This window comes from Sphaerisporangium sp. NPDC049457 (genome assembly GCF_055586705.1).
The window spans coordinates 158,386-213,426 of record NZ_JBVJHR010000002.1; the positions used below are offsets into that span (position 1 = coordinate 158,386).

The following is a 55,041-nucleotide window of genomic DNA, read 5'->3' on the forward strand; positions in this document are numbered from 1 at the left end:
GGGCGGGGAGGAGTTCTTTCTCGGCCCAGGCGAGGAACTCGCGCTGGTGGTCCGCGCCCACCTGCACCAGCGCCACGTGGGTGAAGCCGGCGTCGGTGAACTCCTTGACGGCTCGCACGACCGCGTCGACGTCGGATCCGCAGGGGACGTGCTCGGTCACGTCCTCCGGGCGGACGAACTGGGAGTAGGCCTCGAAGTTCACCGGTCCCGGCAGCTCAGAGAGCACCTTCCAGCCCGCTGGGAACCACTTCCAGAGCCGGTGGGCCCGTTCTCTGGCCGCGTCGGCGTCGGTGTCGTACGAGAGGGCGAGCTGCCCGTACACGGGCTTGCCCGCGCCGCCCGAGGCGTGGAAGCGCGACACGAGGTCGGCGTCGGGCTCGGTCGCGATGAGCGCGTCGCCGTACTCGGCCGCGAGGTCCACCGACTGCGTCCCTGAGGCGGCGATGCCGACCGGCACCGGCTGGTCGGGCAGGTCGTACAGCTTGGCGGAGTCGATCGTGAAGTGGTCGCCGCGGTAGCTGACGTACTCGCCGCCGAACAGGGCCTGGATGATCTCGATGGCCTCGCCGAACATCTCGTGACGGATGTTGACCGGCGGCCAGCTCCGCCCGACGACGTGCTCGTTGAGGTTCTCGCCCGCGCCCAGGCCGAGGGTGAAGCGGCCGTCCGACAGCGCGCCCATCGTCGCCGCCTTCTGCGCCACCACGGCGGGGTGATAGCGCACGATCGGGCAGGTGACGTAGGTCATGAACGGGATGCGCTCGGTGGCGTGCGCCACCGCCCCCAGCACCGACCAGGCGTAGGGCGAGTGCCCCATGTCCTCCAGCCAGGGGAAGTAGTGGTCGGAGATGGTCTCGTAGTCGAACCCGGCGCGCTCGGCGGCGACGGCGTCCTGGACGAGCTGCTTGGGCGGGGTCTGCTCGCACATAAGCGTGTAACCGATCTGTGCCATGGCGGCCCCATACCCGGCCGTACCGCGAACGTGCGGGATGCTCCGAAAATCTTCTGAATCCAGTTGAGGATGCGACAAGAAGGCAGAGAGATGTTCATCACTCGACAAGTGACCATTACCCTGACTTACTACGACATACAGGATCAATCCGGCGCAACGCCCTCGCCTCCCCGCTCCCGCGAGGGGACGAAAGTGGCCTGACGGGCGGACTTTGCTTGCTCGTTACCTCTCTGACGCTTAATCTCGACCACAGTGAGGAGTTACTCCGCGCAGCGGATTGCCATAACGGTGCACGACGGACGATCAAGACTGATCACACCCGGCTGACCGGCATCTCGATGCCGGCGCGTTGGACATATTCGTCTGACCAGGATCGCCCGGTCAGGCTGGTCCGTGCTGCGCGTGTAACCCCTTGCGTGCTGAGGCTCGCGACGCGAGGAGGGGTGGGCGCGCATGGATTCGACAGTCGTGATCATGCTGGCGGTGGCCGTTGTCTTGCTGGCACTTGTCGCGATCGTCGCGCTCGCCGTGCTGATACGCCGCACCGGTGCCGACCGGTCCGGCAGACGGGGGCCCACCGCCGAGGAGATCGCCGACGTCCAGGCCGAGCTGGAGCAGGCGCGCCGGGAAGGCGCCGAGATCCGGGTGAAGGCCGAGTCGGACGCCGGAGAGATGCTCCGCAGAGCCGAGACCGCCGCCGAGGGCGCCCTGCGCATGCGCAAGGAGGTCGAGGAGGAGACCCGCGTACTGAAGACCGAGCTGAAGGAGCTCAGGTCCGACCTCGAACGCCGGGAGAACCGCCTGGCCGAGCGCGAGCAGCGGCTCGACGAGGAGGCCCGCAGGCAGGCTGAGCGCGGCAGGAAGCTCGCCGAGACCGAGACCCAGCTCGCCGACCGCCGCGCCGAGCTGGACCAGGTGGAGGACAAGCGCCGCGAGGTGCTCGAACGGGTCGCCGGGCTCACGGCCGAGCAGGCCAAGGCCGAGCTGGTGATGACCATCGAGAACCAGGCCAAGCGCGAGGCGGCGCTGATCATCCGCGAGATCGAGGGGGAGGCCCGCAAAGAGGGCGAGAAGCGGGCCTGCAAGATCGTCACGTTGGCCGTGCAGCGCGTCGCGACCGAGCAGACCGCCGAGTCGGTGGTCAGCGTGCTGCACCTGCCCGGCGACGAGATGAAGGGCCGCATCATCGGCCGCGAGGGCCGCAACATCAGGGCCTTCGAGTCCACGACCGGCGTCAACCTCATCATCGACGACACTCCCGAGGCCGTGCTGCTGTCGTGCTTCGACCCGGTGCGGCGCGAGACGGCGCGGCTGACCCTGGAGAAGCTCGTGCTGGACGGCCGCATCCACCCGCAGCGCATCGAGGAGGCCTACGAGCGCAGCAAGGAGGAGGTCAAGGACCTCTGCGTCCGGGCCGGCGAGGACGCGCTCGTGGAGCTGGGCATCACCGACATGCACCCCGAGCTCGTCACCCTGCTCGGCCAGCTTCGCTATCGCACCTCCTACGGGCAGAACGTGCTCAAGCACCTCATCGAGTCGGCGCACATCGCCGGCATCATGGCCTCCGAGCTGCGCCTGGACCCGATGCTGCTCAAGCGCTGCACGGTGCTCCACGACATCGGCAAGGCGCTCACCCACGAGGTCGAGGGCAGCCACGCCCTGATCGGCGCCGAGATCGCCCGCCGCTACGGCGAGCACGAGGACGTCGTGCACGCCATCGAGGCGCACCACAACGAGGTCGAGGTCCGCACGGTGGAGGCGGTGCTCACCCAGGCCGCCGACGCGATCAGCGGCAGCCGTCCCGGCGCGCGCAGGGAGTCGCTGGAGGCCTACGTCAAGCGGCTGGAGCGCTTGGAGGAGATCGCGCAGTCCTACGACGGCGTCGAGAAGGTCTTCGCGATGCAGGCCGGCCGCGAGATCAGGGTCATGGTGCGCCCCGAGGCCATCGACGACATCCAGGCGCAGGTGATCGCCCGCGACGTCGCCAAGCAGGTGGAGGAGGAGCTGACCTACCCGGGCCAGATCCGCATCACGGTCGTCCGCGAGTCGCGCGCCACCGAGTTCGCCCGCTGAGCCGGGACGCGAGACCCGGGGGGCGCGCTCGTGGTGGGGCAAGGACGAGGAGCGGCCGCGGCCGCGCTCGTGCGGGCCGCGGCCACGAGAAGGCGGCACGAGCCCGCACACTCCGGCTCCTCCGCCCGCGCGTCCCCCGCGGGGGAGACACGGTCTCAGAGGTGGAAGAGCCGCTGGTAGAAGGCCAGTTCCGCGGCGAGGGCGGCGCTCTTGGTCTCGGCCTTGCGGAACTCGTGCGACTCGCCCTCGAATGCCAGGTAGACGCACGGCACCCCCCGCTCGTTCAGGCTCGCCACGAAGGCCTCCGACTGCGACGGGGGCACGATGGGGTCGTCCTGGCCCTGCATCAGCAGCATCGGGCAGTCGATCTGGCCGCACCTCGCCAGCGGCTCGCGGGAGGCGTACAGCAGCGGGTCCGAAGGGCCGACGAGCCATTCGACGTACCGTGATTCGAAGTCGTGCGTCGTGGAGGCCAGCGGGCCCAGCGTGCTGATGCCGGCGATCGCGACACCTCCGCAGAACAGCCCCGAGGAGCAGCAGGCCGCCATGGTGGTCCAGCCGCCCGCGCCGACGCCCCTGATAGCGATGCGGGCCGGGTCGGCGTGCCCGTCCGACAGCAGCCACTCGGCGGCGGCGATGGTGTCCTCGACGTCGATGACGCCCCAGTGCCCCTTCAGGCGGTCGCGGTAGGCGCGGCCGTAGCCGGTGGACCCGCCGTGGTTGACGTCGATGATGCCGATGCCGCGGCTGGTGAAGAACGCCTTGCGCAGGTCCAGGGCGGAGGTGGTGTGCGCGGCGGGCCCGCCGTGCACGAAGACCACGTACGGCGGCGCGGCGTCCCCTGCGCTGACCGCGGGGTTGGCGGGCGGGTGCACGTAGGCGTGCACGCGCCGGCCGGAGCGGCCGCGGATCTCCACCGGCCGGCAGGCCGGCAGGTAGGCGGCGTCGGGGAGTTCGCCGCTGTCGCTCCGCAGGCTCTCGGCGTGGCCGGTGGCGGTGTCGACCCGCACCACCGACCGGGGCATGTGCGCCCCGTAGGCGACACCGCAGACGATGGAGCCGTCGGCGCTGAGGCACGGCACCCAGCCGTCGTAGGGCAGGTCGAGGTCGGTGAGGGCGCCGGTGCGCGGGTCGAGGATGCCGAGCCGGAGGTCGGGCGTGCCGTGCAGGACCGCGACCCTGCCGTCGTCCAGGACGGCGTACGGCGTGCCGCCCAGTTCGCCGGGCGCCCACGCGAACTCCTCCTCGGCCGGGCACAGGGCGCGCGGCGCGGCGTCGTCGAGGCCGGCCTCGTAGAGGTTCCACCACCCCGACCGGTCGGAGACGGCGTACAAAGTGGAGCGGTCCTTCCAGCGCGGAGCGAGCACCGACTCGGCCGCTCCGCCCATGATCGGCCGGGTGCCGCCGTCGGCGAGGCTGGTGACGCGCAGTTCGGTGCCGGTCCAGGGCAGCCGGGGATGGTCCCAGGAGATGTAGGCGACGTGCCGGCCGTCAGGGGAGATCGACGGGAAGGCGTAGAAGTCGCCGCCCGTGACCCGCTGCCGCGGCTCGGCCCCGCCGCGTAGCGGGACCGACACGATGGACCGGACGACCTTCCCGCCGCCGGCGTGGCGCTCCTGGACGCACCACACCTCCTCGCCGTGCACGGTGAGGTCGGCATAGCGCAGGGCGGAGGGGGCGTCCGGCTCGGGGGTGATCGGCACCGGGTCGCGAACCGGCCCGGCACCGTCGTCGGGGACGAGGTAGAGCCGCTGGTCGGCGTGGCAGGCGAACACGACGCCGACCCCCGGCGCCACGGCGTACGACCGGCCGCCGTACTCGTGGACGCGGGTGCGGGCGTCCCACGGCGGGCTCAGCAGCTCGCGGCGGGCGCCGCCGGCGGCGTGGTGGACGAGGGTGCGCCGCCCGCCTTCTGCGGGTCGGTCCTCCTCCCACCAGATCTCTCCGGCGAGCGCCGTCGGGTATCCGGGACGCAGGCCGCCGCGGACGACGTCGGCGGTGGAGATCGGCGAGGGCCAGGCACCGAACGGCGATGACGGGTGCCCGGACGTGCGATCGGGGGGCATAGCGGCATCCTGCCGGAAAACACCGCCGCGCGTGGCGGCTACGCCACGGATCGTGCCGCCGGCATGGCCGGCCGGCGTTCACGGCGTCCGCCGCGTCGCCGGCCGGCCGGGCCGTCAGCTCCCGCTTACGCCGCCGGCCCCGCTGTCGACGCCGACCGCGGCCGGGGCGGCGACGGCGCCGACGCTCGTGCGGCGGCTGCGCCTGCTGCGCCGTTCGAGCACGTTGGCCAGGTAGCTCAGCGCCAGGTTGATCGCGATGTACACCAGCGAGATGACGATCGCGCTCGGGATCAGGTTGCCGAAGTTGGCCGGGATCTGCTTGAGCCCGAAGTTCAGCAGCTCCTCGTAGGCGATGACCCAGCCGAGCGCGGTGTCCTTGAGCAGGACGACCATCTGGCTGACGATGGCCGGCATCATCGCGGTCGTGGCCTGCGGCAGCAGGATGAGCCGCATGACGCCGCCCTTGCGCAGCCCGAGGGCGTACCCCGCCTCCGACTGGCCCTTGGGCACGGCCAGGATGCCCGCGCGGAAGACCTCGGCGAGCACCGAGCCGTTGTAGAGCGTCAGGCCGATGACCACGGCGGCGAACGCCGGCACGCTGATGGTGTAGCCGCTCATGGTCGCCGGACCGGCCTGGGCGAAGAAGATGAGCAGCAGCAGCGGGATGGCGCGGAAGAACTCCACGACGGCGCCCGCCGGCCGCCGGATCCAGGCGTGGTCCGACAGCCTGCCCAGTCCGAAGACGACGCCGAAGATCAGCGCGAGCACGGCCGAGATGATCGCGGCCTGGATGGTGGCGACCAGGCCGGGGATGATCTGGCCGGTCCACACCTCGGCCCGCAGGAACGGCTCCCACAGCCGGCCGGCGAACTGGCCCTTGTCGGCCAGGCCCTTGATCAGCAGGTACGCGATGCCGAGCACCACGACGGCCGACAGCAGGGTCAGGATGTTGTTGCGCAGACGCGCGCGAGGACCTGGGACGTCGAACAGGACGCTCGTGCTCATCGGGCCACCGCCATCCGCTTGGCCAGCCAGCCGAAGAAGAACCCGGTGGGCAGGGTGAGGACGATGTATCCGGCCGCGAACCCGAGGAAGATCGGCAGCGTGCCTCCGTAGTCGTCGAACATCTGCTTCATGACCGCCGACGCCTCGATGTAGCCGGCGACGATCACGATGGTGGTGTTCTTGGTGAGCGCGATCAGGATGCTGCCGAGCGGCGCGATCACCGAGCGGAAGGCCTGCGGGAGCACGACCATCCGCAGCGACTGCGTGAACGTCAGTCCGATCGCCCGCGCCGCCTCCGCCTGCCCGGGGGGAACGGTGTTGATGCCCGACCGCAGCGCCTCACAGACGAACGCGGCGGTGTAGGCGGACAGGCCCAGCGTGGCCCACCAGTAGTAGTTGGTGGCCGAGTCACTGGAGAGCGAGAGCTGCAGGGTGTCGCTCAGACCGAGTGCGCACAGCAGCAGCACCAGCGTGAGGGGGGTGTTGCGCAGGGTGTTGACGTAGATCGCCCCGGCGGCGCGCAGCACAGGTGTGGGCGACACCCGCATCGCGACCAGGATCGTGCCGAGGATCAACGCCAGGATCGCGCTCATCAGGGTCAGGCGGATCGTCGACCAGAAGCCCAGAAGGATCGTGCCGAGCTGTTCGACGAGTGGGCTGAAGTCGAGAAGTGATTCCATCGGACTCCACCGGAGACGGGGAGCGCCGGTGAGGTGACCTCACCGGCGCGTGGACAAGGGGATCAGCCGCAGCCCTCGGCGGTCGGCGCGCCGGTGGCGGTGAACTGCAGACCGGTGCCGGAGAAGTGCTTGTCGAACAGCTTCTGGATCGTCCCGTCCGAGTACATCTCGGTGATGGCCTTGTTGACGGCCTCGCAGGTCTCCTTGTCGCCCTTCTTCAGGCCGACGCCGTACTTCTCGTCGGTGAACGGGGCTCCGGTGACCTTGAGCGAGGGGCCCTCGCGCTTGGCGTAACCGGCGAGGATCATGTCGTCGGTGGTCACCGCGTCGATGGCGTTGCCCTTGAGCTTGGTGATGCACTCGTCGTAGGCGCCGGCCGGGACGAGCTGGACGTCGACCTTCTTGTTGTCCTTGTTGGTGCCCTCGGCGATGTTCTTCCAGGAATTGGACCCGCTCACCTGGCAGATGCGCTTGCCCTTGAGGGTGTCCAGGGAGGTGATCGAGGAGTCGTCCGCGCGCACCAGCGTGTCCTGGTGGGCGACGTAGAACGGCCCGGCGAAGGTCACCTTGGGCTTGCGCGCCTCGGTGATGGAGTAGGTCGCGACGATCATGTCGACCTGGCCCTGCTGGAGGAAGGTCTCGCGGTTGGCCGAGCGCGCCTCCTTCCAGGTGATGCCCTCCGGCGGGACGCCGAGCTTGCCGGCCAGGTAGGTCGCCACGTCGACGTCGAAGCCCTCGACCGTGCCGTCGGGCTTCTTCAGGCCCATGCCGGGCTGGTCGTACTTGACGCCGATGGTGAGCTTCTTGTCGTCCTTGGCCTTCTGCAGAGCCGTCGTCGGGCCGCTGTTGCCGCAGGCGGCGAGGCTGCCGGCCAGTGCCGCGGCGGACAGGAGCAGGGCCCCGAACCGTCGTGAACGCATATGCGTGTACCTCAGCTTTCTTCGTGACGTGCGTAACAGCGTGACGAGCGTCTTGCGAACGAGCGTTTTGCGAACGAGCGTTTTGCGGATGAGCGACCCGCGGGCGAGCGGCTTGCGGACGATCGGCCCGCGGGGAAGCGATGTGCGAGGGGCGACTTTCTCATGAACGACGAGCGGCGGGCGACTCGCGGGGGGCGGCCCGCGCGGGCGGCCCGCGTGGGACGGCCTGGCGAGCGCGGATCGTGAGACGCCGGACGCGGCCCCGGACCGCGTCCGTACGACGACCCGATGCGGGCCGCCGTACGGACGCGCGCGTACACGACTGCCGATCAGTGGGTCAGGATCTTGGACAGGAAGTCCTTGGCCCTGTCGGTGCTGGCATTGGTGAAGAACTCCTCGGGGGTGTTCTCCTCGACGATCTGGCCCTCCGCCATGAACACGACGCGGTTGGCGGCCCGGCGGGCGAAGCCCATCTCGTGGGTGACCACCACCATCGTCATGCCGTCGCGCGCCAGGCCGATCATCACGTCGAGCACCTCCTGGACCATCTCGGGGTCCAGCGCGGAGGTGGGCTCGTCGAACAGGATCATCTTCGGGTCCATCGCCAGCGCGCGGGCGATGGCCACCCGCTGCTGCTGGCCGCCCGACAGCTGTGCGGGGTACTTGCTCGCCTGGCTGGCGATGCCGACCCGTTCGAGCAGCTCCATGCCCCGCTTCTCGGCCTGTTCGCGCGGCACGCCCCGCACCTTGATCGGGCCCAGCGTGACGTTCTCCAGGATCGTCTTGTGCGCGAACAAGTTGAAGGACTGGAACACCATCCCGACGTCGGACCGCAGCCGGGCCAGCGCCTTGCCCTCGGAAGGCAGCGGCTGCCCGTCGAAGACGATGGTGCCGGAGTCGATGGTCTCCAGCCTGTTGATCGCGCGGCACAGCGTCGACTTCCCGCCCCCGGACGGGCCGATCACCACCACGACCTCCCCCCGGGAGACCGTCAGGTTGATATCCCTGAGCACATGCAGCGCACCGAAGTTCTTGTTGACGTTCTCGACTCTGACGAGAGGAGTCGCGTCCCCGTTGTCCGTCATGGTGGACAACGTAAGTGGTCCGGGGCACTGGTCACTAACCAGGTGGTACCGATCGCATCACGGCCTGGACACGACCGGGGCGCCCCGCACGCTGGAACGTCGCACCGGCCGCCGGGGCGAGCGGCGTGCCATGAGCGCCGCGGAGCGCCTACCCTTGTCTGTTGAGATGACTGTCACCGAGGAGCGCGCCCGCACGTACGAGGTCATCACGTACGGGTGCCAGATGAACGTTCACGACTCAGAGCGGCTCTCCGGCCTGCTGGAGGACGCCGGGTACGTCCGCCCAGGCGACGGCGAGACGGCCGACGTCGTCGTGTTCAACACCTGCGCCGTCCGCGAGAACGCCGACAACAGGCTGTACGGCAACCTCGGCCATCTGCGTCCGGCCAAGGTGCGCAACCCCGGCATGCAGATCGCCGTGGGGGGCTGCCTGGCGCAGAAGGACCAGGGCGAGATCGTCCGCAAGGCCCCGTGGGTCGACGTGGTCTTCGGCACGCACAACATCGGCTCGCTGCCGGTGCTGCTCGAACGGGCCCGCATCGCGCAGGAGGCCCAGGTCGAGATCAAAGAGTCGCTCGAGGTCTTCCCGAGCACGCTGCCCACCAAGCGCGAGTCGCCGTACGCCGCGTGGGTGTCCATCTCGGTCGGGTGCAACAACACCTGCACGTTCTGCATCGTCCCGGCGCTGCGCGGCAAAGAGAAGGACCGCCGCCCCGGCGACGTCCTCGGCGAGGTGCGCTCCCTGGTCGACCTCGGCGTCCTTGAGGTCACGCTCCTCGGGCAGAACGTCAACACCTACGGGGTCGAGTTCGGCGACCGGCTGGCCTTCGGCAAGCTGCTGCGCGCCTGCGGCGACATCGACGGGCTCGAGCGCGTGCGCTTCACCTCGCCGCACCCCGCGGCGTTCACCGACGACGTCATCGCCGCCATGGCCGAGACGCCGAACGTCATGCACCAGCTCCACATGCCCCTGCAGTCGGGTTCCGACCGCGTCCTGAAGGCCATGCGCCGGTCCTACCGGGCCGAGCGCTACCTCGGCATCATCGAGCGGGTGCGCGCCGCCATGCCCGACGCGGCCATCTCCACCGACATCATCGTCGGCTTCCCCGGCGAGACCGAGGAGGACTTCCAGGCCACGCTGGACGTCGTCCGCGAGTCGCGCTTCGCCAACGCCTTCACCTTCCAGTACTCCATCAGGCCCGGCACGCCCGCGGCCACCATGGACGGCCAGGTGCCCAAGGAGGTCGTCCAGGAGCGGTACGAGCGGCTCGTCGCCCTGCAGAACGACATCTCGTGGGCCGAGAACAAGGCCCAGGTGGGCCGCGTCCTGGAGGTGCTGGTCGCCGAGGGCGAGGGCCGCAAGGACGAGGCGACGCACCGCATGTCCGGCCGCGCGCCCGACAACCGCCTGGTCCACTTCGTTCCCGCGCAGCACGGCGAGGGCGGGGCGGACGCCGGCGGCCCGCCGCGGCCGGGCGACATGGTCACGGTCGAGGTCACCTACGCCGCTCCCCACCACCTGGTGGCGGACGGTCCCGCGCTGTCGCTGCGCCGCACCCGCGCCGGCGACGCCTGGGAGGCCAGAGAGAGCGCGGCCTGCGGCACCGGTGGCGGCGGCTCCGGCAAGGCGGGCGCGGTGTCGCTCGGCATGCCGTCGGTCCGCCGTTCCTGACCCGGCCGCGGCGGGCCCTGGCGCGCCGTGTTCGCCGTGCTCAGCGTGCTCGCCGTGCTGGTCGTGCTCGTCCTGTTCGTTCTGGCTCCGATGAGACGCTCGCAGTAGTCCCTGCGGAAGTCGGTGAAGGTCGCGCACGGGTTCGGCATCGGGCGCGGCCCATCGTCCACCCGGCGCGGCGGGCCGTCCGGCGCCTGAGTCGCCTCCGGGCCGGTCCTGGCGTCCGGCGGCGGCCGCTGTTCCCGGCGGTCCTGAGAGGGCGGCCGCGGCGTCTGGCGGGCCGAAGGCGCCGGTCGCGGCCGTTCGCCGGTGGGTTGTGCCGGTCGCGGCCGTTCACGGGCGTCCGGAGGCCGCTTGGCACGGTCCTCGGAGTCCTTCGAGCTCGGCGAGCCCTTCCGGCGCTGCGGCCCCTGAGGGCCGGCTGAGGTGGACGGGCGACCGGACCCGGGTCGTCCGTGCTTCCCGGACGGCACGGCGCCTGCCGCTCGCGCTCCGTTCCGCTTGCGGTCGTCGGGGGAGCGGCGTCCCTCTCCTTGCGCCGCCAGGCCGAGGGGCGGCATCGCCTCGGTCCACCCGCCCTCGGGCCGGCCGGGCCGGTCCTCCGGCGACGTGGCGGGCCGGCGACCTGCCCGTTCCCGGTGTTCGAATACTCCGCGGCCCTCCGCGTGCCCTTCCGCGCGGGCCGCGGGGCCCGGACGGGGGGTCGCGAGCGCCTGCGCGCGCACTGATCGGGAAGCCGGATCGGGCGACGCCGCCGGGGATCCCGGCGCGCACGCGCCGGCGCAGACGATCACGGCGAGCCCGAGAACGCCGAAGATCACCGTGACGCCGCCGCGCGGCCGCACAGTTCGACATGAGATCGGTCCAAGTGATGACAAGTCGTGATTCTTCCGTGATTGAGGTGCGGTAAATCGGCCTATGGGGCTAGTGTGACGACCGCCCGCGGAAGCCGGTGCGCTTTCTCCCCGATAGGCCGCAGGAGTCAACACATGGATCGGCACGACCATCCGTCGCCGGGCCGCTACAACGAGTCCAGCTCTGCACTGCCCCCCGAGTACCTCTCCTCGGAGCCCCCATCTCGCGCGGGCTCCCGGAGGCGGACCATCGTGATCTGCGCGGCGGCCGCCGTGTTCGCCGCCGCCGTCACCGCCGGAGGGGTGATCAAGCTGACCGGCGGCTCTGACCCGGTCAGCAGCCGATCGTCCGCGCAGGACGCCGGCTCCGGTGCCGAGGCGGGCGACGACGCCGCCGCGACGGGCGACTCGTCGGCCGACGACGCCACCTCCGACGACGCCACCTCCGACGACGCGACCTCCGATGTCGCCACGTCCGGCGACGCTTCCACCGGCTCCGCCGGATCGGCGGGCTCCGGCGGCGGAACGAACGGTTCCTCCGGCTCAGGACAGGCCGGCGACGGCGGGGCGCAGGCCGCGCCCAACGGCCAGGAGGCCGAGCCGGGCGGCAGGTCGGAGAACGCCAAGAGCAAGCTGACCACCAAGACCGACGCGCAGACCGAAGGCCGCGGCGGCCCGCGGCCGGACGGGCCGGTGGGCTACGTGGAGCCCTACCCGCAGCAGCAGCGACGGCCCTCAGGCCCGGACGCCCCCTCATCCGAGCGGTCCACCTCCCCGTCGGCCACCCCCAGCGCCAAGCCGACGCCGAAGCCCACCCCCAAGCCGCCTGCCAAGCCCACCCCGAGGCCCACCCCGAAGCCGACGAAGAGCACGGCCAAGCCGTCGCCCTCTCCGACCGGCAAGTCCTCGACGGTCGTGGCCGCCGAGGACGAGGTGGCGCGCCTGACGAACATCGCCAGGGAGAAGGAGGGCTGCGGCCCGCTGCGCATCGACGAGCAGCTGCGCGCCGCGGCCCGCGGGCACTCGGACGACATGGCGGCCAAGGGGTACTTCGACCACACCTCCGCCGACGGGCGCTCCCCGTGGGACCGCATCAAGGCGGCCGGGTACAAGTCCTCGATGTTCGCCGAGAACATCGCGCGCGGCCAGGCCACGCCGGCGGCGGTCGTCCAGGGATGGCTGAACAGCCCCGGGCACCGGGCCAACATCATGAACTGCAAGCTCAAGGCCATCGGCGTGGGCGTGCACTTCGGCAGCGGCGGCCCCTGGTGGACCCAGGACTTCGGCGGCACCTGATCCCGAGCCGGCCGGCCTCGCGGACCATCGGTCCGCGGACCGGCCGGCCGGGGATAGCCTGATCTTGTGCTCGTCGCCGCGGCCGTGTGCCCGCATCCTCCGCTGATCGCGCCCGCCCTCGCGGGCGCGGCGGCGCCAGAGCTGGACGCCCTGCGCGAGGCGTGCGCGGCGGCCGTCCGATCGCTCGCCGAGCCCGCGCCGGACGCCATCATCGTCACCGGCGGCGCCGACGGGCTGACCGAGGCGACCTCCTACGGGCCGGGCGCCGCGGGGAGCCTCGCCCCGTGGGGGGCCGACGTGCGGGTCGGCGCCGGCGTCCCCGTCCTGCCGCTGTCGCTGACCATCGGGCGCCTGCTCGCCGACCTGGCGGGCATCGGGCCGGTGGCCGGGTACGAGGCGGTGCCCTCCGACGCCCCGCCCGCGACGTGCGCGCGCGCCGGTGCGGCGCTTGCGGGCCGCGCCGGCCGGGTGGCGCTGCTGGTCATGGGCGACGGCTCCGCCAAGCTCACCGTCAAGTCCCCCGGCTACCTCGACCCTGGCGCGAAGGCTTACAACGAGGCGCTCGCGCGGGCGCTCGGCGCGGCGGACGCGGCAGCCCTGGCCGCGCTCGACCCCGCCGAGGCGGCCGGCCTGTGGGTCGCGGGCCGGGCGGCGTTCCAGGTCCTCGCCGGCGCGGCGGCGGGCGGCGGGCACGGCGGCGCCGGTCTGCGGGGCGAGGTGCTCTACGATGACGCTCCCTACGGCGTCGGATATCTGGTGGCGCGCTGGAGCCCGGCCTAGGCCGCCCGCCGCTTCCCCACCCGATCGGGACGAGGCCGCGTCCGAGTGTGGTTACGGTGAATACAGGGGGACGGCGACGGCCGTGCCCGCGATCAGAGCGCTCGGATGGACATGATCAGATGGTAGACGTCGCCTTCGGCAGCGTGCCGACACCGCTCGGTGACGTGCTGGCCGCCGTCACCCCCGACGGTGTGGCGGCCACCGCGTTCCAGGACGCGCCGCGGGTCAGGCGCAAGATCCTCGACCGCCTCGACGCCGCCGTCGTCGACGATCCCGCGCGCACGGCCGAGGCGCGCGAGCAGCTGGCCGCGTACTTCGCCGGGCGGCTCACCGCGTTCACGGTGCCGGTCGACTGGCGGCTGATGTCGGTCCTCCAGAGGCGGGTGCTGGGCACGCTGTACGAGACCGTCGCCTACGGCAAGGTGACGACGTACGGCGAGCTCGCGGCCGGCAGCGGCGCCGGCGTCCCGGCCCGCGCCATCGGGTCGATCATGGGGAGCAACCCCATCCCGATCATCGTGCCGTGCCATCGTGTCGTCGCGGGCAACGGCCTCGGCGGCTTCAGCGGCGGCGAGGGCGTCGAGTCCAAGCGCTGGCTGCTGACCCTGGAGGGCTACCTCCCCCCGACCCTCGACTGGGAGCTGTAGTGGAACGCCGGCCCGAGGCGCCTTCGACCCTTGAGACGCGGGACGAGACGGGCGCGCCCCGCCGGGGCGTGCCGGTCGTGGCCGTCGTCGGGCCGACCGCCGCCGGCAAGTCCGACCTGGCCGTCGACCTGGCGCTGGCCCTGGGCGGCGAGGCCGTCAACGCCGACTCCATGCAGCTCTACCGCGGCATGGACATCGGCACGGCCAAGCTGACGCTCGCCGAGCGGCGCGGCGTGCCCCACCACCTGCTGGACGTCTGGGACATCACCGAGACGGCCAGCGTCGCCGAGTACCAGCGCATGGCCCGCCCGCTGCTCGACGCGATGCTCGCCAAGGGCGCGGCGCCGATCCTGGTGGGCGGCTCTGGGCTGTACGTGCGCGCCGCCCTGGACGACCTGCGGTTCCCCGGCACCGACGCCGGCATCAGGGCCAGGCTGGAGGCCGAGCTGGCCGAGGTCGGGCCCGAGGCGCTCCACCAGCGACTCAAGGAGTGCGACCCGGTGGCGGCCGAGGCCGTCCTGGCGAGCAACGGCCGCCGCATCGTCCGCGCCCTTGAGGTGATCGAGCTGTCCGGGCGGCCCTTCTCGGCCACGATGCCCTCCTACGACGCGATCTACGACAGCGTGCAGATCGGGGTCGAGGTGCCGCGCCCGGTGCTCGACGAGCGCATCGCGCTCCGCGTCGACCGCATGTGGGCGGCCGGGTTCGTCCAGGAGGTCGAGGCCCTGGCCGCGCGCGGGCTCGCCCAGGGACGCACGGCCGGCCGTGCCCTCGGCTACGCCCAGGTCCTGCGGTTCCTCTCGGGGGAGTGGACCGAGGAGCAGGCCCGCGACGAGACCGTCAGGGCCACCCGGCGGTTCGCCCGGCGCCAGCAGTCGTGGTTCCGCCGCGACCCCCGGGTGCGGTGGCTGCCGTTCGACGCCCCTGACCTGCTCGAACGATCGCTGGTGCTCGTCGGGGCGTAGGATGTGGCGGCATGCGGTTCTTGAAGGGGCACGGCACCCAGAACGACTTCGTCATCCTCCCCGACCGTGACGGGAGCCTCGACCTGCACACCTCGGCGGTGACCGGGCTGTGCGACCGGCGCGCCGGCATCGGCGCCGACGGCGTGCTTCGCGTGGTGCCGGTCAAGCTCAGCCCCGACGCCGTCGCCATCGCCGACCAGGCCCGTGAGGCCGGCCGCCCCACCGCCGCCGAGTGGTTCATGGACTACCGCAACTCCGACGGCAGCCTGGGCGAGATGTGCGGCAACGGCCTGCGGGTCTTCGCGCGCTACCTCGTGGACGCCGGCCTGGCCGACCCCGGCGAGTTCGACGTCGTGACCAGGGCGGGCGTGCGCCGGGTGAGCCTGGGCAGCGAGGGGGACGTCACGGTCGACATGGGCATGCCCAAGGTGCTCGGCGAGAGCCGGGCCGGCCTCGGCGACCAGGAGTTCGACGGCACCGTGGTCGACATGGGCAACCCTCACCTGGCCTGCGTGACCGGCGAGCCTGTCGCCCGTCTCGACCTGTCCTCCCCGCCCTCGTTCGACCCGGCCGTGTTCCCGCAGGGCGTCAACGTCGAGCTGCTCAACGCGGTCGGGGAACGCCGGATCGTCATGCGCGTCTACGAGCGCGGTTCTGGCGAGACGCTCGCCTGCGGCACCGGCGCGGTCGCCGCGGCCGTGGCGGCGGCGCGGCTCGGCGGCGACCCGCTGGGCACCTGGGCGGTCGAGGTTCCCGGGGGTCTTCTGACGGTTTCGCTGCGGGAGGACACCAGCCTGCTGACCGGTCCGGCCGTCCTCGTCGCCTCCGGCGAGATCCCCGCCGCCCACTTCGCCTGACCTGCCACCTGGGGCGCCCCTGATCCGCCATCTGGCCCGCCACCTGGGGCGCCGCGGTCGTCCGTGCGCCGCGCCGCGCGGCACCGCCGGCCGGGCGCGTACCGGGAGTCATGCTCACCGCACCGTCCGCATGTTTGGGGCATGCCCCGCGAACTGGCAGACTGACCTGCCATGGACGTGGACATCTGGGCCTGGGTCGCAGACACCCAGCGGCAACTGCACGAAGCGGGGAACACCGGGCTGGCCATCGCGCTGGGCGACCTGCCCGCGCAGGCCTTCGAGGGCCGGTACGCCCAGCTTGACGTGATGGCGCCGGCGGTCGCCCAGCAGGCTGAGGCGCTCGAGTTGCCGTGGCTGGAGCTTTTCGCCCGCCACTGGCACCTGCTGAGCCGCATCGGCGACCGCGCTCAGGGCGCGACCGCCCTCGGCGACGCCGAGGCGTTGATGGAGTTCGCGCGCCGCGAGGACACCAAGGATTGCCCCTCCGTTCCCGCCGCCGTCGAGGCGCTGGCCGTCTGCCAGGCCAACACCGACGGCCCCGGGTACGCCACCGAGCGCCTGGCCGCCCTGGGCGCCGCGCTCGACGGCCTGCGGCCCGACTCTCCCGCCTACTGCGGGCTGGTCACGCAGTACGTCGCGGCGCTGTCCGACAAGGGCGAGGTCGAGCAGGCGGTCACCTACTACGAGTCCGCCGTCGCAGGGCGCAGGGGCGCCGACGGGCAGGTGAGCTGGGAACTCGCGGCCGCGGGCGTGCGCGCGCTGCTCGCCGCGGGCCGCACCATCGAGGCGCTCACCGAGCTCGACGCCGCCAAGGAGTTCCCGGCGGACGACCCGGTGGCCAAGGACCACAGGGAAGGGGTGCTGCGGGCACTGGTGCTCGCCTCCGCCGACCGCAAGACCGAGGCCCTTGAGGCCCTTGAGGCCCTTCCCGACCTCGACGTCGTCGGCGAGCACCCGCGCGACTGGGTCGAGTGGGCGCGCGCCGTCCGCCTGCTCGACTCGGTGATCAGCAACACCTGGCAGCTCGGCCGGGTGCTGCGCCAGTGGATGTCCTACTTCGAGGCCATGGGCGTGCACCGCGGCCGGGTCGAGCTGGCGCTCATCGCCGGCGAGCTGGCCGTGGCCCGGCAGGGCGTCTGGCAGGCCCGCGCGCTGGCCGACCTCGCCGAGACGTGGCTGGGCGACCTGCGCGTCACCGAGGGGCTGCCCGAGCGGGTGGCCGGGCTGCGCGCCGCGGCGGACGCCGCCGTGCCGCCGCCGGCGCCGGGCCCGCAGCCCGAGCTGGTCGCCTACTTCGACGCCGCCGACGGCCACAACGCCGACCCCGAGCGCTGGGTGGGCTGGCTGTGGCCGCTGTCGGGCACCGACCTGGAGGCCACCCGCCGGCACACCACGACGCTCGGCTTCCTCGGCTACGCGCCGCTGGGCGCCGACATCCTGTGGAAGACGATCGTCGAGGACGCCGACCCGGCCGCCGCCGAGGACGAGGACGTCGCCTACCTCACCGGCGTGCTGATCGAGGCCGAGCAAGACGAGCGGCTGGAGCGCTTCGCGGCCATGCTGCCCCCGGCCTCCGCCCATCTGGCGCTGGCCCGCCTGCACCGGGCCCGCGAACGGTGGACCGAGACCGCCGCCGAGGCCGAGCAGTCGCTCGAGTCCGGCGCGCAGGGCACGGTCGCGCTGGAGGCCCGCCGGCTGCTCGCCGGGGCCGCCCAGCAGCTCGGGGACAACGCCAAGGGCGCGGCCATCCTGCGCGGGCTGGTCGAGTCGGAGGACGGCGAGGAGGAGGACGTCTGGCGCATGATCGTCATGGCGACCGCCTCGGAAGACTGGCAGCTCGTCCGCGAGGGCGCGGCCAAGCTCGGCATGCCGATCGAGTCCGCCGAGGGGCCCATCGAGGAAGAATGGCACCTCGTCCGGGTCGTCCTGCCCGTCTCCGACGGCAGCCGCAGGGAGGTCCTCTCCGTGCGCACCGGCCCCGCCACCGCGCGGCTGCTCATCCCGCAGCCCCGGGGCATGGACTACAACGCCGGCGACATCGTCGTCATCGACCCGCGCCCGCTGGAGCCGGTGCCCGACAGCGCCGAGGAGCAGGAGAACTACGTCATCCCGTTCGCGGGCGTGGCGCTGCTGCGCCCCGGCGGCTACACGAGCTGGTTCTTCGACGGCGCGGCCCCCAACGAGGAGGACTGGACCGAGTTCAACGAGGTCCTGGCCGAGCGCGGCTGGCCCATGTGGGTCTACAGCGACGAGAACTACTCGGTGACCCACCCGTCCACCGGCGAGCGGCTCCAGGGCGTCTACGGCTGGATCGCCGTTCCCCCAGGCGTGGAGGCCGTCGAGGTCGACGCCCTCCTCGACGACGCCACCGAGCGGTGGAGCCACCCGCTCGCCTGGCTCGACCTGGCGAGGAGCGCCGGCATCGAGGTCGAGCGCCACGAGCGCATCACCAAGGAGTACGGCCTCTGAGGTCCTTCGCCGCCCGGCGGGCGGCCTGAACTCCAGGCGCCCGGAATCCCGTCGTGGATTCCGGGCGCCTTTTCTTGTGTCTCCGGCGGTGCTCGTTGCCATCGCGGCACAAAATCGCTTTCCCGGGCCCCGGAATTCCGGTGATCTCCCCGGGTGATCAGCGGTGGCGGCGCTAATATTCGTGGCTGACCACAGCGTTTACCAGGGGTGATATGTCTAGTAAGCAGCTATTCATCAGAATTGCGATCGCCGGGGTCGCCGCCGTTTCACTGGCACCCCGCGCCGCGGCCGACGCCGACGCCTCCGCCGAGTCGCACGTCGCCGCGGCCTCCGGCCGGAGCCATATCGCCGCGGCGGACGTGTCCCGGCAGAGCGTCATCGACCGGGCGAAGACCTGGCATCCCGGCACTCCGCAGCGGGTGCCGTACCACCAGAACAGGTACCACAACGGCTACCGCACCGACTGTTCCGGCTACGCCTCGATGGCGCTCGGGCTGAGCGCTCCGGGCCCGAACACCGTGACGCTCGCCTCGTCGCGAGTGAGCACCCCGATCGCGATGTCCGACCTGCTCCCCGGCGACCTCGTCATCGACGCCATCGGCGACAACAACAACCGGCACGTCGTGATCTTCGAGGTGTGGGCGAACCCCGGGCGCACCTCGTACTGGGCCTATGAGCAACGCGGCGGCTACGGCACCGACCACCGTGTCCTCACCTACGGGCTGAACCGCGGCAGCCAGTTCCACGCCTACCGGCCGCTGGTGTTCGGCGGCGGCGGCGCTCCGGCGCCCGGCGGGAAGGTCTGGGTCGACACGTTCGCCAACGCGACCGGCTACCGGGAGCCGAACACCGACGACCCGCAGGGCACCCTGAACAAGGGCACCAACTACGTGTACTGCCGTGTCCGGGGCGCCGAAGTGCGGCACGGCGCCGAGTTCAACCACTGGTGGTTGAGAACCGACCTCGACCGTACGAACCCGGGCAAGAATGGTCGCGGCGCTTATGTGTCCGCGTATTACCTCGCCAAATGGGGCAACGACGAAGCCAAGGACAACGCAGGACGGGACATTCCAAACTGCTGATCGCCGTGTAAGAGGCTTCCGCATTGTCGGTCCCGATTTCAGGGTGGTCTGACAAGAAACGATGCGGCTGTCGTGAAACGTCCCACCGATGACTCCATCGGTGGGACGTTTCTTCGTGCCCGGAGGCCGGGACGAGCGGCCGGCGCGACAGGACCGGGCCGGCCGCGCCGATCCTCGCGCTCGGTCCAGGAGGCGGAAGGTCGTCTCGCCGGTCTCCGGCCACGGGTCCCGGTCCCGCCTCGTCGAGTCCGTCCGGCCGGTGGACGGACGTTTCCTGACCGGGCGAGGTGCGTGGATCCCTCGGCCGTATGCCGTAATCGCGGCTTTCGCGGGTAGTTGCTATACCTAGGGATTACTTTCCGTTTACCTGGGGGTGGCAGTGCGCCTGCGTGGATATCGCGCGATCATGGCCGGAGCGGTCGCGGCCGTCTTGATCGGAGGATGTGCTCCCATCGACGCCGTCGGCTCCGGGGCCGGGGGCGACGGCGGGTCGCGAGGGGACGGCGGCGGCGCCTCGACCGGCGTCAATCCGCTGGACAACCCCAAGGGCACCGAGCGCGGCCTTGGCATGATCAAGTCCGCCAAGGACCGCGAGGACGCCATCAAGATCATTGAGAAGGTCCCGACCAAGGGGCGCGGCGCGAAGACGGGCTACGACCGCGACGAGTTCGGGTACGCCTGGGCCGACAACGCCGACGAGATCCCGTTCGCGCGCAACGGCTGTGACACCCGCAACGACGTCCTGGCGCGCGACGGCGAGGACCTGAAATACCGGTCGGGATCCAACTGCATCGTGGTCTCGATGACCCTGTACGACCCGTATACGGACAAGACGATCAAGTGGAAGAAGCAGGACGCCTCCGAGGTGCAGATCGACCACGTCATGCCGCTCTCGTACGACTGGCAGATGGGCGCGTCGCGGTGGAGCAAGTCCAAGAGGGTCCAGATCGCCAACGACCCGCTGAACCTGCTGCCGGTCGACGGCTCGGCGAACGCCTCCAAGGGCGACTCGGGGCCCGCGACGTGGCTCCCGCCGGCGAAGGGCATCCGATGCTCCTACGCCGTCCGCTTCGCCCAGGTGGCCCTGAAGTACGACCTTCCCGTCACGGCCCCCGACAAGGAGGCCATGCTCACCCAGTGCCGCTGAACGCGCCATCGGCGCCGGCCGCAGGGCCGGTCCGGTGCTCACGCCGTTCCCGGGAGGCCTCGGCCCGGTGCCCCTGGAAGACGCCCAGGCGGCGGCGAGCGCCGGGCCGCCTCGCGGCGGTCGGCCCCGCGGCGGTCGGCCGCCGCGGGGCGCTCCGGTCAGTCGTCGTGCTTCTGGCGGAATTTGATGATCTTTCCGGTCCTGACGGAGACGTAGACGCGGTACTCGGTGCCGCGGTTGTGCAGTTCGACCTTCCAGGCCCGCTGCCCGTGCTCCCATTCGCGTTCGACCTTGGTGACCTGCGCGCCGGGGACGCGCTTCTTGGCGATCCTGACCGCCTGCCGGTAGGTGATCCCCCGTGAGGTGACCGCCTCCTGGCTCGCGCTCGCCCGGCCCGCCGTCCCGGCCGAGGCCGCCGCGGAGCCGTTCGCGCCCGCGGAGGTCGAGCCCGTGAGGCGCGCGGCCCCTGAGGACACCGAGGACCCGGAGGACGCCGAGGACCCGGAGGACGCCAAGGGCGCCGAGGACGCTGCGGAGGCGGCGACCGCTCCGGTGCCGAAGAGGGCCGCGATCCCGGCTCCCGCGATGGCGAGCTTGGCGGCCTTGCTGATGCGGTGTGTGTTCGTCATGCGCCAAGGCTCGCGCCGGTCGCGCTAAGCCCGCGCTGCGGAGATGTTAAGGCACTCCTAAGCCGTCATCGGGGGGATGCCAGGCGGAGGACGACCAGGGCCCCGCCGCCGGGGGCGGTGTCCAGAGAGAGGGAGCCGGCGGACGCCTCCGCCGTCCGCCGGGCGATGTCCAGGCCGAGCCCCGTCGAGCCGGCGCCGCTCCTGCCGCGTTCCAGGGGATGCCCGGCGCCGGGACCCGAGCGGAAACCCGGGCCGGAGTCGGCGATCTCCAGCCGCGCGCCGCCGGCCTCGGGCGTCAGCCGCACGGAGAAGGCGGCGCCCTCGGGAGTGTGCGCGAACACGTTGCCCAGCAGCGCGTCCACGCAGGCCGAGAGCTCGGCGGAGCTCACGCCGACCTCCACCGGCCCCGGCGGCACGTCCACCTCGGCGGCCCGCCCCTGGTCCTCGGCGAGCACCGACCAGAAGGTCACGCGTTCGGCCACGACCTGCGCCGCGTCGCAGCTCGCCTGCTCGCGCGACCGGCGGCGCACGTCCGTGATGACCGAGGTCACGGCGCGTTCCAGCGCGTCCACGCGGACGCCGAGCCGCGCCGCCTCCTGCGGATCGGCCAGCGACTCCGCCTCCAGCCGCAGCCCGGTGAGGGGCGTGCGCAGCCGATGCGAGATGTCGGCGGCGGTCTCGCGTTCCTCCGCCAGCAGGTCGCTGATGCGTCCCGCGAGATGGTCGAGTGCGAGACCCACGTCACGCACCTCCGCGGGGCCGCCCGGGGTGGTCCGGGCGGTGAGGTCGCCCGCCGCCAGCCGGTGCGACACGCGGGCCAGTCCGCTCATCGGCCGGGTCAGCGCCAGGGCCAGGCGGTCGGCCACCACGATGCCCACCCCGATCAGCGCCAGCCCGAGCAGCAGCATGCCGAGCCACACCTCGCGGACGCCGCGGCGCAGGTCCTTCTCGCCGAGGAACGCGCGGACCACCGCCGTCCCGCCGGGCAGTCCCTGCACCGCGACCAGCACCTCCAGGCCGTCCGGCGTCTCGGCCGTCAGGCTCTGCCCGCGCGCGGCCAGCCGCACGGCCGCAGACCGGGGGGCCGGAGCGCCCGCGATCCGGCCGTCGGGGAGGAACACGGTGATCGCGTGACCGCTGGACGCGGAGGTGCGCTCGGCGGTCAGCGTGAGCCCGGCGAGGTCGGCGGTGCCCACGGCCGCGGCGACGGACTGCGCCTCGGCGGTCGCCTGGGTGACCGCGCTGCTCTCCGCCAGAGCACGGACGAGTAGGGCGAGCGGCACGAGCAGGGCGATCAGCACCAGCGAGGTGGTGGCGGCGACCAGCAGCGCGAGCCAGCGCCTCATGACGGCTCGACCAGTTTGACCCCGACGCCGCGCACCGTCTGCAGGTAGCGGGGCTCCTGCGCGGTCTCGCCCAGTTTGCGGCGCAGCCAGGACAGGTGGACGTCGACGGTCTTGTCCGCCCCGCCGTAGGGCACCTGCCACACCTCGGTGAGCAGCTCGCGCTTGGTCACCACCTGGCCCGAGCGGGCGGCCAGATAGTGCAGCAGGTCGAACTCGCGCGGCGTGAGATCCAGCGGGGTCCCGGCGAGGACGGCCTCGCGGCTGCGCGGGTCCAGCCGCAGGTCGCCCACCATCACCGAGGTGTCGGTGCGGCCGTCGCCGGTCCGGCGGAGCACGGCGCGGACGCGCGCGTCGAGCTGGGCCGCGCTGAAGGGCTTGACCACGTAGTCGTCGGCCCCGGCGTCCAGAAGCCGCACCATCTCGGCGTCGCCGTCCCTCGCGGTCGCCACGATCACCGGGACGCGGCTGACGGCCCTGAGCATGCGCAGCATCTCGGTGCCGTCGAGATCGGGGAGGCCGAGGTCGAGGACGACCAGGTCGGGGCGCTCGGCGACGGCGAGGCGCAGTCCTTCCAGCGCGGTCGGAGCGGAGGACACGGCGTGGCCGCGGTCGCGCAGACCTCGCATGAGTGCGGTGCGGATCGTCGCGTCATCCTCGACGAGCAGGACGTTGGCCATGGGCGGTTACGGTAACCGGTCCGCGGCACCGACATAAACCCTGTTATGGCGCCTTTAACCCGGTCTTAGGCTTTCGCAAGGGAACATCGGGCGCATGGATCAACACCACGGAGGGCTCGCGGTGGACGGCGGCAAGGGCGGCTCGCGCGGGGACGCGCGGTGAACCGGCGTCCGCTGCTGGTCGTGGGCGGCTGGCTGGTCACCGCGGTCCTCGCCACGGGCGCCGGCATCGTCGTGACGACCTTCCTCGGGGACGCCGTCACCGGCTCGGCGACCCGGGCGCTGTCACCCGCCGACGTGCGGCGCTCACTGGACGCCTCCGCCACCTCCGCCGCCTCTGCCGCCTCCGAGAACCCGGCGTCGTCCGGACCGGCGACCGCGCCGTCGACTCCCGGGGTTTCCCCGTCGAGCACGGCCGCGCCGTCGGCGTCGCCGTCCGGGCTGCCGGGGCCGAGTTCGGGCCACAGCAGGGTCATCGCGGCGCCCGGCGGGGTGGTGGTGGCACGGTGCGAGGGCGGCTCGGTCACGCTGCGGTCGTGGACGCCGGCCCAGGGGTACGAGGTCAAGGACGCCGAGCGCGGGCCACGGGACAAGGCGCGCGTGCGGTTCGAAGGGGAGACCAGGACCGAGATCGAGATCCGGTGCTCCGGCGGACGCCCCGTCCACACCGTCAAGGTCGACTGAACGCTCGAACCCGCACCGGCTGAACGCCGGAACCCGCACCGGCTGAACGCCGGAACCCGCACCGGCTGAACGGTGGAACCACATCGGCTGGACGCCCGACCAGGACCGGCTGGACGCCGGGATCCGCCCGCGGTGGCGATCTGTCCACAGGGAGCCGGTCGGCGGCCTCGCGCCCGCCGCCCGGTGTTCTAGGATCGGCCGACCGTAAAGGCCGAGTAAAGGACGGGTGGGCGATGAACGCACGCAAGAGCATCGGTGACCAGGCGCAGGGCGGGAGGCGCGGCCGGTTGCTGCTGAGGGGCATCCTGCTCGCCGTGATCGCCATCGTGGTGCTCTCGTTCGTCGCCACAGGGTGCACCAAGGTGAGCACGGCGCCCGACGAGGTGCGGCTGCACTACGCCGGCGGCCCCTTCGAGGCGATCAAGTTCGTGAAGTGCATCAACCCGTCCAGCGGGGCCACCTACCTCGGCCCGGGCGACACCTCCTACGCCTATCCTTTCGGCCAGCGCACCTTCGACTTCTCCGGCTCGCCGGATGCCGAGTCCAAGCCGATCAGCATCGTCTCCAAGGACAACGTCGAGATGGAGGTCGCCGGGTCGGCGACCTTCACGCTCAACACCTCCTGCGAGACCCTGCGCCGCTTCCACGAGAAGATCGGGCTGAAGTACGGGTCGTACTTCGAAGGCTCCGCGTCCTCCGACGGCTGGCGCCGCATGCTCAACTTCTACTTCAAGCAGCCGCTCGACCGCGCGATGGACGCCGCCTCGCAGGAGTTCGAGTGGAAGAAGCTGTTCAACGACCCCGACGTCAAGCAGCAGTGGGAGCAGCGGGTCGGCCAGCTGTCCCGGCAGTTCATCAAAGAGACCGCCGGCGACGACTACTTCTGCCAGCCCAACTTCGGCGGCACCGGCGACTGCGGCGATGTCGTGCTGACCATCCAGAAGCCCGAGCCGCCGCAGACCCTGATCGACGCGCTCGCCGCCGAGCAGGCCGCCAAACAGCAGAACCTCGCGCAGCAGCAGATCAACACCAAGGTCAAGACCGAGCTTGAGTCCATCAGAGACCTGGTGAAGGTGCTCGGGCCGCAGGGGGCCATCCTGTGGAAGGCCATCCAGGACGGCAGGGTGCAGGTCGTGCCGGTGCCGCAGAACGGCTCGATCAACATCACCCCGCAGTCACGCTGACCCCACGTCAGATACGGTGATTTAGGGGCATATGTCCAGATAACGGCAAGCTTGGGGGTCCGGAGGGGCCGCGGCCGGGAGTTGATGGAAGTATGCCCCTATGGGGGGCTCACACCTTCTCGGGGGGAGATCTGTGATGTCGGAGCGCTGCCGCTACCCTGACGGCGCACCTTGCTGGCCGGAGCTGACGACGCACGACGTCCCCGGAGCAGCCCGCTTCTACAGGGACGTCTTCGGGTGGACCGTCCAAGATCTCGGCCCCGAGTTCTGGCACTACACGATGTGCCTGGTCGATGACATGCCGGTCGCGGCCATCACCGCGCCGGCCGTGGGTCTGGAGAACGTGGAGCCGGCGTGGAACACCTACCTCGCCACCTCCGACGTCGAGGCCTCCGCCGTGCGGGTCGAGGCCAACGACGGCAAACTCGTCATACTCCCGACCGCCATCCACGACGAAGGCCGGTTCGCCCTCGCGGCCGACCCCGAGGGCACGCTGTTCGGGCTGTGGCAGGCGGGCGCCAGCATCGGGTCCCGCCTGTACGGAGACATCGGCGCCATGTGCTGGAACGAGGTCAACGCCAGGAACGCCCGGGTGACCGACCAGTTCTACCGGGCGATCTTCGGCTATCAGCCGTTCCAGATCGGCGACGGGATCGACTACGACTACGTGGTGTGGAAGGTCGGCGACATTCCGGTCTGCGGGCGGCTGCGCGTGCCGTACGAGACCGAGTGGATTCCGCGCCACTGGATGCTCTACCTGCGGGTGAACGACTGCTCCGCCACCATCGCCCGCATCCTCCAGGGAGGCGGGTCGGTGCACATCCCCGAGTACGAGTCGCGCACCGGTCCGGTCGCCGTCGTCTCCGACCCGTTCGGCGCCGACTTCGCCCTCTGCCAGCACCCCTTCGGCGAGCACCCCGTCGGCATCTCGATCCTCCAGGGCCTCTGAACTTCGCCATGAGGAGAACACCCCGTCCAGTGGCCGGATGAGCCACGCCTGCCGCCCGGCGCCGCCCGGGGCCACGGTGGGCCGCCGGTGCCGAGGCGGTCAGCGCGAGGGTGAGACGTCCTCGCCGAAGTCGGCGGCGATCTTCCGCATGCCCTCGGCCAGTTCCTCCCGGTTCAGCGCCTCGATGCGCTCCACCGGCCCCGAGATCGACATGCCGGCGATCACCCGGCCGCCGTCGCGCACCGGCACCGCCAGGCAGTGCACCCCGAGCTCCTCCTCGCCGAAGTCCATCGCGTAGCCCCGCGCCCGCACGGCGTCCAGCTCGGCGAGCATGGCCTCGACCGTCGTGATCGTGTGCTCGGTGCGGCGCGGCAGGCCGGTGCGCGCCAGGATGTCCGCGGCGTCCGGCCGGTCGGCCAGCAGCACCTTGCCCACCGCGGTGCTGTGCGGCAGCACCCGCCGTCCTACCTCGGCGAACATCCGCAGCCGCCGCGGGGACGCGGCCTGCGCCACGTAGACCACGAAGTCGCCTTCCAGCACCGCCAGGTTGGCCGTCTCTCCCGAGAGTTCCACCAACTTGGAAAGGTAGGGTTGCGCCCACACCCCCACCATGCGCTCGGCCGCCCCGCCCAGCCGCACGAGGGCGCCGCCCAGCGCGTACCGGCGATCGGACTCCTGCCGGACGTAGCCCCGGCTCAGCAGGGCCTGGAGCAATCGGTGGATCGTCCCGTACGGCAGCCCGGTGCGGGCGGCGATCTCCGACAGCCCGGCCGCCCCGCCCTGGTCGGCGAGGGCCTCCAGCACGTCCAACGCCCGGTCGACGCTCTGGACCGTGCTCACGAGCGCTCGTTCCCGGCGGTGGCACGACCGTTCGAGGCGCGGCCGAGGACGGCGGGAGACAGGGCGCGCAGGGAGGCGTCGAGGACTTCGGCGGTGTGGGCGACGCGGATGTGCTCGCCCCGGCGGCGGGCGGCGGCGGCGATCTGCATGGTGCAGCCGGGGTTGGCGGAGACCAGCAGATCGGCTCCGACGGTGAGCACCTGCGCGGCCTTGCGGTCGCCGAGCTCGCGTGCCGCGACCGGCTGGAACAGGTTGTAGGTGCCCGCCGATCCGCAGCACATCGCCGCGTCCGGCACCTCCCGCAGCCGCAGCCCCGGGACGGCGGCTAGCAGCGCCCTGGGCTGGGTACGGACGCCCTGGGCATGGGCCAGATGGCAGGCGTCGTGGTAGGCGACCGTGATCGGCAACGGGTGGCGCTCGGCGATCGGGCCCAGCTCCGCCAGGTACTCGGCCAGGTCGGCGAACCGCAGCGCCCGCGCCCGCGCCGCCCACGCCGGATCGTCGGCGAGCAGGTCGGCGTACTCCTTGGTGCTCGACCCGCACCCCGCGGCGTTCACGATCACCGTGTCGACGCCCGCCCGTTCGAAGGTCTCGATCGTCCGGCGCGCGAACCGCGCCGCCTCCTCCGGCCGTCCCGAGTGCACCGACAGTGCGCCGCAGCAGCCCTGCCCGGCCGGGACGACCACGTCGCACCCCTCCATCGCCAGCACGCGCACCGTCGCGGCGTTGACGCCGGGGAAGAACTCGCTCTGGACGCACCCGGTGAGCACCCCGACGGTCGCCCGCCGTTCCCCACGCGCCGCCACGCGACCCGGCAGCCGTACCCGGCGGCGGGGGAGGGGCGGCGTCAGCTCGGCCATGGCGGCCAGCCGAGGATCCAGCCGTTCCAGCAAGGGACGTACGCGGGGTGTGAGGGCCCTGCTCAGCCGCAGCGGCAGGCGCAGCGCCCGCAGCCGCCGCGGGTAGGGGAACAGGCCGAAGACCAGCGCCCGGAAGGCGCGTTCGGCCGGCGGGCGGGGGTGGGCCCGTTCCACCTCGGCCCTGGTCGACTCGATCAGCCGGTCGTACTTGACGCCCGAGGGGCAGGCGGTGACGCAGGCCATGCAGCCCAGGCACGCGTCGAAGTGGCCGGCCATCTCAGGGGTGATCGGAGTGCCTTCGACGTGCTGTTTCATCAGGTGGATGCGCCCGCGTGGGGAGTCCATCTCCTCGCCCCACAGGGCGTAGGTGGGGCAGGCGGGCAGGCAGAACCCGCAGTGCACGCAGTCGTTGATCAGCTCGGGGTTCATGGCCGTAAGCTCCTCACGCGCGTTCCCGCCCCCTGGACGGCGGGCCACTCTCGGACGGCGCGTCACCCTCATATGGCGTGTGGCTCCCGGACGGCGTGTCACCCTCGGACGGCTTGTCGCCCCCGGGCAGCCGTCCCGGAGACAGCAGGCCGCCGGGGTCGAAGCGCTCTTTGACCCGCCGCATGAGCGTGGCGGCCCCGACCGGGCCCCAGCGGTCGAGCAGGCCGGCCGCGTCCGCCGGTGCGGTCCACACCACCAGTCTGCCGCCGTGCGCGGCCAGCTCGGAACGCAGCGCCGACACGAACGTCCGCGCCCGCGCCGGGGCGGTGTCCGAGGGCAGCGCGAGGTGGACGACGGCCGAGGCGGCCGACCCGCGCAGGCGCACCGGCAGGTCGCCGGCCTCCCGCGCCGAACGGGCCACCGCGGCCAGGGCCGGGACGGCGGCGCCGGGGCGGACGCGCATCTCCAGCAGGAACTCCTCGCCGGGGAGCCGGCCCCACCAGGCGGGCGGCTCCGGGGCGACCATGGTCGTGGCGCCCAGCAGCCCGGCTGCGGCCTTGGCGCGCTCGGCGGCCGCCACGCCCTCGAACAGCGCGGCGACGGTCACCGGGCCCCGCACGTCGGGCCGGTCGATCTCCACGGCGCTCGGCTCGGTCTGCGAGCCGGCCAGGGCGCCGAGGTCGGGGAGCCGGTCAAGCCCAGGGACGGTGGCGCTGATCCAGGCCCGCGCGGCCGGCAGCGGGTGGAGGCGCACGGTGGCCTCGGTGATGACGCCGAGCGTGCCGAGCGAGCCGGTGAACAGTTTGCCCAGGTCATAGCCCGCGACGTTCTTGACGACCTTGCCGCCCGAGCGGGCGACGGTGCCGTCGGCCAGCACGACCGTGATGCCGATCAGCAGGTCGCGCGCGGTGCCGTAGCGCAGGCGGCGCGGGCCCGCGGTCGCGGTGGCGAGCGTGCCGCCGACGGTGGCGCCTTCGACGGGGACGTCCAGGGCCAGTTCCTGACCGGCCGCGGCGAGCACGCCGGCGAGCGCGTCCGTCCGCACGCCGGCCTGCACCCGCGCGACCAGGTCGCCCGCGGCGTGCTCCAGGACGCGGTCCATGCGGCCGGTGTTCAGCAGCAGGTCGCACCGCTCGGGCGGCGGTCCCCAGCCGAGCTTGGTGCCCGCGCCCTCGGCGACCACGGCGAGCCCGTGCTCGGCGGCGGCGCGCATGACGGCGGCCACCTGGCCGGTGGATTCCGGCAGCGCGACCCAGCGGGGTGCCAGCCGGCCCAGGCCGGGCGCCCGGGTCGCCGCGTCGTCCGGGGTGGCCGCGCGGACGGTCGCGCCGCTCGCGGCCAGGGCCTCCTCAGGGGCAAGGGCCATCAGAACAGCTCCGCCTCTCCGGAGGCCACCAGCGGGTGCACGCCCTTGCGCACGCCCGGAACCTCGCCGCACAGCCGCGGGGTGGGGAAGATCTTGCCGGGGTTGGACAGGTTCTTCGGGTCGAAGGCGCAGCGGACGAGTTGCATGGTGTCCAGATCCTCCGACGAGAACATCTTTGGCATATATCGGGATTTGTCCACACCGACACCGTGCTCTCCGGTGATCGACCCGCCGTTCTCGATGCACAGGTCGAGGATCTCGCCGGACACCCGCTCGGCCCGCTCGCCCGCCCCCTCCTCGGCGTCGTCGAACAGCACCAGAGGGTGCAGGTTGCCGTCCCCCGCGTGGAAGACGTTGGCCACCCGGATGTCGTACCGCCGCGACAGCCGCTCGATGCCCGCCAGCACCTCGGGCAGCGCGGTGCGCGGCACCACCCCGTCCTGCACCAGATAGGCCGGGCTGATGCGCCCCACGGCCGCGAACGCCGACTTGCGTCCCCGCCAGATGGCGGCCCGCTCGGCCGGGTCGTCGGCGACGCGCAGCTCGAAGGCGCCGGTGTCGCGGCAGATGGCCTCCACCTGGGTGAACTGGTGGGCGACCTCCGGTGCCGGGCCGTCCAGCTCGACGATCAGCACCGCGCCCGCCCCCGCGGGGTACTCGCAGCGCACCGCCGCCTCCGCGGCCTCGATGGCCAGCGCGTCCATCATCTCGATCGCCGCGGGGACGATGCCCGCGCCGATGATGGACGACACCGCGCGCCCGCCCTCCTCGACGGTGGTGAACGCGGCCAGCAGCGTGGTCACCGTCTCGGGGACGCGCGACAGCCGTACGGTGATCTTGGTGGCGACGCCCAGCGTGCCCTCCGAGCCGATGAACGCTCCGAGCAGGTCGTACCCGGGGTCCATCGCGTCCAGCTCGACGATGTCGCCGTCGGGGGTGACCAGCTCCACCGCAAGGACGTGGTTGACGGTGAAGCCGTACTTCAGGCAGTGGGCGCCGCCGGAGTTCTCGGCGACGTTGCCGCCGATCGAGCACACCTGCTGGCTGGAGGGGTCGGGCGCGTAGTAGTAGCCGTACGGGCGGGCCGCCTCGCTGATCGCCAGGTTGGTCACGCCCGGCTCGACCACGGCCAGCCGGTCGGCGACGTCGATCTTGATGATGCGGCGCATGCGGGAGGTCACGATGAGCACGCCGTCGGTGCGGGGCAGCGCCCCGCCGGACAGGCCGGTGCCCGAGCCGCGCGCCACGAACGGCGTGCCGGTCTCGTCGCACAGCCTCACCACGGCCGCGACCTGCTCGGCCGTCTCGGGCAGGACGACGACGGCCGGGGTAGCGCGGTGGTAGGTGAGCCCGTCGCACTCGTAGGTGCGCAGCCGCACCGGGTCGGTGATCACCGCGTCGGGCCCGAGGATGGACGTGAGGCGGCCGGACAGCTCGGCCGTCGCCGGCGTCATGGCATCCGGGCGTACGCGGGGAGGGTGAGGAAGTCGGCGAAGTCGTCGTCCAGCGCCACCTCGGTGAACAGCTCGGCCGCCTGCCCGTAAAGGGACCCGTCGAAGCCCGGCTCCTGGCGGATCTTGTCCAGTTCCTCGGCGATGACCCGCTCGACGAGCTCCTTGGTCACCACCTCGCCGGTGTCGGCCAGCTCGATGCCGTTGTGCACCCACTGCCAGATCTGCGAGCGGGAGATCTCGGCCGTGGCGGCGTCCTCCATGAGGTTGTGGATGCCCACCGCGCCGCTGCCGCCCATCCAGGCGGCCAGGTATCGCAGGGCCACGTCCACGTTGTTGCGCAGGCCGGCCTCGGTGATGTCGCCCGGCGTCTTGGAGACGGCGAGCAGGTCGGCGGCCGAGACCACGACGTCCTCGCGCAGCCGGTCGAGCTGGTTCGGCCGGTCGCCGAGGACGGAGTCGAAGACCTCCCGGCAGATCGGCACCAGGTCGGGGTGGGCCACCCAGGACCCGTCGAACCCGTCGCCGGACTCGCGGGTCTTGTCGGCGCGGACCTTCTCCAGGGCGACCTTGTTCACCTCGGGATCGCGCCGGGAGGGGATGAACGCGGCCATGCCCCCGATGGCGTGCGCGCCGCGCCGGTGGCAGGTGCGCACCAGCAGCTCGGTGTAGGCGCGCATGAACGGCGCGGTCATGGTCACGGCGTTGCGCTCGGGCAGCAGGAACTCCGCGCCGCGGGTGCGGAACTTCTTGATCACGCTGAACAGGTAGTCCCAGCGCCCGGCGTTCAGCCCCGCCGAGTGGTCGCGCAGCTCGTAGAGGATCTCCTCCATCTCGAACGCGGCCGGGTAGGTCTCGATGAGGACGGTGGCCCTGATGGTGCCGTGCGGGACGCCGAGCAGCTCCTGGGCGCGGGTGAACACGTCGTTCCAGAGCCGGGCCTCCAGGTGAGACTCGATCTTGGGCAGGTAGAAGTACGGGCCCCTGCCCTTGTCGATCTGGCGCCGCGCGCAGTGGAAGAAGTAGAGGCCGAAGTCGAAGATCGAGGCCGAGAACGGCTCGCCGTCCACCAGGACGTGCTTCTCGGTCAGGTGCCAGCCCCGGGGACGGACCACGATCGTGGCGAGCTCCTCGTCGGGACGCAGCGCGTAGGCCTTGCCGCCCGCCTCGAAGTCGATCGTACGGTCGAGGGCGTCGCGCAGGTTGAGCTGGCCGCCCACGACGTTCTCCCAGAGGGGGGAGTTGGCGTCCTCGAAGTCGGCGAGCCACACCTTGGCGCCGGAGTTGAGGGCGTTGATGGTCATCTTCCGGTCGACCGGCCCGGTGATCTCGACCCGGCGGTCCACCAGACCGGGCGCGGGCTCGGCCACCCGCCAGGAGTCGTCCTCGCGGACGGCCTTGGTCTCGGGCAGGAAGTCGAGCGTGCCGCCCGCGGAAAGCTCGGCCTGCCGGGCCTGCCGGGCGTCCAGCAGCTCGCGCCTGCGCCCGTCGAACTCCCGTTGCAGGGTGGCCACGAAGCGCAGGGCCTCAGGGGTGAGGATCTCGTCGAAGCGGTCCATCGAGGGACCGGTGATCTCAACGCCTTCCATGGCCGACCTTTCCATGATGCGGAAAAATGCTTCTGGATTGTGGAATCGACGCTACCCGCCGCCGGACTCGGGGGTCAATGTCAGGTCCCCCTGAGGGGCCGCTAAGGGGCGTCTCCGGGCCTTCCCCGATGGGCTCCGGGATCAGCGGCCAGCAATCTTGAACCATGAAGAATCCGACGTCCTCCGCGAACCCCTCCCCCCGCACCGGCTCGGCACGCCTGTCCAAGCGCCCGGGGCGCGTCATGGCGGCCGGGGCCGCGCTCGGCGCGGGACTGCTGCTCACCTCGTGCGGCCTGACCGACCTCGGCCGTCCCGACAAGAACGAGACCAACGCCTACGACGTGACCGGGAAGCCGTCCGTGCTCCGCGTCGCCAGCGGCGCGGGGAACATCGAGGTGACCGAGTCCGACCGGTCCGGGTTCCACGTGACGGAGAAGCTCTACTGGAAGAGCGGCAAGCCCGTCACCCGGCACCCCGTCGACGGCGACACGCTCAACCTCGACTACACCTGCCCCGACCCCGGCTGGAACTGCGGCGTGGACTACCTGATCGAGGTCCCGCGCGGGGTCCGGGTCAAACTGAAGAGCGGGTCGGGCGACATCACCTTGCGGGCGCTGTCGGGAGCGGTCGACGTGGGCACCGGGTCGGGCACGATCGACGCCAACGGGCTGGGCGGCAAGGAGGCGATCGCCGAGGCCGGCTCCGGAGACATCGAGCTCCGCTTCACCGCCACGCCGGACAAGGTCGACGTCCAGACCGGGTCGGGCGACGGCACCGTGCGCGTGCCGGGAGGGGCGTACAACGTCACCGTGGGCACCGGCTCCGGCGACAGGAAGGTCGACGTCACCGACGACGACTCCGCGCCCCGCACCATCGTCGTCCGGACCGGTTCCGGCGACGCCAACGTGCTCGCCACCTGAGCGCGGGCGCGGGAGCGGCGATCACGGCGGCGATCACGGCGGCGATCACGGCGGCGATAACAAGGTGAATCCGGGTGGCCGACGTGGCACCATTCGAGGGAAGACACCGGCGGGGTCCCCGTGTTGAATTGAACGGAGCGGTCTACCCGCGAACGGTGACCCACGAGCGCTGAGGAGCGCGACCATAGCCACAGAGAAGACGTATATGTACAACGAGTCCTACGAAGACCTCGCCACCGGTGACTACGACCTCGAAGAGCGGCAGGCACTACGGCGCGTCGCCGGGCTGTCGACCGAGCTTCAGGACATCACCGAAGTCGAATACCGGCAGCTCCGCCTCGAGCGGGTCGTCCTGGTCGGCGTCTGGACCGGCGGAACCGTCGTCGACGCCGAAAACTCCCTGGCCGAGCTCAAACTGCTGGCCGAGACCGCCGGGTCCCAGGTCCTGGAAGGGCTCATCCAGCGGCGCCAGCGTCCCGACTCCGCCACGTACATCGGCTCGGGCAAGGCCGTCGAGCTGCGCGACATCGTGGAGTCCACCGGCGCCGACACCGTGATCTGCGACGGCGAGCTGACCCCCGGCCAGCTCCGCCAGCTCGAAGAGGTCGTCAAGGTCAAGGTCATCGACCGTACGGCCCTGATCCTCGACATCTTCGCCCAGCACGCCAAGAGCCGCGAGGGCAAGGCCCAGGTCGAGCTGGCGCAGCTCAGCTACCTGCTGCCCCGGCTGCGAGGCTGGGGTGGCAACCTGTCCCGCCAGGTCGGCGGCCGGGCGGCCGGAGGCGTCGGCATCGGCGGCCGCGGCCCCGGTGAGACCAAGATCGAGCTGGACCGCCGCCGCATCCGCGAGCGCATGTCCAAGCTGCGCCGGCAGATCAGCGGCATGTCCACCGCGCGCGAGACCATGCGTTCCCGCAGGTCGCGGCGCGAGGTGCCGGCGGTGGCGATCGCCGGTTACACCAACGCCGGCAAGTCGTCCCTGCTCAACCGCCTCACCGGCGCGGGGGTGCTCGTGGAGGACGCGCTGTTCGCCACGCTCGACCCCACGGTGCGCCGGGCCCGCACGCCCGACGGCAGGCTGTTCACGCTCGCCGACACCGTCGGGTTCGTCCGGCACCTGCCGCACCAGCTGGTCGAGGCGTTCCGCTCCACGCTGGAGGAGGTCGGCGACGCCGACCTGATCCTGCACGTCGTGGACGGCTCGCACCCCGACCCCGAGTCGCAGATCGCGGCCGTGCGCGAGGTGCTCGCCGACATCGACGGGGTGGGCGACATCCCCGAGATCGTGGTGGTCAACAAGGCGGACGCCGCCGACCCGGTGATGCTGGCCCGGCTGGCCACGCGCGAGCGCCACAGCGTGGTCGTCTCGGCCCGCACCGGCGCGGGCATCGACGAGCTGCTCGCCATGATCGAGCGCGAGCTTCCCCGGCTCGACCACGAGGTCCACGTGCTGGTCCCCTACGAGCGCGGCGACCTCATCGCCCGCGCGCACAAGGAGGGCGAGGTGCGGTCGGTCGACCACACGGGCGACGGCACCGTCCTGCACGCGCACGTGCCTTCCGCTCTGTACGCGGAGCTCGAACGCACCGCCAAGCCGGTCGAAACCGTCTGATCCCGGTCGGGGGCCGTCCAGCCCCCGCCGGGGTCACCCGGTCCCGGCCCACCTCGCCGAACGGCCGGCGGGTGCACCTCGGCGGTGATCCGCCGCGTTCCGTCGTGTTCGCCGGTGTTCGCCGGTGTTCGGCCGACCGGCGTGAAACGGTGGACGCTACGCGCGGTGCCCGGCTGAGGACATTCTCGCGTAATACCGCCCCGCCTGGTGATCGTCCTGGTAGCCTTTTGAACCGTCGAGACGGCCTTCGGGCCGCCGGCGGGGGTCGATGAGCCGAGATGACGCGCTGGGGGAGGGCTTGGCGCGGTGTTGCCGGCGGCTTGGCCCGGTATGACATCGAAGATGGTTCCGCTGTCCGGGGGGTGGCGGCAAACGGTGCATATCGGACTGAACCACCTAAAAAGGTACAAAAGTATGACGCCGTAGAGAAACCTCGCAAAGGCGCAGGAAGGTGGCTGTGGCCCGCGGGGCTTGATTATTGCTACGATATGGACACCCTGACAAGACATTCTGGCGCTGGTTTCGCATGATGACGCGTGTGACTGCTGCTACAGCAGGGGCTAGGTCGGCACCAGGCGTTCCCGGGGACAGATTTCCGACATGCCGGGGTGTAGAGGCCTCGACGCGAAGCAGGGGAGATGAACCGCCGTTCTTCTCGATAACCCTGTACATCGAGCCGACCTGTGAAATAACGTAACTGAACTGAAATCGCCCGGCCAAGATCCGGGCGATACCGTCATCGCACACCAGTGCGGATGAGATCAGGAGACCCCCCAATGACGTCCGGAAACGGAGCGGACCCAGCGGGCGTGGCGCCCGGCACCACGTGGGCTCCGGCGTCGTTCCCGGATGCTTCTACGGCCCTGGGCCGGGCGGTGATGCCATGACGGTGCGGCTACTCACGAACATCGGCCGGCTGTGGACCGGCAACGATGTCTGCAGCAACGCCGCGATCCTCGTCCACAACGACCGCATCGCGTGGGTCGGCCGTGCCGCCGATCTGCCGCAGACGGTGCCCGGTGTCGTGGACGACATCACGGACGTCGATCACGTCGAGAACCTCGGCGGCTCCCTGGTGACTCCGGGGCTCATCGACGCGCACACCCACCCGGTGTACGCCGGCAACCGTTACGCCGAGCTGGCCATGCGCTCGGGCGGCTCGACGCCGAGCGCGATCACCGCCGCGGGCGGCGGCATCGGCTCCACCGTCACGGTCACCCGCGGCACCGACCCGTGGACCTTGTGCAACGGCGTGCGCGAGCGCCTGCGCGACTGGCTGCTCAACGGCACCACCACCGTCGAGGCCAAGACCGGCTACCACCTCACCCGCGACGGCGAGCTGGCCGACGTGCGGCTGCTGCGCGAGCTCGAGAAAGAGCCGATGATGCCGCGGGTCCACGTCACGTTCCTCGCCGCGCACGTGGTGCCGCCCGAGTACTTCGGGCGTCAGCGCGACTACGTCGAGGCCGTCGGCTCCTGGTGCGCCGACGCCGCCGCGGCGGGCGCCGACAGCGTCGACGTCTACTGCGACGACGGCCACTTCACCACCGACGAGGCCCGCTGGGTGCTCGCCTCCGGCCGCAACGTGGGCCTGCTGCCGCGCATCCACGCCGGCGCCCACAAGCGACGCGGCGCCGTCCAACTCGCCTCCGAACTCGGCTGCGCGTCGGCCGACCTGCTGCACAACACCACCGACGAGGACATCGCGCTTCTCGCCCGGTACGGCGTGCCCGCGGTCGTGTGCCCCGGAACGGCCCTCCAGCAGGGCAACCTGCCTCCGGTGCGCCGGATGCTCGCCCAGGGCGTCACGGTGGCCCTCGGCAGCGACCACAACCCTGGCCACTGCGGCATCACCTCGATGTCGCTGGTGATCAGCCTGGCGGTGGCCGCGTTCGGCATCAGCGTCGGTGACGCCCTGCGCGCCGCCACGCTCGGCGGGGCGACCGTCCTCGGCGCCCCCGACCGCGGCGTGCTCACTCCGGGCCGGCTGGCCGACATCGTCCAGTGGGATGCCGACCACGAGGGCGCCTTCGCCTGGGGCTTCGGCCTCAAGCCCCGCCGTGTCTGGCGCGGCGGCACTCCCGTCCAGTAACCCCCTCCCGTTCCGCGCCCAGCCTTCCGCCTCGGGTCGAACCGGAGGCGGTCCGGCGGCGCCGGACGGGACGGTGGCGGGTAGCCTTCGGTCATGTCCCAAGCGGTCGCCGTGGTCACCGATTCCACCGCCTACCTCGACGCCGAGGAGGCCCGGCTGCTGGGCGTCATCGTGATCCCTCTGCAGGTGGTCGTGGGAGGGCGCGCGCTGGACGACGTGGCCGAGATCGACGCCGATGGCGTCGCCGCCGCGCTGCGCCAATGGTCGCCCGTCTCCACCTCCCGCCCGTCCCCGCAGCGCTTCGCCGACGCGTACGAGCTCGCCGCGGCACAGGGTGCCACGGGGGTGGTCTCCATCCACCTGTCCGCCGAGATGTCCGGCACGGTCGAGTCCGCGCGCGTCGCCGCCGCGGAGGCCATCATCCCGGTCGACGTCGTGGACAGCGGCTCGCTGGCCATGGGGCTCGGCTTCCCGGTGCTCGCGGCGGCGCGGGCGGCCCGCGAGGGCTCCACGCGCACCGAGGTCACGGCGGTCGCCAAGGCGTGCGCGGAGGCCACCGAGAGCTTCTTCTATGTCGACACCCTCGAACATCTGCGCAGGGGAGGCCGCATCGGCGCCGCGGCGAACCTCCTCGGATCCGCGCTCTCGATCAAGCCGCTGCTGCACATCTCCAACGGCGCCATCGCGCCGCTGGAGAAGGTGCGCACCGCCGGCAGAGCGATCGCCAGGCTCGAAGACCTGGCGGTACGGGCGGCGGGTGACGAACGGGTCGACGTCGCCGTACACCACCTCGTCGCCGCCGATCGGGCACGCACGCTGGCCGACCGCCTGTCCAGGCGCATCCCGGCCCTGGCGCGGCTGCGCGTGGTGGAGGTCGGCGCGGTCGTCGGCGTACACGTGGGCCCCGGCATGCTCGGCATCACCGTCGCCCCCGCCCTCCCCGACCAGCCATCCTCACCCACAGGCCCGGACCCCGGTCCACCGATGTGATTCGTAACGCCCGCCCGAGCCACTCGTTCCCGAACACCAGAGCCGACCCCCTGTCCGTCCCGGCCGGCGACTCCCGCCCTGCCACCAACCCATCGGGTGACCACCCGAAGGGGAGGTGACGATGACATGCCGGACGGACGGCGATCACAAGGAGCACAGCGATGCACCACCCCTCCAGCACCAGTCCCGCGCCTCGGCGCACCCCTCTCAGCGCGGACGAGAGGGCACGCAGCGAAGTGAGCTTCTCCCAGTTGGTCGCCCACCACCTCGTCAGCAGCGGTCGTTTCCGGGTGACCGCCGAAACCCCGGACATGGTGGAGCTCTTCCAGGCGGTGGCCCGCCGGGTCAGCGACATGCTCCAACGCCCCGTAACCAGCTACGCCAACGGCAAAGACATCATCATCACCTTCACCCAAGAAACCCACCCCTTGGAAGCCGACCACTAACCCCCACGCCCTCCAAAGCCACACGGCCACCGCCCCCAACAGCCACCAAACGCGCCCACCACCAACCGACGAACCCGACCACCACCGACCAGCGGACCGTGGTACGGCGTTATCGCGCCGAGTCAGCGGATCGTATGGTGCGGTAGTAGCCCCCGACCTCGCCGGTGCGGGGGTTCACCCCGGTGGGTGCTGGGTGTGACCGGCGCCGGGTCGGCGGGTCGTGGTACGGCGGTGTCGGCGCCGTTGTACGGCGTTCGGCCCGGTGGGCATGCGTGATGGCAGCGCACTGACTGCGGTCGCGGTCGCTCCTGTGGACCGAGGGGTTTTCCGGTTCGCTTATCCACAGAATGGTGTTCGGGGCGCATCGACGGTGGCTGGGCGGCCTAACGTCCACGGCGTGAGAACAGCGGACAGGTCCCAACTGAGCGATGTCGGCGAGTCGCGCCTGCACGCTCTCAGCCCTCTCGGCCGGCGTCGCCTGGCTGCGATCCCGCCGCCCCATGACCACCCTGCCGACCCTGATCACCGCCATCCACCTCGACTGACGACCACGAGCGACTCAGAACCCCCGGCCCCCCATGCCGGGGACGACACCGTCCGAGACGGCAGGATGTCGCCGCGCACCACTGATCCCGTTCTGGACGGCGAGAGTTCGTCCCCTCATGTCGGTGAATCCACGTACGGGCAGGCGGCGCCGGCGGGTCGCCTGCGGTCGGAGCCGATGCCGGCTCTGTCGTTGCGCGCCCGGCTGGCCGATCTTGTCGGTGAGCACGGGGCGCGCATCGACCCCGGCCGGCCGGGCATGCGCGTGCTGGTGGTGCTGGGCCTTCTCGCGGTCCTGGCGGCGGGCGTCTACGCCTGGCGGGCCCGGCCGCAGGCCGAGCAACTGAGCCCGCCGATCCCATCCGGCGCCCAGCCGGTCCTGGCATCGGCGACGCCCGCCATCGCGCCGAGGCCCACGCCGTCCATTCAGGTTCTCGTTCATGTCACCGGGAAGGTGCGCAAGCCCGGTGTGGTCACGCTTCCCGGTGGATCGCGAGTGGCCGACGCCCTCACGGCGGCGGGAGGTGTCCGGGCGGGGGCCGAGGCCGGTCCGCTCAACCTCGCCAGGAAGCTGATCGACGGGGAACAGATCGTGGTCGGTCAATCAAATACGCCCGGGTCAGGCACTGCTCCCGGCGCCGATCCCGTCGCCGGGCCAGGTACGCCGCTCGATCTGAACACCGCGACCGCGAGCCAGTTGGAAGACCTGCCAGGAGTCGGAGAGGTCCTCGCCGGCCGCATCATCGAGTTCCGTCAGGGCCACGCGGGCTTCCAGAGTGTCGATCAACTCCGTGAGGTCACCGGCATCGGCGCCCGCAAGTTCGCCGACCTTCGCGACAAGGTCCACGTATGACGACCGGCGGGGGAGACCTGCGGTTGGTGGTACCGGCGCTCGCCGCCTGGGGGACGGCTCTAGCGCTGCTGAGGTGCACGGTCACGACCGGCGTCATCACGGGCATCAGCGCCCTGATCGGGATGGCCGTCATCGCCGTCCGCCGTCGCCCTCTGATCCGGCTCCGCGCGTCGTCCGGCACGAGAGGCGGAGAGGCCAGGCGAAGTGGCGAGGCGGGGCGAAATGGGTGGAGGGCCGGAGTCCATGCGCCGGCTGATTTGAGAGGCGGAGAGGCGAGGGGAGGGGCGTGGTGTGGGTGGAGGGCCGGGGTCCGTGCGTCGGCTGGTTCGGGAGGTGGGGAGGCGGGGCGAAGGGGGTGGTGTGGGTGGAGGCACACGCTTCTTGGAGTCCTTGGCTGTGTGGCGGCCGTCGCCGGGGTGGTGGCCTTCCGGGTACATGCGGTGACCTCAGGACCGCTCGTCGATCTCGCGCAGAAGCGGGCGGTGGTCACGGTCGAGATGTCGCTCACCGATGATCCCCGTGTCCTACCCGGCGGGCGCGGGTCGGTACGGCGAGAGCGGGTCATCGTCGAGGGCACGGTGGGGCGCGTCGAAGCCCCCGGCATTCGCATCGGAACGGCCGCGCCGGTGGTGGTGTTCGCCCGGGGCGCGGCCGGCTGGGCGTCGCTGCTGCCCAGCCAGCGGATCCGCCTCCAAGGCCGGCTCGCACCCCCTGATCCGGATGAGCTGACGGCCGCGGTGCTTCTGGCGGGCGAACCTCCGAAGGTGCTGAGCGGGCCTTCGCCGCCGCAGCGCGTGGCCGCCGCCCTTCGCGAGGGACTGAGGCAAGCCTGTGCCGTGCTGCCGCCGGCCGAACGAGGGCTTCTGCCCGGGCTCGTCGTCGGCGATCTGTCCCACATGGACGAGCAGGTCAGGCACGATCTCAGAACGGCGGGCCTGAGCCACCTGACCGCCGTTTCCGGGGCCAACCTGGCCATCGTCGCCGGCACCGTGCTCGCGTTCGGGCGGTTGGCCGGGCTGCCGCTGGCAGTCCGGGCGATCGTCACCATCGCGGCGATGGTGGGATTCGCCGTCGTCGCGCGGCCTTCGCCGAGCGTGCTCCGGGCGCTGGTGATGGGTTCGGTGGCCGCGGTGGCCCTCGGTACCGGACGCCCAGGAGACGGCGTCACCGCTCTCTCGGCCGCCGTCCTCGGGCTGATCCTCTTCGACCCGGCGCTCGCCGCCGAGTACGGTTTCGCGCTGTCGGTCTTCGCCACCGGGGGCATCCTGGCGCTGGCGCCCAGGTGGCGTGACCGCATGTCCCGGCGGATGCCGCGCATGGCGGCCGAGGCGATAGCGGTGCCCTGCGCGGCGCAGGCGGCCGTGACGCCGTTGCTGGTGGTGATGGCCGGCGAACTGGAGCCCGTGGCGATCCCGGCCAACCTGCTCGCCGGGCCGGCGGTGGCCCCGGCGACGATACTCGGGTTCGCCGCCTCGGTCGTGGCGCCCGTCCACCTCGAGACCGCGCGGTGGCTCGTCCGGCCCGCCGGGTATGCGGTCGGCTGGATCATCCTGGTGGCCCGCCAGGCGGCCGGGGTTCCCGTGGCCACGCTGCCGTGGCCTGGCGGGGTGATCGGCCTGCTCCTGCTGGTCGCCCTGGCGGCGGTGGGGTGGGTGGTGCTACGTCGCGCGGCTCTGCGGCTCATCGTGGGCGCCATCGCGGTCGGCGTCGTGGTCGCCGTGGTCTTCCTCCGGCCGGTCGTGGCGCCTTGGCCGCCGCGCGACTGGCTCATGGTGAGCTGCGACATCGGACAGGGAGACGCGCTCGTCTTGTCAGCGGGCCGAGGCAGGGCCGTGGTGGTCGACGCCGGGCCCGAACCCACGTCCGTCGACCGATGTCTGCGCGCGCTCGGCATCGAGCAGGTGCCCCTTGTCATCCTCACCCACCCGCACTTCGACCATGTGGGAGGGCTGGACGGCGTGTTCCGCGGCCGTCGGGTCGGGGCCGTGGTGGTCAGTCCGGGTGACGAGCCGCGTCAGGAGAGCGCCCGGGTGTCGGCCGATCTCGGACGCCGACGCGTCCCCGCATGGGTGGCCTCGCCGGGGATGAGCTGGCGCCTCGGACCGGTGGAGTTGCGCATCATCGGGCCGGTGAGAGAGGCGATGTCGGCGGGCCCCGGAGAAGGCTCCATGGCCAACAACGCGAGCGTCGTCGTGCACGCGCGATGGGCGTCCGGCTCGGCTCTGCTGTCCGGGGACGTCGAGATCGAGGCACAAACCGAGCTGTTACGCCGGGGTCTGCCGCGGGCCGACATCCTCAAGGTGCCCCATCACGGCTCGGCGCGGCAGGATCCGGAGTTCCTCGCCGCCACGGGCGCCCGGGCGGCGCTGATCAGCGTCGGCGCGGACAACGACTACGGCCATCCCGCCCCGCTGACGATGCGGCGCCTGCACGACCTCGGCATGCACGTCTACCGGACGGACCTGCAAGGCGACGTGGCCGTCGTATCCGATCATGGTCGTCTCGCGATCGTGCCCCGAGGCCGCTGAGAACCCGGGGCCGCCGAGAAGTGGCCTGCCACGGGCCGGGCTATCTTGGGCTGACTGGTCAGCGCTGTGCGGTGTTGTGCGTGTGGAACTCGGTGTCGAGGTCGGCGGCATACACCGAACGACGGCACGGCGCGCAGCGGTACAGGATGGGACCCTCGTCCAGCACGGCTCCGCATCGAGGGCAGCTATGGTGGCGCTTGTTCATGGTGGAATTCACCTCCCTCTTCCGCTTTTCGTTGCCTCTAACATGCCCGACACTACCTGCAGTTTGATTGCCGATGACTTGCAGCGTTGCGCGTGGTACGCGATGTGAACCGTGGGACTGAGGCTTTGCCATTGAGCGTTGGTTTTTTACTTTTAGGCGCTTCATCATGATTGGTGACCCAGGTGCGGCCCGGTGCGCGAAGGTGGGTGGCGCGCTGCGGGGTGCCGGCCGGATGGGAGTCGCCGGGCGAGTGGGTCGGGTGAGTGGGGTGGACGGGTGACGTCCGGTTGCCCCACGGTGGTCTGAGCGTGGGATGCTGCTCGCATGGCGACGCAACCAGCACCCGTGAGCCTCGTCGTCGGTGATGAAGAACTGCTCGCCGATCGCGCGGTGACATCGATCATCGCGGCCGCGCGGGCGGGCGACCCGGAGATCAAGGTTCACGATCTGTTCGGCGGCAAGGTGGAGCCGGGCGAGCTGACCCGCCTGACCTCGCCGTCCCTGTTCGGTGACCGCTCCGTCGTGGTGTTCCGGTCGGCGCAGGATCTCGGCAAGGACGTCATCGCCGAGATCGTGGCGTACACCAAGAATCCCTCTGAGGACGCGGTGGTCGTCCTGGTGCATCCGGGCGGGGTGAAGGGCAAGGCCCTCGTCGACGGGGTCAAGAAGGCCGGTGCGGCCGTCGTCACGGTCACCAAGCTGACCAAGGCGGGGGAACGACTGGACTTCGTCAAGAACGAGATGAGGAACGCCGGACGGTCGATCAGCGGCGACGCCGCACAGGCGTTGCTGGACGCCGTGGGCAACGACCTGCGCGAACTCGCCGCCGCGTGCGGCCAGCTCGCGTTCGACACTCCGGGTAAGGCGATCGACGAGGCGGCCGTCGCGCGGTACCACCGGGGCCGGGCGGAGGTCAGCGGGTTCACGGTCGCCGACAAGGCGGTCGAGGGCCGGCTCGGTGAGGCGCTGGAGCAGCTGCGGTGGGCGCTCGCGACCGGGGTCGCGCCCGTCCTGATCGTGAGCGCGCTGGCCGGAGGGGTACGGTCGCTCGCCAAGGTCGGCAGCGCTCCGCGCAACCTGCGTGGCGGGCAACTGGCCAGTCATGTGGGCATGCCCCCGTGGAAGATCGACCGGGTGAAGCGCCAGCTCAACGGCTGGGGTCCTGAGGGCATCGCGCGGGCCGTGCAGGCCGTGGCCCTGGCCGACGAGCAGGTCAAGGGCGGCGGGACCGACCCCGCCTACGCTCTGGAGCGCACGGTGCAGGTGATCGTCGCCAGCCGCACCGGCCGCTGACCACGCGATCCAGTCTCGATCCATGTCTCCGGCGCCGGCCGCCCCGCGCGGGGCGGCGCCGGCGACATCGTTCGGGCCCCGGCCGTGGCTTCGCCGTGGTGTTGCCTTCCCGGGGGTTTCAGGTGGGGGTGGGGGCGAGGTCGGGGGTTACGAGGGCGCCGTCGTGGAGTTGGAGGACGCGGTCGGCCAGGGTCATGAGGGCCGGGTCGTGCGTGGCGACCAGGGCGGTCACTCCTTCGCTGCGCACCAGAGCGCGCAGCAGTTGCATGATCTGGCGTCCCGTCTGCGAGTCGAGCTGCCCGGTCGGCTCGTCGGCGATCAGCAGACGCGGCTTGTTGGCCAGGGCCCGCGCGATCGCCACGCGTTGCTGCTGCCCGCCGGAGAGCTCGTAGGGCCGCTGGTTCATGTGCTTCTCCAGGCCGACCAGCGAGAGGAGCATTCGTACGCGTTCGTCCCGTTCGGCGCCGGCGGTGCGGGACAGCCGCATGGGCACCCCGACGTTCTCGGCCGCGGACAGCACCGGGATCAGGCCGAACGACTGGAAGACGAAGCCGATGACGTCTCGGCGCAGCTCCAGCAGGCCGGTCTCGGGCAGTTCCGTGACGACGCGCCCGGCGACGGTGACCCGGCCGCTGTCGGGACGGTCGAGGCCGCCGATCTGGTTGAGCAGCGTGGTCTTCCCTGAGCCGGAGCGGCCCCTGATCGCGATCAGTTCGCCGGGGTAGGCGTCGAAGGAGACGTCGCCGAGGGCCACGACCGCCTTGGGTCCGCTGTTGTAGACCTTGCGAAGTCCTTGGACGACGACCAGCGGCTCGCCGTTCGAGGTGGGAGAAGGGGTACGGTCCCCGCCTACCTCGGTCTGTGCCACAGCAGATCCCGCCGCCACAGCAGATCCGGCTGCGGCCGCGGGAGATCCGGCCGTGTGGTGGGCCGCCTCGGGGAGGGGCGCGGGAGCCGCCTCGCGGGCGGACGTGGAGCCGGTTGTGGGGTTCGTCGTGGGGGAGTGGTGCGGGGTGGGGGGTGTTGCTGGGGTGTTGGGGTGGGTGCTCATTCGGTGTCCCCCGGTTGCGGCTTGTCGGGCCATACTCCGATGTGGTCGCGTTCGAGCTCCAGTCGTACGCGGCGTTCCATGGCCAGGGCGTTGGTGAAGTCCCTGGGAAGCTGCAGGCGCCCGACCCGGTCCAGGACGGCGTACTCCTCGGCGATGATCTCGCCGTCCGAGGAGGCGCGGCGGAGCGTCTCGCTGCTGGTGCGCCCGTCGCGGATGCCGACGGTCCGGTCGACCTGCTCGGAGACGAGCGCGTCGTGGGTGACGATCACGCCGGTGACGCCGAGCTCGCGGTTGGCCCGGCGCAGCGCCGCGAAGACCTGTTCGGAGTTCTCGGTGTCCAGCTCGCCGGTCGGTTCGTCGGCCAGGATGACCTGAGGGGAGTTCGCCAGCGCGACGGCGATGGCCACCCGCTGCTGCTCTCCGCCGGACATCTCGCCCGGCTTCCTGCCGGCGCAGTACGCCACGCCGAGTAGTTCGAGCAGCTCGTCGGCGCGAGCAGCCCCGGCGCGCTTGCCGGCCAGCTTCATGGGCAGCCGGACGTTCTCGCGGGCGGTGAGGTAGGGCAGCAGGTTGCGCGCCGTCTGCTGCCAGATGAAGCCGACGACCTCGCGCCGGTAGCGCAGGCGGTCCTTGGCCGTCATGGACAGCAGGTCGGTGCCGCCCACGCGGGCGACGCCGGCGGTCGGCACGTCCAGCCCGGACAGCACGTTGAGCAGCGTGGACTTGCCGGAGCCCGACGCGCCCACCATGGCGATCAGCTCCCCCTTCTCGATGAGCAGGTCGAGTCCCTGGAGGGCGACGACCTCGACGCCCTCGGTCTTGTAGATGCGCACCAGGTTGTCGCACAGGATGTGCGCGTGCTCGCCGAACACGGGCCCGGCCTGGGCGGCCTGGGCCTCCAGTTCCGAGAGTGTGGGAGTGTCCACCGTCCCGCCGGTGTCCACTGCGCCCGATGTGTTCACGGTGCCTCCCCGTGGGCGGTGTCGGTGTGGCGGGTCATTCGCCCACCCTGAGTGCCGAGCCGAGTGATCGGCGGCCGCCGATCCGCGCGTGCAGGAACGCGCCGAGCACGGAGACGGCGGCCAGCCCGGCGGCCAGCAGGACGGGCGTGGTGGGGCTGAGCCGGTAGTCGCCGACGGTCAGCGCGCCCGCGTAGGCGCGAAGGTCGATGGCGGACCCGAGCGCTGAGGGCAGCGCGAGGCCGAGCAGCAGGCCGGCGCACGCGGTGAGCACGATCAACGGGGCTATCTCCAGGACGGTCAGGGTGGACGCCTGGCGTTCTGACAGGCCGAGTGTGCGCAGGTAGGACAGCACGCGCGCCCGGTCGGCGGCGCCGATCACCAGGGAGATGATCACGGTGAGCAGCGCGTACGCGGCCAGGGCGACGGTGACGACGCGGAAGCTGGTCATGATCGTGCCGGCCAGCGGCGCCGCGGTGATCTTGCGCAGCGAGTCGGTAAAGGTGGACACCAGGATGCTGTCACGGTGGCCGGTGGCCGCCCTGAGCTCGGCGCCGTCGATGTCATCGCCCTCGATGAGCAGCATGCTGGTGTAGATCCGCGCACCCGCCCGCTTGGAGGCGTCGTAGGGGACCACGATCAGATTGTTCTCCGTGAAACTCACGCCGGGGAGTCCTCCGCTGATGACCCCCGCCTTGGTGAGCTTCATGCGGACGTGCCAGCCGATCTCGAAGGAGGACAGGTTGGCCAGGTCGGGGGACACCAGGGCCGGGATGGCGGGGGCGGCCATGCCGGCCGGGGCGTGCGGGATGTCGAGCGGGGTCCCGGCCATGGCCCGGCGGTACGCCTCCAGGTCCACGGCGAGGACGGTCGCGGTCCTGCCGCTGAGACCCACCTGGGCCGTGCCCTTGTCCGCCGGGATGACGGTCTTGACGCCGCGGACGTGCCGCACCCGTTCGATGACGCCCGCGGGCAGCTCGGCCGAGGACTCCACCCGCGCGGCGGCTCCGGTGGCGTGCCAGGCGGCGAGCCGCTGCGTCGCGTCCAGGCCCTCGCCGACGACGGCCCCGTACACCGAGACGGTGAGCGCGGGCAGCAGGATGAGCACGGGCAGCGCGGTGACCGACCTGGCGCGCGCCGCCAGGGTCATCCCGACGAACGGGACGGCGGAGCGCGCGCGCCCGGCGGCCCACACGATCAGGCGCAGCGGGTAGGGGTAGCAGCGCAGCGTGATGAGCGCGGCGGCGACGGTGAGCGCGGCGGGGACGAGCATGAGGAACGGGTCGGCGCCGCGCCGCAGCGTCTGGGTGGTGAGCCCGCGGGTGCGCAGCAGGTACGCGCCGGCCAGGGCCAGCACGATGACCACGACCTCCAGGGCGACGCGTCGCGGCGACGGGCGGCGCGCGACCACGTCGTCGCGGCGGTCCTCGATCGGCCTGCGGTGCCCGGTGGCCAGGCGCGCGGCGGTGAACGCGAGCGTGACCAGGGTGATCAGCAGCGGCCCGGAGTGCACGGCCGCGGTGGCCGGGCCGGGGTAGGCGAACGCCAGCGCGTAGCCGGCCAGTACGGGCGGCACCAGCGCCATGGCGATCACGGCGGTGCCGGTCAGCACGATCTGGCGCAGCGAGGCGCCGCGCGCGCGGGCCAGCGTCAGGCCGGTGCGCATGCGCTCGGCCATGAGTTGCACGGCCAGGGCGAGGACGCCCACGGCCACCGTGACCAGGCCACCGAGAATGAGGAACATCAGCGTCTGGGCGGTGCTGAGCTGATCGAGGAAGCCGGACAGCACCTCGGGCAGCGCGGTCTTGAGCTGGTAGGGGGCGACGCCGATCCGCGGGTTGTAGGGGACGGGGCCGGCGGTGTCGCCGACGATCGTCCGCAGGTACGCGCCGATGCCGTCGATCACCGAGCCGGCGTTGCGCGCGGTGATCGCGTGGTTGTCCACGGCGAAGATCCACCGGTAGTCGAGCTCCCTGGCCTCGCCGCTGAGCTTGGTCAGCGACGCGGGGCTCGTCAGGCTGGTGATGTAGTGCTCCTCGATGTCCATCGAGGGCTGGCGCCGGACGGTCACGGTGAGCATGTCGTGGTTGTGGTCCCAGAAGCGGTCGCGCGGGGCCAGGGCCTCGTACACGCCGGTGACCTTCGCGAGCGAGGGACGGCTGTTGCCGAGGATGAGCGTCGTGCCGACCGGGATGCCCATCTTGTCGGACGCCTGCTTGGACAGCGCGATCTCGAAGAGCGTGATGTCCTTGATCTCGGGATGGCCCGGGACGCTCGCCAGGGTGGCGGGCGCTCCCGGCGGCGCGCCCGCCACGTACCGGATCCGCTGGTCGGTGCCCGACACCCAGGCCATGTCGACGTACTGGAACGGGCGGTGCCCGCGGTCCAGGCGGCCCGCGACGGGGGTGCCGGTGGTCTTGGCGCCGTAGTGGCTGCGGTCGCCGGGCCCGTGGTACAGCGTTTCCGCCACCTCAGGCGGCAGGATGCCGCGGAAGTGCCGGTCGCCCGCCGCGAAGGCGTCCACGGTGGTGAGCGGGCTCGTGCTGGGCGCCCGCATGCTGACCGTGACGTCGGTCAGGGTGGCGGCGGTGTCGTCCAGGACGCCGTGCAGCGCCCCGTCGTAGGACCGTTCGAACGCCCGGGGAAGCGTGCACACCAGCAGCGTCGCGCTGAGCGCCAGCAGCGCCAGGACGGTGGCCGCGCCCCGGTGGATCTTGAGCAGGAGCAGCGGGTTCATCGGTCATCTCCGATCCGCAGTGCCCGGCCGAGACCCTGCCGGCGGAGCGACCGGGCGAGGCCGGCCACGACCGTGAACAGCAGGGCGGCGACCACGGCGAGCAGCGCGATGGTGGCCGGCCATGGGATGTCGAGGAGCACCGACGGCGTCACCGAGACCGCCTGGCCGGTCAGCACGATGTGCGGGACGACGAGACCCGCGACCGCCACGGCCAGCAGCGTTCCGCCCACCAGCGACAACCCGATGAGAAAGGTCTGCTCGACGGCCAGCAGTCCGAAGATCTGCCGGAAGCTCATGCCGAGAGCGCGCAGGATCGCGAACTCGGCCGTCCGCTCGCGCGCCGCGACGGCGGCGTTGACCACGAACCCGAGCACCGCGAAGATCAGCGCGGCGACGAAGCCGAGGATGAGGGCTCCCTGCAGGCCGCTGGCGAGCGGGTCGTCCCTGAGCCGCTGGGTCAGCGAGCCGAGGTCCACCACGGTCTGGTCCCATTCGGGGTGGCGGGTCAGTTCGGCCGCCGCCGCGGCGGTGTCGCCGTCCCGGGTGGCCATCCACCACTCGCCCACCGCGCGCGGCGTCCGGGCGCCGAGGACGTCCCTGGTGAGGATGGTCGGCAGGTCGGCGAGAACGGCGGACGCGCCGGCCGGCGTGCCCGGCATCGACTCCACGATGCCCGCCACCTCGATGTCCAGTTGCTCGCCCTCCATGTTGATCGTGGCGGTCTTGCCCGGGGTCAGGTTCTGGTCGCGGGCCAGGTCGGCGGTGAGCACCATGGGGATCGGCCGGAAGACGGCGCCCGCGGAGCCGTCCGCGTGCGGGAGCAGATCGGCGTCGGGCAGGCCGGCGGGCGTCACCGCGAGGGCGAGGTGCTCGGGGTCGCCCGCCTGGGGAGGCTGCTGCGCCTTGGGCGGGGGGACGGTGAGGTTCAGCAGCGCGGGTCCGGAGCTCCCGGCGCCGCCGGAGGACGCCGCCTTCGGGTCCTTGACGTGGCCCTCGCCGCGCACGACGGGGCCCCAGCGCAGCGACTTGGGCAGGACGACCGCGGCGCCGCCGTCGGTCCTGGCGTCGTTCAGCGTCAGCGTCAGGCCGCTGCCGCGCTCGGGCACCGGCACGTCCATGAGGAACCCGCGCAGGCTCAGCGGGTAGCTGAGCGCCCCGGCCCGGCCGGCCAGCGAGGCCAGGTCGACGGTGACGCGATGCGGCCGGCCGTCGGCGGGCAGCGGCCCGATCTGGACGTCACGGTGGGCGCCGAGCGCGTCGGACAGCAGCAGATGCACCCGCAGCCCGTCGTACTCGGGCCGCGTGGCGGGACGGTCCAGGGTGAACCGGGCGGTCATCGACAGCGTCTTGGGTTCGCCGGGCAGCGGCAGGCCGGGGACCTTGGGACGCCCCGCGGTCAGGCGCGCCGCGATGGCCTGGATCGACTCCGAGGACAGGTCGGGGCGCAGCATGAGCAGGCGCTCCAGCTTGGCGGCGTCGAGGGCGATCAGGGTGGGGTTGGACCCCGAGAACGAGGTGACCCCCCGGTAGACGGGGCTGATGGCCGTCACCCCGGCGAGGGCGCCGTAGGTGGCGCCGCGGCCGAGCGGCCCCAGTTCGGGGGACTCCAGCGGCCCCGAGACCCGCAGGTCGGCCGCCGCCTGGTGGCGCGCCTGGTCGACCTGCGAGCTCCGCCAGGTGGCGGCGGTCGCCATCGAGACCACGCCGATCGCCACCGCCATGGTGAGCAGCAAGGCGGGCCCGGAGTAGCGGAGGGGGCGGCGGCTCACCTGCCACGCGCCGAGGGCGGGCGCGAGCGAGGGACGCCGTGTGGTGAACCGTGCCGCGAGGCGGGAGACCCGGGGCACCAGCCGCAGGCCGAGCATGCCGCCGCACAGCAGCGCCAGCGCGGGGCCGGTGACGATCAGCGGGTCGATGCCGAGGTCGCCGCCGGTGGTGGCGGTCACCGGCGCGCCGTAGTGCTGGAGCTGCCAGATCGCCAGCGCGGCGACCGCGAGCAGGGCGACGTCGCCGCCGGCCCGCTCCAGCAGGCCCTGGCGGTCGCCACGGCCGCGCACGGCCTGCTCCTCGACGTAGGTGCGGCGGGCGCCGCGCAGCGCGGGGAGGGCGAGCAGCACGGCGCAGGCCAGCGCCACGCCGGCCGCGATCGCGAAGGTCGCCGCGTCCGGCCTCGGGGTGATCCGCACGCCCGCCGCCTGGATCCACGGGATCGTGTTGACCAGGCCGAGCAGCGCGGGCGCGAGGAACGGGGCGACGATCGCGCAGGGGACGGCCACCAGCAGCGCCTCGGCCCCGGTGAGCGCTGCCAGGCGCAGGCTTCCCGCTCCGCGCGAGCGCAGCAGCGCCACCTCCATCCGCCGGTGGTCGGCCAGCAGCCGCGCGGTCAGCACCAGCGCGTACGCGGCGAGCAGCAGCAGTTGCAGCACCGGCACCAGCATGGTCGACCGCGCGACCAGCGCGGCCTGGTCGAGCTGGGTGAGCATGTCCGGCAGCCGGGTGAAGGTGGTGCACGACGAGCAGTCACGCTTCAGGTCGCCGTCCAGCGCCGCCACCGAGGCGGCGAACGGGCGCAGCCGCTCGGGCGGCAGCCTGCGCAGGTCGGGCTGGGAGGTCCAGGTGGCGGCGACGCTGGTGCCGGTGAACCGTGCGAGGAAGGTCTCCCTCGGCACCATGAGGGGGCCGTAGGTGGTGTAGTTGCCGCGGTCGGCGCCCTTGCGCAGCAGGTCCTCGGCGTTCCAGCGGTCGGAGTAGGGGTCCAGGAGCTGGAAGATTCCGGTGACCTTCGCGGACACGCGCTTGTGGTCCAGCCGGCCGACGACGGTGAACGCGTCGCCCGCGGCCAGGTTCATCGCCTGGGCGGCGGGCTCGGAGACCGCCACCTCGACCGTCCCCGCCGTTGAGGCGCGCGGCCACGAACCGGTGACGAGCCGAGCGGAGTCCTCGATGCCCTCATAGGTGCCGAACCGGGTGAGCTCCGGCTGCTTGCGGCGTTCCTGCCCGGGCATGGCGTAGGAGTCGGAGCGGGCGCTGAACGTCACCCGCTGCGGCACCGCGGCGCCGCCGTCCCGTACGCGCTCGGCCATCCGGTCGCGGACCGCCCGGTCGATCCCGGGGAAGGTGGCCTGCTGGACGGGGGCGCCGACGCGGATCGCCGTGAGGTCGGCGGCCGCCGTCTCCATCGCCCGGCGCACGCCCACCTGTGCGATCGACGAGGCGTACATGGTGAGCGCGACGAGCGTGGTCGTCGCCAGCAGGATCGAACCGAACGCCGCGAAGAGCAGTAGAGGTTCGCTGAAGGCGCGCCGCAGCACCAATGGTGTCCGCCCCCGCATGAACCCCGCCTTCCTTGTGTGCCGTTCGCGTTTTATGCACCATAAGGGCGGTTTTGACGGATAAGCAGGGGTGGGGAGAGAAGGTGACGGACCCGATATCGCCTGGCAACGGCGGTGTTATCCCGAAATTGTGACAATTCGCGGTGTAACGCCCCAGCACCGGATGCGCCTCGGATGGGGGCGGGGGGCTGTCCGTGGCGAGGGCCGGAAGCGGGGGCGTTGGCCGGGGTGCGGGCGTGGCGGGGGGTGTGCGGACATGCCAAACGCCGCGTCCTTGGTGGACACGGCGTTATGGGATGCCGGGCAGGTGGTCCGGCTGGATCGTCCGGGCGGATGCCCGGAGGATCACTCGGCGGGCTGCAGGGCGGCGACGCGCTTGGCGATGGCCGACTTGCGGTTGGCCGCCTGGTTCTTGTGGATGACGCCCTTGCTGACAGCCTTGTCGAGCTGACGCGAGGCGGCGCGCATGAGGACCGCGGCCTCCTGCGCGTTGCCCTGCTCGGCGGCCTCGCGGAACTTGCGGACCGCCGTCTTCAGGGACGACTTGACGGCCTTGTTGCGCAGCCGGGCCTTCTCGTTCTGTCGGTTGCGCTTGATCTGGGACTTGATGTTCGCCACGAAGAAGCCTCGGTGAAAGTCGGTCGGATGGGGCGCGCGGGCAGAGAGGGCGCGCCACACGCAGTTGAACAGGATAACAACATGCCGGGGTCGCACCAAAATCGACAGACCACGGCACACGCCTGCGGCCTCATCCTAGCGCAGTGAAGAGCTCGACGGTCTTGGTGCCCGGTAAACTGGGGGGCGAAGCGCGGCACCGACACGCCCGGCAGGCGATCCGGCCCTTCGGGGGCGGGCGGCCCACGGGTGCGCGTGGCCGCGCCGATCTGCTGTCAGGCCCGCAGTCCGGGTGACGCTGCCTGGGTGACCACCCAAGCGTGCCACCATGGGGCGGCTGGCCCGCCAGCCTCCGATTAAACGTCGAACCTGCCGAAACGGACACCGGTGCCCATCCAGCCTGGCCAGACCGACCCCGCGCTGATCCGCAACTTCTGCATCATCGCGCACATCGACCATGGCAAGTCAACGCTTGCCGACCGGATGCTGCAGCTGACCGGTGTTGTCGACGCCCGGCAGATGCGCGCCCAGTATCTCGACCGCATGGACATCGAGCGCGAGCGCGGCATCACCATCAAGTCGCAGGCCGTCCGGCTGCCGTGGGACGGGCACGTGCTCAACATGATCGACACGCCCGGCCACGTCGACTTCACCTACGAGGTGTCGCGGTCGCTGGAGGCGTGCGAGGGCGCGGTGCTGCTGGTCGACGCCGCCCAGGGCATCGAGGCCCAGACGCTCGCCAACCTCTACCTGGCGATGAGCGCCGATCTGCACATCATCCCGGTGCTCAACAAGATCGACCTGCCGGCCGCCCAGCCGGACAAGTACGCCGAAGAACTCGCGGGGCTCATCGGCTGCGACCCCTCCGACGTGCTGAGGGTGTCCGGCAAGACCGGCGAGGGCGTGCGCGAGCTGCTCGACCACGTCGTCACGCAGGTGCCGGCCCCGGTCGGCGACGCCGCGGCCCCCGCCAGGGCGCTGATCTTCGACTCGGTGTACGACACCTACCGCGGCGTGGTCACCTACGTCCGGGTCATCGACGGGCAGCTCTCCAAGCGCGAGCGCACGATCATGATGTCCACCGGCGCCGCGCACGAGACGCTGGAGATCGGCGTCATCTCGCCCGAGCCGGTGCCGTCCACGGCGCTGGGCGTGGGCGAGGTCGGCTACCTGATCACCGGGGTCAAGGACGTCCGGCAGGCCCGCGTCGGCGACACGGTCACCACCACCGCGCGCCCGGCGAAGGAGGCCCTCGGCGGGTACGAGCATCCCAGGCCGATGGTGTACTCCGGCCTGTATCCCATCGACGGCGACGACTACCCCGAGCTGCGCGAGGCCCTGGACAAGCTGCAGCTGAACGACGCGGCGCTGGTCTACGAGCCCGAGACCTCCGCCGCGCTGGGCTTCGGCTTCCGCTGCGGCTTCCTCGGCCTGCTCCACATGGAGATCGTCCGTGAGCGGCTGGAGCGCGAGTTCAACCTCTCGCTCATCTCCACGGCCCCCAACGTCATCTACCGGGTGATCATGGAGGACGGCAAGGAGAACGTCGTCACCAACCCCTCCGAGTTCCCGGCCGGCAAGATCGCCGAGATCTACGAGCCGGTGGTGAAGGCCACGCTGCTGTCGCCGGCCGACCACATCGGCGCCATCATGGAGCTCTGCCAGGGCCGCCGCGGCTCGCTCCTCGGCATGGACTACCTGTCGGAGGACCGCGTCGAGATCCGCTACACGCTGCCGCTCGGCGAGATCATCTTCGACTTCTTCGACCAGCTCAAGTCCCGCACCCGCGGGTACGCCTCCCTCGACTACGAGCCGTCCGGCGAGCAGGAGGCCGACCTGGTCAAGGTCGACATCCTGCTGCAGGGCGAGGCGGTCGACGCCTTCAGCGCCATCGTCCACCGCGACAAGGCCTACGCCTACGGCGTCGAGATGGCCAAGAAGCTCAGGGAGCTCATCCCGCGCCAGCAGTTCGAGGTGCCCATCCAGGCGGCCATCGGCGCCCGGGTGATCGCCCGCGAGAACATCCGCGCCATCCGCAAGGACGTGCTGGCCAAGTGCTACGGCGGCGACATCAGCCGCAAGCGCAAGCTGCTGGAGAAGCAGAAGGAAGGCAAGAAGCGCATGAAGATGGTGGGCCGCGTCGAGGTCCCCCAGGAAGCCTTCGTCGCCGCCCTGTCCACCGAGAACAGCACCGACAAGGCCAAGAAGTAGCGACCGGCTCGGGGGGGGGGGGGGGGGGGGGGGGGGGGGGGGGGGGGGGGGGGAGGGGGGGGAGGGGGGGGGAGTGGGGGGGGAGGGTGGTGTGGCGTGT

Annotated in this window: 42 protein-coding genes (1 of these 42 only partly in view); 22 read left to right on the forward strand and 20 right to left on the reverse strand. The window is 71.8% G+C overall.

Annotation, left to right across the window (positions count from 1 at the left end; all coding sequences use genetic code 11):
• Positions 1-952, reverse strand: the 5' portion of a protein-coding gene (locus ACZ6QO_RS04100) for an LLM class F420-dependent oxidoreductase (RefSeq protein WP_465847470.1). 17 nt of this gene lie to the left of the window's left edge; the window shows 952 of its 969 coding nt (coding positions 1-952); its start codon is at positions 950-952; its stop codon lies off the left edge, out of view.
• Between the two features lie 453 nt (positions 953-1,405).
• On the opposite strand from ACZ6QO_RS04100, the gene rny reads away from it, so the two are divergent.
• Positions 1,406-3,025 carry a ribonuclease Y gene (gene rny, locus ACZ6QO_RS04105; protein WP_465847472.1) on the forward strand — a complete coding sequence of 540 codons (1,620 nt, stop codon included), beginning with the start codon at positions 1,406-1,408 and terminating at the stop codon, positions 3,023-3,025.
• Between the two features lie 155 nt (positions 3,026-3,180).
• Here rny and ACZ6QO_RS04110 read toward each other — a convergent pair whose 3' ends face one another.
• The 5 genes from ACZ6QO_RS04110 to ACZ6QO_RS04130 form a co-directional block, all read right to left on the reverse strand.
• A complete protein-coding gene (locus tag ACZ6QO_RS04110; protein ID WP_465847474.1) occupies positions 3,181-5,091 on the reverse strand; it encodes a S9 family peptidase in 1,911 nt (636 codons plus the stop codon).
• Positions 5,092-5,205: 114 nt separating this feature from the next.
• Complete coding sequence (locus tag ACZ6QO_RS04115) at positions 5,206-6,096, reverse strand: amino acid ABC transporter permease (protein WP_465847476.1); 891 nt, start codon at positions 6,094-6,096, stop codon at positions 5,206-5,208.
• The gene (locus tag ACZ6QO_RS04120) at positions 6,093-6,776 is read right to left on the reverse strand and encodes an amino acid ABC transporter permease (protein WP_465847477.1); all 684 of its coding nucleotides are present in this window, start codon (positions 6,774-6,776) and stop codon (positions 6,093-6,095) included. Before ACZ6QO_RS04120 ends, ACZ6QO_RS04115 begins: the two co-directional genes overlap by 4 nt.
• Before the next feature lie 62 nt (positions 6,777-6,838).
• A complete protein-coding gene (locus tag ACZ6QO_RS04125) occupies positions 6,839-7,696 on the reverse strand; it encodes a glutamate ABC transporter substrate-binding protein (protein ID WP_465847479.1) in 858 nt (285 codons plus the stop codon).
• A gap of 329 nt (positions 7,697-8,025) precedes the next feature.
• The gene (locus ACZ6QO_RS04130; RefSeq protein WP_465847480.1) at positions 8,026-8,781 is read right to left on the reverse strand and encodes an amino acid ABC transporter ATP-binding protein; all 756 of its coding nucleotides are present in this window, start codon (positions 8,779-8,781) and stop codon (positions 8,026-8,028) included.
• A gap of 166 nt (positions 8,782-8,947) precedes the next feature.
• On the opposite strand from ACZ6QO_RS04130, the gene miaB reads away from it, so the two are divergent.
• From miaB to ACZ6QO_RS04175, 9 genes are all read left to right on the forward strand, one after another.
• Positions 8,948-10,453, forward strand: coding sequence for a tRNA (N6-isopentenyl adenosine(37)-C2)-methylthiotransferase MiaB (gene miaB, locus ACZ6QO_RS04135; RefSeq protein WP_465847482.1), 1,506 nt, complete (start codon positions 8,948-8,950; stop codon positions 10,451-10,453).
• A 989-nt stretch (positions 10,454-11,442) separates the two neighbouring features.
• Positions 11,443-12,603, forward strand: coding sequence for a CAP domain-containing protein (locus ACZ6QO_RS04140; RefSeq protein ID WP_465847484.1), 1,161 nt, complete (start codon positions 11,443-11,445; stop codon positions 12,601-12,603).
• Positions 12,604-12,669: 66 nt separating this feature from the next.
• On the forward strand, positions 12,670-13,383 hold the full coding sequence (locus ACZ6QO_RS04145) for a class III extradiol ring-cleavage dioxygenase family protein (RefSeq protein ID WP_465847485.1): 714 nt from the start codon (positions 12,670-12,672) through the stop codon (positions 13,381-13,383).
• A 119-nt stretch (positions 13,384-13,502) separates the two neighbouring features.
• Positions 13,503-14,030, forward strand: coding sequence for a methylated-DNA--[protein]-cysteine S-methyltransferase (locus ACZ6QO_RS04150; protein ID WP_465847486.1), 528 nt, complete (start codon positions 13,503-13,505; stop codon positions 14,028-14,030).
• 68 nt (positions 14,031-14,098) lie between these two features.
• Entirely contained in the window at positions 14,099-14,995 is an 897-nt protein-coding gene (gene miaA / locus ACZ6QO_RS04155) for a tRNA (adenosine(37)-N6)-dimethylallyltransferase MiaA (RefSeq protein ID WP_465848071.1), read from the forward strand.
• Positions 14,996-15,006: 11 nt separating this feature from the next.
• Positions 15,007-15,852 carry a diaminopimelate epimerase gene (gene dapF / locus ACZ6QO_RS04160; RefSeq protein WP_465847487.1) on the forward strand — a complete coding sequence of 282 codons (846 nt, stop codon included), beginning with the start codon at positions 15,007-15,009 and terminating at the stop codon, positions 15,850-15,852.
• Between the two features lie 171 nt (positions 15,853-16,023).
• Positions 16,024-18,321 (forward strand): tetratricopeptide repeat protein, encoded by a 2,298-nt coding sequence (locus tag ACZ6QO_RS04165; RefSeq protein WP_465847488.1) that lies wholly within the window; start codon positions 16,024-16,026, stop codon positions 18,319-18,321.
• Between the two features lie 212 nt (positions 18,322-18,533).
• Positions 18,534-19,403, forward strand: a complete 870-nt coding sequence (locus ACZ6QO_RS04170) for an NlpC/P60 family protein (RefSeq protein ID WP_465847489.1) — start codon at positions 18,534-18,536, stop codon at positions 19,401-19,403.
• 406 nt (positions 19,404-19,809) lie between these two features.
• Positions 19,810-20,550, forward strand: a complete 741-nt coding sequence (locus ACZ6QO_RS04175; protein ID WP_465847491.1) for an HNH endonuclease family protein — start codon at positions 19,810-19,812, stop codon at positions 20,548-20,550.
• Between the two features lie 158 nt (positions 20,551-20,708).
• Here the strand turns inward: ACZ6QO_RS04175 and ACZ6QO_RS04180 are convergent, their stop codons facing one another.
• From ACZ6QO_RS04180 to ACZ6QO_RS04190, 3 genes are all read right to left on the reverse strand, one after another.
• Complete coding sequence (locus ACZ6QO_RS04180) at positions 20,709-21,179, reverse strand: PepSY domain-containing protein (protein WP_465847492.1); 471 nt, start codon at positions 21,177-21,179, stop codon at positions 20,709-20,711.
• Positions 21,180-21,244: 65 nt separating this feature from the next.
• The gene (locus tag ACZ6QO_RS04185) at positions 21,245-22,525 is read right to left on the reverse strand and encodes a sensor histidine kinase (protein WP_465847494.1); all 1,281 of its coding nucleotides are present in this window, start codon (positions 22,523-22,525) and stop codon (positions 21,245-21,247) included.
• Entirely contained in the window at positions 22,522-23,202 is a 681-nt protein-coding gene (locus ACZ6QO_RS04190) for a response regulator transcription factor (RefSeq protein WP_465847495.1), read from the reverse strand. Before ACZ6QO_RS04190 ends, ACZ6QO_RS04185 begins: the two co-directional genes overlap by 4 nt.
• A 159-nt stretch (positions 23,203-23,361) precedes the next feature.
• Here ACZ6QO_RS04190 and ACZ6QO_RS04195 point away from each other — a divergent pair, with 159 nt between their 5' ends.
• The 3 genes from ACZ6QO_RS04195 to ACZ6QO_RS04205 all read left to right on the forward strand — a co-directional run bounded on the left by ACZ6QO_RS04195 (position 23,362) and on the right by ACZ6QO_RS04205 (position 26,019).
• Complete coding sequence (locus tag ACZ6QO_RS04195; protein ID WP_465847496.1) at positions 23,362-23,886, forward strand: hypothetical protein; 525 nt, start codon at positions 23,362-23,364, stop codon at positions 23,884-23,886.
• Between the two features lie 233 nt (positions 23,887-24,119).
• A complete protein-coding gene (locus ACZ6QO_RS04200; protein WP_465847498.1) occupies positions 24,120-25,070 on the forward strand; it encodes an SPFH domain-containing protein in 951 nt (316 codons plus the stop codon).
• 136 nt (positions 25,071-25,206) lie between these two features.
• Complete coding sequence (locus ACZ6QO_RS04205; protein ID WP_465847499.1) at positions 25,207-26,019, forward strand: VOC family protein; 813 nt, start codon at positions 25,207-25,209, stop codon at positions 26,017-26,019.
• A 99-nt stretch (positions 26,020-26,118) separates the two neighbouring features.
• Here the strand turns inward: ACZ6QO_RS04205 and ACZ6QO_RS04210 are convergent, their stop codons facing one another.
• The 5 genes from ACZ6QO_RS04210 to aceB are packed head-to-tail and all read right to left on the reverse strand — an operon-like array spanning position 26,119 to position 32,554.
• Positions 26,119-26,859 (reverse strand): IclR family transcriptional regulator, encoded by a 741-nt coding sequence (locus ACZ6QO_RS04210; protein ID WP_465847501.1) that lies wholly within the window; start codon positions 26,857-26,859, stop codon positions 26,119-26,121.
• The gene (locus ACZ6QO_RS04215; RefSeq protein ID WP_465847502.1) at positions 26,856-28,148 is read right to left on the reverse strand and encodes a (Fe-S)-binding protein; all 1,293 of its coding nucleotides are present in this window, start codon (positions 28,146-28,148) and stop codon (positions 26,856-26,858) included. Before ACZ6QO_RS04215 ends, ACZ6QO_RS04210 begins: the two co-directional genes overlap by 4 nt.
• Positions 28,149-28,161: 13 nt before the next feature.
• Positions 28,162-29,514: an FAD-binding oxidoreductase gene (locus tag ACZ6QO_RS04220; RefSeq protein WP_465847503.1), complete on the reverse strand. Its 1,353-nt coding sequence runs from the start codon at positions 29,512-29,514 to the stop codon at positions 28,162-28,164.
• Positions 29,514-30,968, reverse strand: a complete 1,455-nt coding sequence (locus tag ACZ6QO_RS04225) for an FAD-linked oxidase C-terminal domain-containing protein (protein WP_465847505.1) — start codon at positions 30,966-30,968, stop codon at positions 29,514-29,516. Before ACZ6QO_RS04225 ends, ACZ6QO_RS04220 begins: the two co-directional genes overlap by 1 nt.
• Complete coding sequence (gene aceB, locus ACZ6QO_RS04230) at positions 30,965-32,554, reverse strand: malate synthase A (RefSeq protein WP_465847507.1); 1,590 nt, start codon at positions 32,552-32,554, stop codon at positions 30,965-30,967. Before aceB ends, ACZ6QO_RS04225 begins: the two co-directional genes overlap by 4 nt.
• Before the next feature lie 164 nt (positions 32,555-32,718).
• Here aceB and ACZ6QO_RS04235 point away from each other — a divergent pair, with 164 nt between their 5' ends.
• From ACZ6QO_RS04235 to ACZ6QO_RS04265, 7 genes are all read left to right on the forward strand, one after another.
• A complete protein-coding gene (locus ACZ6QO_RS04235; protein WP_465847508.1) occupies positions 32,719-33,474 on the forward strand; it encodes a DUF4097 family beta strand repeat-containing protein in 756 nt (251 codons plus the stop codon).
• 205 nt (positions 33,475-33,679) lie between these two features.
• Positions 33,680-35,086, forward strand: coding sequence for a GTPase HflX (gene hflX, locus ACZ6QO_RS04240; protein ID WP_465847510.1), 1,407 nt, complete (start codon positions 33,680-33,682; stop codon positions 35,084-35,086).
• 883 nt (positions 35,087-35,969) lie between these two features.
• Positions 35,970-37,178: an amidohydrolase family protein gene (locus ACZ6QO_RS04245; protein ID WP_465847512.1), complete on the forward strand. Its 1,209-nt coding sequence runs from the start codon at positions 35,970-35,972 to the stop codon at positions 37,176-37,178.
• A 93-nt stretch (positions 37,179-37,271) separates the two neighbouring features.
• Positions 37,272-38,168 (forward strand): DegV family protein, encoded by an 897-nt coding sequence (locus ACZ6QO_RS04250; protein WP_465847514.1) that lies wholly within the window; start codon positions 37,272-37,274, stop codon positions 38,166-38,168.
• Positions 38,169-38,329: 161 nt separating this feature from the next.
• Complete coding sequence (locus ACZ6QO_RS04255) at positions 38,330-38,614, forward strand: hypothetical protein (RefSeq protein ID WP_465847516.1); 285 nt, start codon at positions 38,330-38,332, stop codon at positions 38,612-38,614.
• Between the two features lie 721 nt (positions 38,615-39,335).
• Positions 39,336-40,010 carry a ComEA family DNA-binding protein gene (locus tag ACZ6QO_RS04260; protein ID WP_465847518.1) on the forward strand — a complete coding sequence of 225 codons (675 nt, stop codon included), beginning with the start codon at positions 39,336-39,338 and terminating at the stop codon, positions 40,008-40,010.
• Positions 40,011-40,408: 398 nt separating this feature from the next.
• Positions 40,409-42,538, forward strand: coding sequence for a ComEC/Rec2 family competence protein (locus ACZ6QO_RS04265; RefSeq protein ID WP_465847520.1), 2,130 nt, complete (start codon positions 40,409-40,411; stop codon positions 42,536-42,538).
• Positions 42,539-42,596: 58 nt separating this feature from the next.
• Here the strand turns inward: ACZ6QO_RS04265 and ACZ6QO_RS04270 are convergent, their stop codons facing one another.
• A complete protein-coding gene (locus tag ACZ6QO_RS04270) occupies positions 42,597-42,743 on the reverse strand; it encodes a hypothetical protein (protein ID WP_465847522.1) in 147 nt (48 codons plus the stop codon).
• 324 nt (positions 42,744-43,067) lie between these two features.
• On the opposite strand from ACZ6QO_RS04270, the gene holA reads away from it, so the two are divergent.
• Complete coding sequence (gene holA, locus ACZ6QO_RS04275) at positions 43,068-44,036, forward strand: DNA polymerase III subunit delta (protein ID WP_465847524.1); 969 nt, start codon at positions 43,068-43,070, stop codon at positions 44,034-44,036.
• 118 nt (positions 44,037-44,154) lie between these two features.
• On the opposite strand, the gene ACZ6QO_RS04280 is transcribed toward holA, so the two are convergent.
• The 5 genes from ACZ6QO_RS04280 to rpsT form a co-directional block, all read right to left on the reverse strand.
• Positions 44,155-44,904, reverse strand: coding sequence for an ABC transporter ATP-binding protein (locus ACZ6QO_RS04280; protein ID WP_465847526.1), 750 nt, complete (start codon positions 44,902-44,904; stop codon positions 44,155-44,157).
• Positions 44,905-45,083: 179 nt separating this feature from the next.
• Positions 45,084-46,049 carry an ABC transporter ATP-binding protein gene (locus ACZ6QO_RS04285; RefSeq protein ID WP_465847527.1) on the reverse strand — a complete coding sequence of 322 codons (966 nt, stop codon included), beginning with the start codon at positions 46,047-46,049 and terminating at the stop codon, positions 45,084-45,086.
• Between the two features lie 34 nt (positions 46,050-46,083).
• Positions 46,084-48,783, reverse strand: coding sequence for an FtsX-like permease family protein (locus ACZ6QO_RS04290; RefSeq protein ID WP_465847529.1), 2,700 nt, complete (start codon positions 48,781-48,783; stop codon positions 46,084-46,086).
• Positions 48,780-52,115, reverse strand: coding sequence for an ABC transporter permease (locus tag ACZ6QO_RS04295; RefSeq protein ID WP_465847530.1), 3,336 nt, complete (start codon positions 52,113-52,115; stop codon positions 48,780-48,782). Before ACZ6QO_RS04295 ends, ACZ6QO_RS04290 begins: the two co-directional genes overlap by 4 nt.
• A 345-nt stretch (positions 52,116-52,460) precedes the next feature.
• Positions 52,461-52,733: a 30S ribosomal protein S20 gene (rpsT, locus tag ACZ6QO_RS04300; protein ID WP_465847532.1), complete on the reverse strand. Its 273-nt coding sequence runs from the start codon at positions 52,731-52,733 to the stop codon at positions 52,461-52,463.
• A gap of 384 nt (positions 52,734-53,117) precedes the next feature.
• Here rpsT and lepA point away from each other — a divergent pair, with 384 nt between their 5' ends.
• Positions 53,118-54,941: a translation elongation factor 4 gene (gene lepA / locus ACZ6QO_RS04305; protein WP_465847533.1), complete on the forward strand. Its 1,824-nt coding sequence runs from the start codon at positions 53,118-53,120 to the stop codon at positions 54,939-54,941.
• Positions 54,942-55,041: the final 100 nt, after the last annotated feature.

Coding starts and splice junctions, on each gene's coding strand:
- ACZ6QO_RS04220 (WP_465847503.1), bottom strand. CDS start 29,514: ATGGCCCTTGCCCCTGAGGAGGCCCTGGCCGCGAGCGGCGCGACCGTC.
- ACZ6QO_RS04295 (WP_465847530.1), bottom strand. CDS start 52,115: ATGCGGGGGCGGACACCATTGGTGCTGCGGCGCGCCTTCAGCGAACCT.
- ACZ6QO_RS04180 (WP_465847492.1), bottom strand. CDS start 21,179: ATGACGAACACACACCGCATCAGCAAGGCCGCCAAGCTCGCCATCGCG.
- ACZ6QO_RS04120 (WP_465847477.1), bottom strand. CDS start 6,776: ATGGAATCACTTCTCGACTTCAGCCCACTCGTCGAACAGCTCGGCACG.
- ACZ6QO_RS04115 (WP_465847476.1), bottom strand. CDS start 6,096: ATGAGCACGAGCGTCCTGTTCGACGTCCCAGGTCCTCGCGCGCGTCTG.
- rny (WP_465847472.1), top strand. CDS start 1,406: ATGGATTCGACAGTCGTGATCATGCTGGCGGTGGCCGTTGTCTTGCTG.
- hflX (WP_465847510.1), top strand. CDS start 33,680: ATGTACAACGAGTCCTACGAAGACCTCGCCACCGGTGACTACGACCTC.
- ACZ6QO_RS04125 (WP_465847479.1), bottom strand. CDS start 7,696: ATGCGTTCACGACGGTTCGGGGCCCTGCTCCTGTCCGCCGCGGCACTG.
- ACZ6QO_RS04270 (WP_465847522.1), bottom strand. CDS start 42,743: ATGAACAAGCGCCACCATAGCTGCCCTCGATGCGGAGCCGTGCTGGAC.
- ACZ6QO_RS04290 (WP_465847529.1), bottom strand. CDS start 48,783: ATGAACCCGCTGCTCCTGCTCAAGATCCACCGGGGCGCGGCCACCGTC.
- dapF (WP_465847487.1), top strand. CDS start 15,007: ATGCGGTTCTTGAAGGGGCACGGCACCCAGAACGACTTCGTCATCCTC.
- ACZ6QO_RS04225 (WP_465847505.1), bottom strand. CDS start 30,968: ATGACGCCGGCGACGGCCGAGCTGTCCGGCCGCCTCACGTCCATCCTC.
- ACZ6QO_RS04250 (WP_465847514.1), top strand. CDS start 37,272: ATGTCCCAAGCGGTCGCCGTGGTCACCGATTCCACCGCCTACCTCGAC.
- ACZ6QO_RS04215 (WP_465847502.1), bottom strand. CDS start 28,148: ATGAACCCCGAGCTGATCAACGACTGCGTGCACTGCGGGTTCTGCCTG.
- ACZ6QO_RS04140 (WP_465847484.1), top strand. CDS start 11,443: ATGGATCGGCACGACCATCCGTCGCCGGGCCGCTACAACGAGTCCAGC.
- ACZ6QO_RS04165 (WP_465847488.1), top strand. CDS start 16,024: ATGGACGTGGACATCTGGGCCTGGGTCGCAGACACCCAGCGGCAACTG.
- ACZ6QO_RS04175 (WP_465847491.1), top strand. CDS start 19,810: ATGGCCGGAGCGGTCGCGGCCGTCTTGATCGGAGGATGTGCTCCCATC.
- ACZ6QO_RS04255 (WP_465847516.1), top strand. CDS start 38,330: ATGCACCACCCCTCCAGCACCAGTCCCGCGCCTCGGCGCACCCCTCTC.
- miaB (WP_465847482.1), top strand. CDS start 8,948: ATGACTGTCACCGAGGAGCGCGCCCGCACGTACGAGGTCATCACGTAC.
- ACZ6QO_RS04130 (WP_465847480.1), bottom strand. CDS start 8,781: ATGACGGACAACGGGGACGCGACTCCTCTCGTCAGAGTCGAGAACGTC.
- ACZ6QO_RS04245 (WP_465847512.1), top strand. CDS start 35,970: ATGACGGTGCGGCTACTCACGAACATCGGCCGGCTGTGGACCGGCAAC.
- ACZ6QO_RS04205 (WP_465847499.1), top strand. CDS start 25,207: ATGTCGGAGCGCTGCCGCTACCCTGACGGCGCACCTTGCTGGCCGGAG.
- holA (WP_465847524.1), top strand. CDS start 43,068: ATGGCGACGCAACCAGCACCCGTGAGCCTCGTCGTCGGTGATGAAGAA.
- ACZ6QO_RS04200 (WP_465847498.1), top strand. CDS start 24,120: ATGAACGCACGCAAGAGCATCGGTGACCAGGCGCAGGGCGGGAGGCGC.
- ACZ6QO_RS04170 (WP_465847489.1), top strand. CDS start 18,534: ATGTCTAGTAAGCAGCTATTCATCAGAATTGCGATCGCCGGGGTCGCC.
- ACZ6QO_RS04235 (WP_465847508.1), top strand. CDS start 32,719: ATGAAGAATCCGACGTCCTCCGCGAACCCCTCCCCCCGCACCGGCTCG.
- aceB (WP_465847507.1), bottom strand. CDS start 32,554: ATGGAAGGCGTTGAGATCACCGGTCCCTCGATGGACCGCTTCGACGAG.
- ACZ6QO_RS04190 (WP_465847495.1), bottom strand. CDS start 23,202: ATGGCCAACGTCCTGCTCGTCGAGGATGACGCGACGATCCGCACCGCA.
- ACZ6QO_RS04110 (WP_465847474.1), bottom strand. CDS start 5,091: ATGCCCCCCGATCGCACGTCCGGGCACCCGTCATCGCCGTTCGGTGCC.
- ACZ6QO_RS04150 (WP_465847486.1), top strand. CDS start 13,503: ATGGTAGACGTCGCCTTCGGCAGCGTGCCGACACCGCTCGGTGACGTG.
- ACZ6QO_RS04185 (WP_465847494.1), bottom strand. CDS start 22,525: ATGAGGCGCTGGCTCGCGCTGCTGGTCGCCGCCACCACCTCGCTGGTG.
- ACZ6QO_RS04260 (WP_465847518.1), top strand. CDS start 39,336: ATGCCGGCTCTGTCGTTGCGCGCCCGGCTGGCCGATCTTGTCGGTGAG.